The 57,671-nt window shown below is 67.2% G+C and carries 51 protein-coding genes (2 of these 51 cut by a window edge); 37 read left to right on the top strand and 14 right to left on the bottom strand.

Annotated features, from left to right (window positions below):
• The 10 genes from FFI87_RS26405 to FFI87_RS26355 form a co-directional block, all read left to right on the top strand.
• On the top strand, positions 1-415 hold the 3' portion of the coding sequence (locus FFI87_RS26405; protein ID WP_012365568.1) for a glycosyltransferase family 25 protein. Its footprint begins 404 nt before the window's first position; only the last 415 of its 819 coding nucleotides appear in the window; the start codon falls outside the window, past its left edge; the stop codon is at positions 413-415.
• A gap of 40 nt (positions 416-455) precedes the next feature.
• Entirely contained in the window at positions 456-1,718 is a 1,263-nt protein-coding gene (locus FFI87_RS26400) for a hypothetical protein (protein WP_315852897.1), read from the top strand.
• Positions 1,719-1,729: 11 nt separating this feature from the next.
• A complete protein-coding gene (locus tag FFI87_RS26395) occupies positions 1,730-2,836 on the top strand; it encodes a glycosyltransferase family 4 protein (protein WP_244096921.1) in 1,107 nt (368 codons plus the stop codon).
• Position 2,837: 1 nt separating this feature from the next.
• Entirely contained in the window at positions 2,838-3,644 is an 807-nt protein-coding gene (locus tag FFI87_RS26390) for a heparin lyase I family protein (RefSeq protein ID WP_012365571.1), read from the top strand.
• Between the two features lie 23 nt (positions 3,645-3,667).
• A complete protein-coding gene (locus FFI87_RS26385; protein WP_261378585.1) occupies positions 3,668-4,852 on the top strand; it encodes an aspartate-semialdehyde dehydrogenase in 1,185 nt (394 codons plus the stop codon).
• On the top strand, positions 4,849-5,616 hold the full coding sequence (locus FFI87_RS26380; protein WP_012365573.1) for a WecB/TagA/CpsF family glycosyltransferase: 768 nt from the start codon (positions 4,849-4,851) through the stop codon (positions 5,614-5,616). The genes FFI87_RS26385 and FFI87_RS26380 overlap by 4 nt, the downstream gene beginning before the upstream one ends.
• Before the next feature lie 79 nt (positions 5,617-5,695).
• Complete coding sequence (locus FFI87_RS26375; RefSeq protein WP_138850160.1) at positions 5,696-7,012, top strand: Nramp family divalent metal transporter; 1,317 nt, start codon at positions 5,696-5,698, stop codon at positions 7,010-7,012.
• Positions 7,013-7,093: 81 nt separating this feature from the next.
• Positions 7,094-7,681, top strand: coding sequence for a phosphatase PAP2 family protein (locus tag FFI87_RS26370; protein ID WP_041490005.1), 588 nt, complete (start codon positions 7,094-7,096; stop codon positions 7,679-7,681).
• Between the two features lie 438 nt (positions 7,682-8,119).
• A complete protein-coding gene (locus FFI87_RS26360) occupies positions 8,120-8,908 on the top strand; it encodes an SDR family oxidoreductase (RefSeq protein ID WP_138850162.1) in 789 nt (262 codons plus the stop codon).
• A gap of 35 nt (positions 8,909-8,943) precedes the next feature.
• A complete protein-coding gene (locus tag FFI87_RS26355) occupies positions 8,944-9,960 on the top strand; it encodes an NADP-dependent oxidoreductase (protein ID WP_138850163.1) in 1,017 nt (338 codons plus the stop codon).
• A gap of 262 nt (positions 9,961-10,222) precedes the next feature.
• Here the strand turns inward: FFI87_RS26355 and FFI87_RS26345 are convergent, their stop codons facing one another.
• From FFI87_RS26345 to FFI87_RS26325, 5 genes are all read right to left on the bottom strand, one after another.
• Positions 10,223-11,275: an AI-2E family transporter gene (locus tag FFI87_RS26345; protein WP_041490006.1), complete on the bottom strand. Its 1,053-nt coding sequence runs from the start codon at positions 11,273-11,275 to the stop codon at positions 10,223-10,225.
• 226 nt (positions 11,276-11,501) lie between these two features.
• Positions 11,502-12,086, bottom strand: a complete 585-nt coding sequence (locus FFI87_RS26340; protein ID WP_012365579.1) for a YSC84-related protein — start codon at positions 12,084-12,086, stop codon at positions 11,502-11,504.
• Between the two features lie 70 nt (positions 12,087-12,156).
• Positions 12,157-12,546: a YqjD family protein gene (locus tag FFI87_RS26335; protein WP_011660445.1), complete on the bottom strand. Its 390-nt coding sequence runs from the start codon at positions 12,544-12,546 to the stop codon at positions 12,157-12,159.
• A gap of 25 nt (positions 12,547-12,571) precedes the next feature.
• Positions 12,572-12,850: a hypothetical protein gene (locus FFI87_RS26330; protein WP_138850164.1), complete on the bottom strand. Its 279-nt coding sequence runs from the start codon at positions 12,848-12,850 to the stop codon at positions 12,572-12,574.
• 34 nt (positions 12,851-12,884) lie between these two features.
• Positions 12,885-14,684, bottom strand: a complete 1,800-nt coding sequence (locus FFI87_RS26325) for an ExeM/NucH family extracellular endonuclease (RefSeq protein WP_138850165.1) — start codon at positions 14,682-14,684, stop codon at positions 12,885-12,887.
• A 208-nt stretch (positions 14,685-14,892) separates the two neighbouring features.
• On the opposite strand from FFI87_RS26325, the gene FFI87_RS26320 reads away from it, so the two are divergent.
• The 10 genes from FFI87_RS26320 (at position 14,893) to FFI87_RS26275 (ending at position 27,063) form a co-directional block, all read left to right on the top strand.
• Entirely contained in the window at positions 14,893-15,246 is a 354-nt protein-coding gene (locus tag FFI87_RS26320; RefSeq protein ID WP_138850166.1) for a YciI family protein, read from the top strand.
• Between the two features lie 125 nt (positions 15,247-15,371).
• A complete protein-coding gene (locus FFI87_RS26315) occupies positions 15,372-15,794 on the top strand; it encodes a YciI family protein (protein WP_138850167.1) in 423 nt (140 codons plus the stop codon).
• 26 nt (positions 15,795-15,820) lie between these two features.
• Complete coding sequence (locus tag FFI87_RS26310) at positions 15,821-16,237, top strand: VOC family protein (protein ID WP_138850168.1); 417 nt, start codon at positions 15,821-15,823, stop codon at positions 16,235-16,237.
• Entirely contained in the window at positions 16,234-17,502 is a 1,269-nt protein-coding gene (locus FFI87_RS26305) for an RNA polymerase sigma factor (RefSeq protein ID WP_012365584.1), read from the top strand. The genes FFI87_RS26310 and FFI87_RS26305 overlap by 4 nt, the downstream gene beginning before the upstream one ends.
• Before the next feature lie 334 nt (positions 17,503-17,836).
• The gene (locus tag FFI87_RS26300) at positions 17,837-19,618 is read left to right on the top strand and encodes a ShlB/FhaC/HecB family hemolysin secretion/activation protein (RefSeq protein WP_138850169.1); all 1,782 of its coding nucleotides are present in this window, start codon (positions 17,837-17,839) and stop codon (positions 19,616-19,618) included.
• Between the two features lie 150 nt (positions 19,619-19,768).
• Positions 19,769-22,579: a filamentous hemagglutinin N-terminal domain-containing protein gene (locus FFI87_RS26295; RefSeq protein WP_144594394.1), complete on the top strand. Its 2,811-nt coding sequence runs from the start codon at positions 19,769-19,771 to the stop codon at positions 22,577-22,579.
• 333 nt (positions 22,580-22,912) lie between these two features.
• On the top strand, positions 22,913-23,335 hold the full coding sequence (locus FFI87_RS26290; RefSeq protein WP_138848521.1) for a rubrerythrin family protein: 423 nt from the start codon (positions 22,913-22,915) through the stop codon (positions 23,333-23,335).
• Positions 23,336-23,460: 125 nt separating this feature from the next.
• On the top strand, positions 23,461-24,798 hold the full coding sequence (locus tag FFI87_RS26285) for a heterodisulfide reductase-related iron-sulfur binding cluster (protein ID WP_138848522.1): 1,338 nt from the start codon (positions 23,461-23,463) through the stop codon (positions 24,796-24,798).
• A gap of 45 nt (positions 24,799-24,843) precedes the next feature.
• Entirely contained in the window at positions 24,844-25,425 is a 582-nt protein-coding gene (locus FFI87_RS26280; RefSeq protein ID WP_138848523.1) for a DUF3501 family protein, read from the top strand.
• Positions 25,426-26,118: 693 nt separating this feature from the next.
• Entirely contained in the window at positions 26,119-27,063 is a 945-nt protein-coding gene (locus FFI87_RS26275; protein WP_012365590.1) for a transposase, read from the top strand.
• Positions 27,064-27,186: 123 nt separating this feature from the next.
• On the opposite strand, the gene FFI87_RS26270 is transcribed toward FFI87_RS26275, so the two are convergent.
• Complete coding sequence (locus FFI87_RS26270) at positions 27,187-28,713, bottom strand: mannose-1-phosphate guanylyltransferase/mannose-6-phosphate isomerase (RefSeq protein WP_012365591.1); 1,527 nt, start codon at positions 28,711-28,713, stop codon at positions 27,187-27,189.
• Positions 28,714-29,152: 439 nt separating this feature from the next.
• On the opposite strand from FFI87_RS26270, the gene FFI87_RS26265 reads away from it, so the two are divergent.
• The 10 genes from FFI87_RS26265 to FFI87_RS26220 all read left to right on the top strand — a co-directional run bounded on the left by FFI87_RS26265 (position 29,153) and on the right by FFI87_RS26220 (position 42,027).
• Entirely contained in the window at positions 29,153-30,526 is a 1,374-nt protein-coding gene (locus FFI87_RS26265) for an undecaprenyl-phosphate glucose phosphotransferase (RefSeq protein WP_012365592.1), read from the top strand.
• Positions 30,527-30,592: 66 nt separating this feature from the next.
• Positions 30,593-32,005, top strand: coding sequence for a UDP-glucose dehydrogenase family protein (locus tag FFI87_RS26260; RefSeq protein WP_138848524.1), 1,413 nt, complete (start codon positions 30,593-30,595; stop codon positions 32,003-32,005).
• 38 nt (positions 32,006-32,043) lie between these two features.
• Positions 32,044-32,487: a low molecular weight protein-tyrosine-phosphatase gene (locus FFI87_RS26255; RefSeq protein ID WP_006752506.1), complete on the top strand. Its 444-nt coding sequence runs from the start codon at positions 32,044-32,046 to the stop codon at positions 32,485-32,487.
• The gene (locus tag FFI87_RS26250; RefSeq protein ID WP_012365594.1) at positions 32,481-33,659 is read left to right on the top strand and encodes a polysaccharide biosynthesis/export family protein; all 1,179 of its coding nucleotides are present in this window, start codon (positions 32,481-32,483) and stop codon (positions 33,657-33,659) included. Before FFI87_RS26255 ends, FFI87_RS26250 begins: the two co-directional genes overlap by 7 nt.
• A 50-nt stretch (positions 33,660-33,709) precedes the next feature.
• Positions 33,710-35,935 carry a polysaccharide biosynthesis tyrosine autokinase gene (locus FFI87_RS26245; RefSeq protein WP_012365595.1) on the top strand — a complete coding sequence of 742 codons (2,226 nt, stop codon included), beginning with the start codon at positions 33,710-33,712 and terminating at the stop codon, positions 35,933-35,935.
• Between the two features lie 61 nt (positions 35,936-35,996).
• Complete coding sequence (locus FFI87_RS26240; RefSeq protein WP_012365596.1) at positions 35,997-36,956, top strand: glycosyltransferase family 2 protein; 960 nt, start codon at positions 35,997-35,999, stop codon at positions 36,954-36,956.
• 110 nt (positions 36,957-37,066) lie between these two features.
• Positions 37,067-38,203: a glycosyltransferase family 4 protein gene (locus FFI87_RS26235; protein WP_138848525.1), complete on the top strand. Its 1,137-nt coding sequence runs from the start codon at positions 37,067-37,069 to the stop codon at positions 38,201-38,203.
• A gap of 10 nt (positions 38,204-38,213) precedes the next feature.
• A complete protein-coding gene (locus FFI87_RS26230) occupies positions 38,214-39,680 on the top strand; it encodes an O-antigen ligase family protein (RefSeq protein WP_012365598.1) in 1,467 nt (488 codons plus the stop codon).
• A complete protein-coding gene (locus FFI87_RS26225; RefSeq protein WP_138848526.1) occupies positions 39,677-40,861 on the top strand; it encodes a glycosyltransferase family 4 protein in 1,185 nt (394 codons plus the stop codon). Before FFI87_RS26230 ends, FFI87_RS26225 begins: the two co-directional genes overlap by 4 nt.
• Positions 40,861-42,027 (top strand): glycosyltransferase family 4 protein, encoded by a 1,167-nt coding sequence (locus FFI87_RS26220; protein ID WP_012365600.1) that lies wholly within the window; start codon positions 40,861-40,863, stop codon positions 42,025-42,027. The genes FFI87_RS26225 and FFI87_RS26220 overlap by 1 nt, the downstream gene beginning before the upstream one ends.
• A gap of 237 nt (positions 42,028-42,264) precedes the next feature.
• Here the strand turns inward: FFI87_RS26220 and FFI87_RS26215 are convergent, their stop codons facing one another.
• A complete protein-coding gene (locus FFI87_RS26215) occupies positions 42,265-43,500 on the bottom strand; it encodes an MFS transporter (RefSeq protein WP_012365601.1) in 1,236 nt (411 codons plus the stop codon).
• A 151-nt stretch (positions 43,501-43,651) separates the two neighbouring features.
• On the opposite strand from FFI87_RS26215, the gene FFI87_RS26210 reads away from it, so the two are divergent.
• On the top strand, positions 43,652-44,122 hold the full coding sequence (locus FFI87_RS26210; protein ID WP_138848527.1) for a winged helix-turn-helix transcriptional regulator: 471 nt from the start codon (positions 43,652-43,654) through the stop codon (positions 44,120-44,122).
• A gap of 452 nt (positions 44,123-44,574) precedes the next feature.
• Here the strand turns inward: FFI87_RS26210 and FFI87_RS26200 are convergent, their stop codons facing one another.
• Both FFI87_RS26200 and FFI87_RS26195 read right to left on the bottom strand, forming a co-directional pair.
• Positions 44,575-45,342, bottom strand: a complete 768-nt coding sequence (locus tag FFI87_RS26200; protein WP_138848528.1) for an AraC family transcriptional regulator — start codon at positions 45,340-45,342, stop codon at positions 44,575-44,577.
• A 25-nt stretch (positions 45,343-45,367) separates the two neighbouring features.
• Entirely contained in the window at positions 45,368-45,709 is a 342-nt protein-coding gene (locus FFI87_RS26195) for an FKBP-type peptidyl-prolyl cis-trans isomerase (RefSeq protein WP_006754049.1), read from the bottom strand.
• 582 nt (positions 45,710-46,291) lie between these two features.
• Between FFI87_RS26195 and FFI87_RS26190 the strand changes: the two genes are divergently transcribed.
• Positions 46,292-47,215 carry a metal-dependent hydrolase gene (locus FFI87_RS26190; protein WP_012365604.1) on the top strand — a complete coding sequence of 308 codons (924 nt, stop codon included), beginning with the start codon at positions 46,292-46,294 and terminating at the stop codon, positions 47,213-47,215.
• 436 nt (positions 47,216-47,651) lie between these two features.
• Positions 47,652-49,124, top strand: coding sequence for a sigma-54 dependent transcriptional regulator (locus tag FFI87_RS26185; RefSeq protein ID WP_012365605.1), 1,473 nt, complete (start codon positions 47,652-47,654; stop codon positions 49,122-49,124).
• 994 nt (positions 49,125-50,118) lie between these two features.
• On the opposite strand, the gene FFI87_RS26175 is transcribed toward FFI87_RS26185, so the two are convergent.
• Complete coding sequence (locus FFI87_RS26175; RefSeq protein ID WP_012365606.1) at positions 50,119-50,901, bottom strand: ABC transporter substrate-binding protein; 783 nt, start codon at positions 50,899-50,901, stop codon at positions 50,119-50,121.
• Between the two features lie 230 nt (positions 50,902-51,131).
• Between FFI87_RS26175 and FFI87_RS26170 the strand changes: the two genes are divergently transcribed.
• A complete protein-coding gene (locus FFI87_RS26170; RefSeq protein WP_006754054.1) occupies positions 51,132-51,551 on the top strand; it encodes an MbcA/ParS/Xre antitoxin family protein in 420 nt (139 codons plus the stop codon).
• Between the two features lie 2 nt (positions 51,552-51,553).
• On the top strand, positions 51,554-52,249 hold the full coding sequence (locus FFI87_RS26165; protein WP_138850172.1) for an RES family NAD+ phosphorylase: 696 nt from the start codon (positions 51,554-51,556) through the stop codon (positions 52,247-52,249).
• Between the two features lie 57 nt (positions 52,250-52,306).
• Here FFI87_RS26165 and FFI87_RS26160 read toward each other — a convergent pair whose 3' ends face one another.
• Positions 52,307-53,032 carry a metallophosphoesterase gene (locus FFI87_RS26160; protein WP_012365608.1) on the bottom strand — a complete coding sequence of 242 codons (726 nt, stop codon included), beginning with the start codon at positions 53,030-53,032 and terminating at the stop codon, positions 52,307-52,309.
• Between the two features lie 134 nt (positions 53,033-53,166).
• On the opposite strand from FFI87_RS26160, the gene FFI87_RS26155 reads away from it, so the two are divergent.
• Positions 53,167-53,820, top strand: a complete 654-nt coding sequence (locus FFI87_RS26155; protein WP_012365609.1) for a DUF1345 domain-containing protein — start codon at positions 53,167-53,169, stop codon at positions 53,818-53,820.
• Between the two features lie 16 nt (positions 53,821-53,836).
• On the opposite strand, the gene FFI87_RS26150 is transcribed toward FFI87_RS26155, so the two are convergent.
• Both FFI87_RS26150 and FFI87_RS26145 read right to left on the bottom strand, forming a co-directional pair.
• The gene (locus FFI87_RS26150) at positions 53,837-54,505 is read right to left on the bottom strand and encodes a glutathione S-transferase (protein ID WP_012365610.1); all 669 of its coding nucleotides are present in this window, start codon (positions 54,503-54,505) and stop codon (positions 53,837-53,839) included.
• 122 nt (positions 54,506-54,627) lie between these two features.
• Positions 54,628-55,338 carry a class I SAM-dependent methyltransferase gene (locus tag FFI87_RS26145; RefSeq protein WP_138848529.1) on the bottom strand — a complete coding sequence of 237 codons (711 nt, stop codon included), beginning with the start codon at positions 55,336-55,338 and terminating at the stop codon, positions 54,628-54,630.
• A gap of 301 nt (positions 55,339-55,639) precedes the next feature.
• Between FFI87_RS26145 and FFI87_RS26140 the strand changes: the two genes are divergently transcribed.
• On the top strand, positions 55,640-57,283 hold the full coding sequence (locus FFI87_RS26140; protein WP_138848530.1) for a DUF3459 domain-containing protein: 1,644 nt from the start codon (positions 55,640-55,642) through the stop codon (positions 57,281-57,283).
• A 59-nt stretch (positions 57,284-57,342) separates the two neighbouring features.
• Here the strand turns inward: FFI87_RS26140 and FFI87_RS26135 are convergent, their stop codons facing one another.
• Positions 57,343-57,671, bottom strand: the 3' portion of a protein-coding gene (locus FFI87_RS26135) for a thiamine phosphate synthase (protein ID WP_138848531.1). It continues 256 nt past the right edge of the window; only the last 329 of its 585 coding nucleotides appear in the window; its start codon lies beyond the right edge, outside the window — the gene reads right to left on this strand; its stop codon occupies positions 57,343-57,345.

Genomic DNA, 57,671 nt, shown 5'->3' with positions numbered 1-57,671 from the left:
CTATCTGTACGAGCCACTGAAGCGGGCCCGGCGGATCGGCGGACTTCAGATCGGCGTGCCGTTCAAGCAATGGACGAGCGGAGCGGTCGGTTACTGGATCAGTGTGCACGGCGCGCGCAAGGCGCTCGAACATGCGCGCGGTCCGGTCGGGGCGGTGCTCGACGACTGGCCGTGGCATCGGGATCACGGCGGGTTGCGTATCGCCGAGTTGCGTCCGTATGCCGTATGGGAGGCATTCGAGACGATGCCGAGCGCCATCGAAGCGGGACGCGCCGCGCTGTCGTCGCGGCGTCACGGTACGCTCGAACTGTTGTTCAAACCGCTGCGCGTCGTGCGTGCCGTGTTTCGCTGGCTGATCGTGGCGACGCTGGCCATCACTGCGTCGCGCGACAAACTCTTCGCTCGCCATGGATGACAGCCTTCGCTTCTCGTACGGCGCCCGTTCGCCGCGACGCGTGACCGATCCGGCCACGCGAATCGCCGCGACGCTGGTATGGGCCATCCTCGGGATCGGCCTCGTCCTGTCGCCGCTCGGCGATTTCCTGTCCGTCTACATGACGAATAGCGCGGCATCGCACGGGGACGATGCGCGCATCTCGTTGCTCGTCCGCGGTGTGATGATCACCGGCCTTCTGGCGGTCACGCTGTCGGGGTTGCGCGCGAGGATGTCGGGCGTTCGTGTGACGGTTGCGGCGATGCTGGCGGCCTGCGTGACGCTCGGCGCCTATGTGTTCGGCAGGCTGACCGATCGCGAGGTGATCGAGCAGAGCGTGTTCGTGCTGAAGGTGTTTTCGTTCTTCGTCTATCCGGCGGCCATGGCGCTCCTCAGCGACCGGCGCCTGGCACAGATCGAATCCGCGGTATTCGTCGTACTGCTGATCTACGGCGCATCGATCGTGACGGGCGCGGCGATGTCGATCGAAATGTTCCGCAGCTATCAGGCGGAGACGCACATTCGATCGGGATACAAGGGGATCGTCTATGCCCAGAACGAAGCCGCGGCATTGATCGTCGTTGCGCTCGGGTTCGGCTACCTGCATGCACTGACACGCGGCTGGAGCACGCGCAGCGTGGCGCTGACGGCATGCATGCTGGTCTCGGCGATGCTGTCCGGGACGAAAGGCGCGGTGATCGGTGCTTTGGGGATGACCTGCGCCTATTGTTATGCCCGGTTCGACGCCATCAAGGCAACCCGCTATGTCGGCACGACTATCGCGGTGCTGGTGTCGTCCGCGATCCTCGCGTATCTGTTCATTCCCGCGGTGAACGGCGCGGTGGAACTGAGCCTGCGCTATTTCTCGCATCAGGGCGGACGTATCGGCAGCGACAAGGTCCTCACGCTGCTGCTTTCCGGGCGCAACCTGAAATTCGCCAACGTCTGGGACGATCTGGAACAGAGCAATTTCGCCGCATTGCTGACGGGCGGATATCCGGTCGTGCGCTACATGGTCGAGATCGACATTCCCGATTTGATCCTGATGCTGGGATTGCCGCTTTTCAGCGTGTATTTCATCGCGCTCTCGCGTGCATTCGTGCGCCGTGGGCCACGAACCGCATCGCGGAGATTCGGCCGGCTGTTCTTTGCCGTGCTGATCGCCATGGCATCGACGGCCGGGCACGTGTTGGGGTCGGCCGTCATCAGTCCGTTTCTCGCGTTGGTCGCGGTCATGATCCGGCGCGACATGCAGCGGGCGGCCCGGGAGAGAGGGTGCATATGACAAGGATTTCGATGAGCGTGCAAGGGCCGGCCGGCACGCGCCGGATACGTGTGTTGCATGTCGGTCCCGGGTACGGCCAGCGAGGCGGAGTCGCGTCGGTTCTGGACGAACTGGTGGCGCAGCGCGATGCATTTGCGGATGCGTCGATTCAGCTGGCGTTCGTCGGAACGCACGGTTTTCGCAAAGTCCGCGACGCGGCGGGTTTCGCGTGGCTGGACGTCGCGCGATTTCTCCGTGTCGTCTGGAGTGTGGACGTGGTGCACTTTCACGTCTCCGAGCGAGGATCGTTCTACCGCAAGCTGCTCCTGTGCCGGATCGCGAAACTCTGTCGCCGGCGTGTCGTCTTCCATCTTCACTCGGGAAATTTCGATCGCTTTACGGATCGGGCGGGGCCGTTGACGCGTATGGCGGTGGCCTGGTTCGTGGGCAGCGCGGATGCCGCGATAGGCGTCTCGGAAGCGAGTGCACGTGTGCTGAACCGGTTCAGAAATGGTGCAGACGATGCCCGCGTCATCTCGAACACGGCAGTCGACGCGCAGAAAGCGCGCCCGTCGCCAGTGGCGGTTCCCGACCGCCCGTACATCGCGTTCGCCGGTCGGTTGTCCGAGCAGAAAGGGCTCGAGGCGTTGATCGAAGCGCTGGCGGCAGTGAATCTGACGAGCGGCCCGCTTGATCTCGTGATGGCGGGCGAAGGCGACACACGGCGGTGGAAGGCTTACGCCGAGCGCTTGGGCGTGGCCGATCGCGTTCGATTTGCCGGCTGGCTCGCCGGTTCGCACAAATCCCGCTTTTATCAAGAGGCAACGCTGTTCTGTCTGCCGAGCCGGTTCGAATCGTTCGGTATTGCCGCGCTGGAGGCGATGTTTTACGGGTTACCGGTCGTGGCGACTCGCGTGGGCGGCCTGGGCGAACTGGTCGATGACGGCGTCACCGGATATCTGGTCGAGCCGGACGATGCGGCGGCACTCGCGCGAGTCATTCGCGACATTGCCCGCGATCCGGCGCTTCGCGAACGAATGGGGCGCGCCGCCCGCGAGCGCGCACACCGTTTGTACACGACCGAGAGAGTCGTTGCTCGGTATGTGGATTGTTATCGACACATAGTCGGATGGAGCTGATATGAATGCAAAGCGAGATTTTCGACGTGCGCTGGTGGCGGTGTGCATCGGCATGGCGGCTGCGGCCGACGCGACGGCGGCTGCGTCCGATTTAACGAAATCGGTGCACGTCGAGTCCTACCGGCCGATCTACACGAACGACTGGCGAAGCGGAATCGGCGACCTCGAATTCCAGGAGGCCCGGCGCTCGGACATCACGTGGGTGGCGGATCCCGCGGATCCCGCACGTCGGTCGATTCGCGTGCAGATTCAAAAGAGCGAGAATTTCGCGTACCTGATCAATGGATTGCCGCGCGCGGAATTCACGTTGCCCCGCGAGATCGTCTTCTCTCCCGGGCACGATTATCTGATTTGGTGGCGCACCTATCTGCCGCGAGATTTTGCGTTCGATCGTCAGCAAATGGAGATCATCACGCAGATTCACCAGAGCGGCTTGACGGGGTCGCCGCCGTTCATGCTGACGCTGCTTGGCAATGAGTACACGTTCTCCGTCCGCGGCGGGACCAATACCGTCCATGGATATGGCGGGAGTCTTTGCTGCGCATCCGACGACCGCGGGAAATGGGTCGACTGGGTACTCCAGTACACGCCCGACGCAAGCGGCGAGCACGCGATCACGCACCTGTGGAAAAACGGCACGAGCGTGTTCGAGGGGAGCGGAAAGCCGAATGCATATCCCGGCGACGTGAACGCCTATCTGAAATTCGGCGTATATAAACCAGGCTGGCAGACAGACCCGTCGGATATCGACGCCATAACGCTGTACTTCGGCAAGGTCGCGGTGGGCGACAGGAAGGCCAGGCAATGAGCGCACGACCGGATCCCGCCCAGGTGTCGGATGGCGTGCTGGCGCATTGCCGCCGACACGCGCATGCCGGCCACGACCCGTTCGACGGTTTGAACAGCCGCTTGTTCAGATGGACGGGGTTGTCGAAACTGCCGTTTGCCAGCATTGCGTGGTTGCAAGTGCACAAGCGCAGCCCGCTCAATTTCAGGCAGATCCTCGGTGTTCCGCGCATGCGCAATCCGAAGGGCGTCGCCCTCATCGTGCTCGGCCTGCTCGAGCGCGAACAACGGACCGGCGACGGGGCGAATCTCGACGAAGCGTGCGCACTCGGCGACTGGCTGCTGGCGCACCGAGTGGACCGCAAGCGCTGGCGCCATAGCGCGTGGGGCTATCACTTCGACTGGGCGGCGAGGGCGTTCTTCGTGCCGGTCGGCACGCCGAACGCGATCAGCACCTGCTATGTGGCGCGTGCGTTGTACGCGCTCGGCATCGCCACCGGGGACGCGCGATTCACCGATGTGGCGATCGATGCAGGCCATTTTCTTGATTCGCTTTACCTGCCGCATCAAGGATCGGGTTATTTCGCCTACATCCCGGGTGAACCCGCCTTTGTTCACAACGCGAATCTGTGGAGCGCGGCGTTCGTTGCCGAAACGGGTGTGCGCGTCAGGGACACGTCGATGCGTGAACGCGCGATGTCGGCGGCGAGATTGACGGTCTCCATGCAGCGGGAGGACGGCGCGTGGGCGTACGGGCTGCGCGATCATCACGGGTTCGTCGATGGATTCCATACGGGATATAACCTCGAAGCACTGCAGCGGCTTCAACATACGTGCGGCACCCAGGTGTTCGCGAAATCGATCGACCTCGGGCTCGCCTATTATCGCGACACGTTTTTTCTCTCCGACGGCACCGTCAAGTACTACGACGACACGATTTGGCCGCTCGACATGCACTCTGTCGCACAGGCGCTGATCACGTTGCTGACCGTCTCGACGTCGGAAGCGGATTATGCGTTGGCCGTGCGCGTATTCGAGCGCGCGGTCGAAACGCTCTACATGCCGGCAAAGGGGCGCTTCGTCTACCAGCGCGGCGCACGCTTCACGAATCGGATCGACTATTTGCGGTGGACTCAAGCGTGGGCGTTCTACTCCATCGCGTTGCTCGCGAACCGAGCGCGTGCCGCCAATACCGCCGACGCGCGTCTACCTGAACGGGAAATCATATGAACCGCATCGAGTTGTTCGGTTGTCCGATGGATGTCGCGACGATGTCGGAGACCGTCGAACTGATCCGTAATCGCATTGCGCATCGGCAATTCACCCAGCATGTGGTGGTCAACGTCGCAAAGCTGGTCAATATGCAGGCCGACGAGGAACTGGCAAGGTCGGTGCGGGCGTGCGACATCATCAATATCGACGGCATGGGCGTGGTGTGGGGCGCGCGTACGCTCGGCTATCCGGTCGCCGAGCGCGTCGCCGGCATCGACCTGTTCGATCGGTTGTTGCGGATGGCGCAGCAGGAGGCGTTGCCGATCTTCATGCTCGGCGGTACCGATGCCGTTGTAACCGGGGCGGCATGCGCTGTCCAGAAGAAATATCCGCGCTTGAAGATCGCGGGGATGCATCACGGCTATTTCTGGGACGACGAGGAAGCCGTGATTTCCATGATTCGCGCGTCCGGTGCACGGCTGCTTTTCGTCGCGATCACGTCGCCTCGAAAGGAGAATTTCATCAATCGATGGAAGGCCGAAATGGGCGTCGATTTCGTGATGGGCGTGGGTGGCACGTTCGATGTCGTTGCCGGCAAAGTCCGGCGAGCGCCGGGCTGGATGCAGAAGGCCGGTCTCGAATGGTTGTTTCGTGTGCTTCAGGAGCCGCGACGCATGTGGAGGCGTTACTGGACGACGAACAGCCGATTCGCGTGGATGCTGCTGCGCGCCCGTATGACGGCCCGGCCGCGGCGCCTGCCGACGGGGCGCGCCGGGCATTGACGCGTCAGGCGGGGCATGCGCGCCTCCCACGAAGCCTTCATTTCCGTACAATCAGGGCATTATTGATCGCGTCAAGCCCATGCCCTTGCTCCCCACTACCGCCACCGCCCCCTTCTGCCCGTCGGAAGTAAAGGGCAGCATTACGATCGACGCCGGCGCGTCGCGCTGGATGAAGCTCAAGCGCTTCTTCGGCCCCGGCCTGCTGGTCGCGATCGGCTATATGGATCCCGGCAACTGGGCCACCGACATCCAGGCCGGCTCGCAATTCGGCTATTCGCTGCTGTGGGTCGTCGCGTTCTCGAGCCTTGCCGCGATCTTCCTGCAGATGCTCGCCGCGCGGCTCGGCCTCGTCGCGGGCAAGGATCTCGCGCAGGCCAGCTACGATCGTTACGGCCCCTTCGGCCGCGTCGTGCAGTGGGTGACGGCCGAGGTGTCGATCATCGCGTGCGACATCGCCGAAGTGCTCGGCTGCGCGCTTGCATTCAAGCTGCTGCTCGGCGTGCCGCTCGCGTGGGGGATCGTGCTGACCGCGCTCGACACGGTGATCGTGCTCGGGCTGCAGGGCAAGGGCGTCCGGCAGATCGAGGCGATCGTGCTCGGGCTGATCGCGACGATGGCGTTCTGCTTCGTCGCGCAGGTCGCGATCACGCCGCCCGACTGGCATGCGGTCGCGAAGGGGCTCGTGCCGGGCAACCCCGGCCACGACAGCAAGGACGCGATCGTGCTCGCGCTCGGCATCGTCGGCGCGACGATCATGCCGCACAACCTGTATCTGCATTCGTCGGTCGTACAGACGCGCCATGTCGTCGGCGGCGCGCGCGGCCTGATTCGCGACACGCTCGCGCTGGTGCGGATCGATACCTGCGTGTCGCTGTTCGTCGCGATGCTCGTCAATGCGGCGATCCTGATCGTCGCGGGCGCGGCGTTCCATGCGACCGGCCAGCACGACGTCACCGACATCGAACAGGCGTACCGGCTGATCACGCCGATCGCGGGCGGCGCGGCCGCGCTGCTGTTCGGCATCGCGCTGCTCGCGTCCGGCCAGAGCTCGACGCTGACCGGCACGATCGCCGGCCAGGTGATCATGGACGGCTTCCTGCACACGAAAATCCCGTGCTACCAGCGTCGGCTGATCACGCGCGGGCTCGCGCTGGTGCCCGCGCTGATCGGCGTGCTGTGGCTGGGCGAAGGGTCGGTCGGACAACTGCTCGTGTGGAGCCAGGTGCTGCTGAGCCTGCAACTGCCGTTTGCGATGTGGCCGCTGATCCAGTCGGTCAGTGATCGCAAAACGATGGGCGAGCATGTGATCGGCCGCAAGATGCAGTTCGCCGCATGGGCGCTGTTCGTCGTCATCACCGGCACCAACCTGCTGCTGATTTCGGGTGTCGCCGGCTGATACAGGCTGTCACAGGCTGAAACAGGCGCGGCACGCGCTTGCGGTAAACTGCCCCCTTTCGCTAGCGGTTCGATGTGTGTTATGTGGAGTGAAATCAGCAACCTCGGCGACGCCGCGCTGACCCTGCCGGTCGCGCTGACGTGCGCGGTCTGGCTCGCGCTGTCCAACTGGCGGCTCGCGGTGCGCTGGATCGTGCTGCTCGCGGCCGGCATGAGCCTGGTCGGGGCGACCAAGATTCTCTATGCGGGCTGCGGGGTCGAGATCCCGCAGTTCGATTTCCGCGTGATCAGCGGGCATACGATGCTGTCGACGTCCGTGTGGACCGTCGCGCTGTCGATGCTGTGGCAGGCGTTTCGTCCGGGCAAGGCGCCGGGCGTGGCGGCCGGTCTCGCCGTCGGCGCGGTGACGGCCGCCGCGCGCGTGTTCGACCATTCGCATACGATGCCCGAAGTCGTCGTCGGCTGGCTGCTCGGCGCGCTGGTCGCGCTCGTGTTCCTGCGCGCCTACGCCCACGCGCACAAGCGCTCGTCCTCCCCGCACATCGCGGCCGTCTGCCTGCTGCTCGTGTCCGGCATCGCGTACGGCAATCGCGCACCGTTCCAGCAGATGATCGACACGCATTCCCCGCAGGTCTGCGCGTTCATGCGCGCGTCCGGCGACGGGTTCTGACGGCGGTTGGTTTCGGGGCATCGATGCCCCGGTGCCGGATGCGGTCGTCGCTCCGGCGGGTGCCCGCGCGTTATTTCTTGTTTCATTCGCTCCCTGTCATCGGCAAACGCCCGCGTGGGGCCTTCCTCGCATCGGTATTCGCGGTAATCGGCCGCGCTGCGCCTGCGCCCGCGCGTTGCACCGGCTGCGGTCGCGGGTGCCAAGGCCATCAGCCGCATCTATGACCGGGCATTACGAATATTCATTTCATCGATCGGCGGCAATCGCGTACGCTGGCGTTCGTTTGATCGGGGCCTGCAACGGCGGCCTGCCCAATGGGGCCGGCGCGGTGCGACCGGCTCGCTATACTCGCGCAAACCGCGCGGCCGTCGGCCGGCGCACGGCAACCGTCGTCGCGGCACCGGTACGCCACGACGATTCACGATAGGAGCAGGTCCCATGACAGTCGTTTCCTCGCGCCTCGCAGGCAAGTGCGCGTACATCACGGGCGCCGCCGGCGGCCTCGGACGCGCGATCGCGCGCCGGATGGTCGAGCAGGGCGCGCGCGTGTTCCTGACCGACATCGCCGACGCGGCCGTGCTCGACACCTTCGCGCACGAACTCAATGCGGGGCACGCGGCGCCTGTCGCGTTCGCGGCCACGCAGGACGTGCGCGACGAGGGACACTGGCAGGCGCTGCTCGCGCAGGCGAACGAAGCGATGGGCGGCTTGTCGGTGCTCGTCAACAATGCGGGCGTCGGGTCGATCGGCACGCCTGCGCAGATCGAGATCGACGAGTGGCGGCGCGTGATGGCGATCAACGTCGAGAGCATCGTGCTCGGCTGCAAGCATGCGCTGCCGTACCTCGGCGCGAGCCGGCCGGCGTCGATCATCAACATCTCGTCGGTGGCCGCGTTCAAGGTCGAGCCGGAATTCACCGCGTACAACGCGTCGAAGGCCGCGGTCGCGTCGCTGACGAAGTCGGTCGCGATCGATTGCGCGCGCCGCGAGCTCGACGTGCGCTGCAACTCGATTCACCCGGCGTTCATTCGCACGGGGATCGTCGAGCCGCTGTTCCAGTCGCTCGGCGAACGCGACGCGACGCGCAAGCTCGCGCGCGGCATTCCGCTGCGCCGGCTCGGCGATCCGGACGACGTCGCGCATGCGGCCGTCTATCTGGCGTCGGACGAAAGCCGCTTCATGACGGCCGCCGAACTCGTGATCGACGGCGGCATGTGCGCGGTCTGACGCGCAATCGACAATATCAACCGGAGGAGAACATCGTGTCGACACCCGTGAACCGCCAGCTGCTGCTGAAAACGCGCCCGGAAGGGCGGGTCGGCCGCGAACACTTTTCGCTCGCCGAAACACCCGTGCCGGCGCTCGCCGACGGCGAAGTGCTCGTACGCGTGCTGTATCTGTCGATGGATCCGACCAACCGCGTATGGATGAGCGACGTGCCGCAATACCTGCCGCCCGTCGCGATCGGCGAGGTGATGCGCGCGCTCGGCATCGGGCGCGTGGTTGGGTCGCGCCACGCGGGTTTCGCGGAAGGCGACCTCGTGCAGGGGCTCGTCGGCTGGCAGGACTATGCGGTCGTCGCGGCCGACCAGGCCGCGCAGCTCGTGAAGCTGCCCGCGCAGTCTGGCCTGCCGCTGCCGACGCTGCTCGGCGCGTGCGGGATGAGCGGCCTGACCGCGTACTACGGGCTGACCGACATCGCGCCGGTGCAGCCCGGCGAGACGCTCGTCGTGTCGGCGGCGGCCGGCTCGGTCGGCTCGATCGCCGGCCAGATCGGCAAGATCCACGGCGCGCGGGTGGTCGGCATCGCGGGCGGCGCGGACAAGTGCCGCTACCTGACCGAGACGCTCGGCTTCGACGCGGCCGTCGACTACAAGGCCGACGATTTCCGTGAGCAGTTGAAGGCGGCGACGCCGGACGGCGTGCACGTGAACTTCGAGAACGTCGGCGGCGAAGTGATGCGCGCGGTGCTGTCGCGGATGGTGATCGGCGGGCGTGTCGCGCTGTGCGGCGTGATCTCGAACTACAACAGCGGCCGCGCGGCGGACGACGTCGGCGTGCTGATCTCGAAGCGCATCACGATGCGCGGCTTCCTGATCCTCGACTACCGCAAGAGCCGCGAAGCGGTGCAGACGCTCGCCGGCTGGCTGCGCGACGGCCGCCTCAAGGCCGAGGAAACCGTGGCCGACGGGCTCGAAAACGCCCCCGACGTGCTCAATCGCCTGTTCGACGGCGACCATCGCGGCAAGCTCGTGCTGCGCGTCGATCCCGACGCGTGAGCGGCAGCAGCGGCGCGCATTGAGTTCGAACCGCCGTGCATCGTTTTAGGACTCGTCCCATCGATCGTTTCGGTCGCTCGCCTTACAGTAATCGCCGGCAAACGGCGGCGTGACATGCGCGTCACGCCGCCGTTTTCATTGGCGCGGCGAGAAGGGAGGCGAAACATGCGAACGAAGGCAACGCACGGTGGCCGGGCCGGAAATGCAAACGGGCGCCGTGGCGCCCGTCGTGATCGGGATTCGTCATCCGTGACGCGCGGAGTCATTCCCCCTGTTCGGAGCGCGCGTAGATGTCCCAGCTTGCCATGAACAGCGCGGCGACGAGCGGTCCGATCACGAAGCCGTTGATCCCGAATAGCGCCATCCCGCCGAGCGTCGAGATCAGCACGACCCAGTCGGGCATCTTCGTGTCCTTGCCGACGAGGATCGGGCGCAGCAGGTTGTCGACGAGGCCGATCACGCCGACGCAGAACGCGACGAGGATCACGCATTTCCAGATCGCGCCGATCGCGAGGAAGTAGAGCGCGGCGGGTATCCACACGAGGCTCGCGCCGATCGCCGGCAGCAGCGACAGGAACGCCATCAGCGCGCCCCACAGCACGACGCCCTCGATGCCGAGGATCCAGAAGATCAGGCCGCCGAGCGCGCCCTGCACGAGCGCGACCGCGATATTGCCTTTCACGGTTGCGCGCACCACCGTCGTGAACTTCGCGAGCAGCAGGTTCTTGTGCTCTTCGTCGAGCGGTATCGAGCGGCGCACGCGGCGGCCGATCTCGCCGCCGTCGCGCAGCAGGAAGAACACCATGTACAGCATCACGCCGAAGCTGACGACGAACTGGAATGTGTTCTGGCCGATGCTGAGCGCCTGGGTGGCCGCGAACTGGCTGATCTGCGCGGCGCCGTCGGTCAGCTTCTTCTGGATGCCGGGGATGTTGGACAGCCCGTATTTCTGCAGCAGGTTCTGGATCGACGTCGGCAACGCGTGAATGATGTCGTGGAAGTACCGCGAATAATTCGGCTGCGCGTCCTTCAGTTCCTGGTACACGTACGCGATTTCCTGCACGAGCGTCGCCGTGACGAACACGAGCGGCAGGATCACGATCAGGATGATCAGCGACATCGACACGAGCGCGGCGAGATTGCGCCGCTTGCCGAAACGCGCGGCGAGCCAGCGCTGCACCGGCTGGAACAGGATCGCGAGAATGGTGCCCCAGAAGACGGCGCCGGAGAACGGCGCGAGTATCCAGCACAGTCCGACGGTGACCGCGAACAGCAGGAAATAGAAGAATTTTTGGTGATCGTGTCCGCTTTCCATGGATGGTTCGCGCATTGATGCCTGGTTTGATTGAATCTCGTTGCCTCGGGCGCGATCGGCTCGCGAACGTCACGGGTTCGCGGCGAAGCACGCTGCGGGCGGCCCGACCGGCAGTATGCCCGCAAAGGTGTCGCCATCATAGCCGCTGCGCGTGGCGCACGCGAAAACGCCGCGGGCGAAGCCGCGGCGTTGGCCGGGAGGGGCGCGGCGCCGCCGCGCCGGATCGTCAGATGTGGAGCCGGGTGATCTTGGTGCCGTTCACCGACAGGTCGCCCATCAGGCCGGCGTTGGTCAGCACCAGTACCTGGACCGGTGCGGTGGCCGTGTTGGAATCGACCGCGCCGTTCGCGCCGACCTTCACGACCGCGACGGACGCGTCGGCGCCGGCCGACCAGCCTTCGGACTTGCGGAACGAGTCGAGCGCATCCTGCGTCATGAACAGGAACACGATCGCCTTCGATTGCGCGCCGGCCTGCAGGCCGACCGACAGCGACGACGTGTTGTAGTAGCCGACGGTGTTGCCGCCGACGCGCAGTGCGCCGTTGCCGGACTGGCCGCCGACGATCAGACCGGCCTGCAGCACGTTCGGGAACACGAGCACGCCGCGCGATTTCGCGACGAGCTCACGCGAGCCCGGCACCGTCGAATAGAGGCGCGACAGCGTCGCGTTCACGCTCGCGTCGATCGACTGGCGTTTCGACGCGCTGGCTGCCGCGTTGTCGGGTTTGTCGGACGTCATGGTGCAACCGGCAAGGGCGAGACTGCCGACCATGACGGCGGTGGCGGCTTTCAGGGCGAGGGATTTCTGCATGGCGATTCTCCTTCGTTGTCGGGTTGAGGACGGACGGTCCGGGTGCGTGCAGCGGGGCGGCCGGCCCCGTTCAACGGCGGGAAGAAAGGAGCAGGCCGGCGACGAACGCGAGGCCCGCGACAACGCCCGCGGTCTGCCACGGGTTGTCGTGCACGGCTTGCGACACGCGTTCGGCGGATTCGCGCAGCCGGGCGGCCGCGGTGCCCGACGCGTAGTCGAGCGTGCTGCGCGCTTCGTCGAGCCGCGCCTGCACCCGCTTGCGCAACGCGGCGATATCGCCGTCGCCATCGTTCTTCAGCAGGTCTTCCAGTTCGTCGACCAGCCCGCGCAGATCGTCGGTCACATCCGCATGCAGGTCGTGGGCAGCCGAGCGCGTCGTGCGTCCGACACGCCGGCCGGTGCGACGGATTTCGGACAGGCCGCGATCCAGCTTGTGTTCGATCGAGTCGGTGAGCGCCATGGTGTTTATCCTCCTTCGATTTGATTTACAGGCCAATTTGAAGATAAGACGAATCCCAGCAACCTGTGTGATTCAAATCAGCCAATTGAGTTTCGAGACAAATTTTCAATTCGTCGGCAAGATCCCTTGGGAGCCCCGCGAGATGGGGCCGGACAGCGGTTGAAAAAATTTCGAGATCGAGCGAAGCGACATAAGGACAACCCTTGCCGGGCGTGAAAAGCCCGGTAAATATGGCGTCGCCCGGCCTGTCAGGTAAATAGTGCCATTGCATGCGTTCTGTTGATGCAATTGCACTACTCGCCATGCTTTCGTGGAGCAGGGATTGTGCCCGCCCTGCTTCAGGTGGCGCCTTCCTCCAGCGCAAGGTCGATGACGACGGGATCGTGATCCGACGAACGGTATGCATCGGGCGCGTAATAGGCGGCCTGTTGCGCCGGGGTTTTGTAATCGGGCACGGCTTGCAGTGCAATCGGTTCATCGGCGTTGATGTGCCAGGCATGCACGGCTTTCACGCGGGCGGCGAGCGGCGGCGTCGCGAGTGCGTGGTCGAGGTTGCCCGCTTCGCCGCGGAATACATACGTGTAGCCGGCATTGCCGGCGAAGCGGGCGACGAGGTTGGCGTAACCGCGAGATTCGAGCGCGCGCAGCGGATCTTCCTTCGCGTAGCTGTTCAGATCGCCGATCAGCAGCACGCCGTCGGCCGCGGCGCCGGTCGGCGACGTCGCAAGCCACGCGGCGACGCGTTCGGCCGCGCGTGTGCGCGTCGCGTTCCAGCAGCCCTGGCCGTCCGACTGGTCGAGATCCGGGCCGGCGGCGTGCGGGCAGTTCTTCGACTTCAGGTGATTGACCGCGACCGTGAACGCGCGGGTGCCGCCGACGCGACGGAACGTCTGAGCGAGCGGCGGGCGATTCCGGCCGTCGAGCGCAACGGTCGCGACGCGCCCGACGGGCTCGATCGTCCGGCTGTCATACAGCAGCGCGACCGCGATCGCATCGCGCCCGAGCCGTGCGGTGCCGGGATCGACCGCGCGCCAGCCGCCGCCGAGCCGGGCCGCGAGCCGCTGCACGGCGCTCGCCGGGCCGTGGCCGTTGTTCGCGATTTCCATCAGGCCGATCACGTCGGCGCGCAGCGCACGCAGCGCGGCCACGATCTTCGCCTCCTGCCGCGCGAAGGCGGCGGGCGTCTTCGCGCCGCGGCCGGACGGATCGCCGAAGCCGCCGCCCGCGCCGTCGCCGTTGAAGTAGTTGAATACGTTGAACGACGCGACCCGCACGTCGGCTTGCGGATGCCGTGCCGGTGCATCGGCACGCGGATTCGACGCGGCATCGAAGGTGGGTGGCGAGGACGATACGGGCTGCAATCGCCACGTGCCGAAGCGCCGCTCGAGCACGCCTTCGATGCCGCGCACCGTATAGCCCGCGCGCAGCGTGTTGGCGGCGCTGAGCGCAGGCGGCGGATAGCGGGCGGTTGCAGGGTTCACGCGGTTCGAACCGTCGTCGAGCACGACGCGGTTGCGTGCATTGGCCGCCGCGTGCGTAGCGGCTTCGGCCGGCGGCGCCACGTGAGTCGGCGTGTACAGGCGGCCACGGCTGAGCACGATGCTGCCGTAGCGGCCGAGTTCGTAAGTATCGCTGACCGTCAGCGTTTGCGGGAAACGCACCCGCATGCCTTCATGCGCGGCGAATACGGATTCGCTGTCGACCGGCAGCATCAGCGCGGCCGGCATGACGCTCTGCCCGCGCGCGCAGACGGCCACGCGGCCCGCCAACGTGAGTTGCGTCCGGCCGTATTTCTGTTCGATCCTGCCGATAATGTGCACGCGCTCGCCCGGCTGCACATGCGCATGCGGCGCATATACGAACAGGCCTTCCGGCACGCCCGGCCGGTGTCGCCGCTGCGCGTCCGCCTGCTGGACGAAGAATCCGCCGAAGCCATCGGGGCCGCCGAACGCCGCGGTGACGATTGCTTCGATCGACGTGGTGTGTCCGGCCAGGGGGGAGCCGCCCGCGGGATGCCTGATGTCGGCGATCGCGGTGGTGGCGCCGCCGCAGACCGCGCTGACCGGCAGCGCGGCGGTGGCGGGAACGGACAGCACGAGAAAAGCGGCAAGCGCGAGCGGTGACGGCAGGAGTGACATGGCGTGGCACACAGGAAGAAAATTCGAAGGTTCGGGACGCATCTTGACGGCAAAATCGCGTGCCGCGATCGAATTGGCCATCAGGCCAGTGCCGAATGGCCAACGATGACGGCAAGGCCGGCCGGGGCTGTTACGCTTCGCACCTGACGTGTCATTCCGGCCTGCGATCCGGGCGTTTCCGCGCACGGCCCCCAAACAGGAGATTTCCATGTCCTACATGCTGTTGATTGTCGAACCGACCGGCCAGCGCGCCGAACGCACGCTCGAAGACGGGCAGGCGCTTTACGCGCGAATGGTCGATTTCGCCGAGACGCTGAAAGCGCGCGGCGTGCTGCGCGGCGTCGAGTCGCTGGAGCGCTCGGAACGCGCGACGCGTGTCGAGGTGCGCGACGGCGAGACGCGCCTCGTCGACGGCCCGTTCGCCGAGGCGAAGGAAATGGTCGGCGGCTTCTTCATCGTCGACGTCGACACGCGTGACGAAGCGATCGAGATCGCGCGGCAGTGCCCGGCGGCACAATGGTGCACGGTCGAAGTGCGCGCGGTCGGCCCGTGCTTCCTGTGACGGCTGCGCCCTGGTGTTTACCCGAGCTCGTCGCGCGGCACGTCGATCCGGCAGCCTGTCACCCGTCGTCCGTATGAGGCGCCGATGAACGGACGCCGCTTTCCACCGACGACAAGGAGCGAACGATGCGATTCATGATCATGATCCGGGCGAACGCCGTCAGCGAATCCGACGCATTGCCGGACAACCGGCTGGTCGAGGCAATGACGGTCTATCACGAGGAACTGGCCAGGGCCGGCGTGCTGCTCGATGCGAACGGCCTGCGGCCGAGCGCGCGCGGCTGGCGCGTGCGATACACGGGCGGCAAGGGCACGGTGGTCGACGGCCCGTTCGCGGAGACGAAGGAACTGATCGCCGGCTATACACTGATCCAGGTGCGCTCGCGCGACGAGGCGCTCGAATGGACGCGCCGGTTCCCCGCGCCGTTCGGTGCGGAAATGGACTGCGAGATCGAGGTGCGTCCGCTGTTCGAACTCGACGACCTGACGCCCAGCGACGCGGTCGAGCGGTTCCGCGACCTCAACGTCGGACGCGGCCAGCCCGTCTGAACCCGTCGTCACCAGGAGCGATCTTCATGCACAGGATGGTGTTCATCAACCTGCCGGTGGCCGACCTGCCGCGCGCGACGGCGTTCTACGTCGCGCTCGGCTTCGAGGTCGTGCCGGCCTACACGACCGAGCAGGGCGCCTGCATCCGGATCAGCGACGCGATCTTCGTGATGCTGCTCGTGCGGCCGTTCTTCCAGACCTTCACCGGCAAGACCATCGTCGAACCGGCGACGCACGTGCAGGTACTCCCGTGCCTGTCGTGCGACAGCCGTGCCGAGGTCGACGCGGTCGTCGCGAAGGCGCGGGCGGCCGGCGGTGCGGTGCCGCGTGAGCCGCAGACGTATCCAGGCATGTACACCCACGACTTCGCCGACCCGGACGGCCACGAATGGGGGCTGGTCTACGCGGAGCAGGACGCGGCCAGCCAGGAGCCGGCGTCGTGACGCGCGAGGCGACCCATCGTGCGATCGAGGCCGTCTGGCGAATCGAGGCGCCGAAGATCATTGCCCGCGCCGCGCGCGTGGTGCGCGACGTCGGCGTGGCCGAGGAACTCGCGCAGGACACGCTCGTCGCGGCGCTCGAGCACTGGCCCGTCGACGGCGTGCCCGACAACCCGGCCGCATGGCTGATGACGGCCGTGAAGCGGCGCGCGCTCGACCGGGTCCGGCAGGAGTCGCTGCACGCGGCGAAGCGCGACCAGCTCGGCCATGAAATGGACGCGCTCGAAGCGCACGTCGTCCCCGACATCGCGGAGGCGCTGGCCGATGCGAGCGACGACGACATCGGCGACGATCTGCTGCGGCTGATCTTCACGTCGTGCCATCCGGTGCTGTCGACCGATGCGCGCGTCGCGCTGACGTTGCGGCTGCTCGGCGGGCTGACCACGGGTGAGATCGCGCGCGCATTCCTGTCGCCGGAACCGACGATCGCGCAGCGCATCGTGCGCGCGAAGCGCACGCTCGCGGCGGCGCGCGTCCCGTTCGAGGTGCCGGCCGCCGACGCGCGGCCGGCGCGGCTCGCGTCTGTGCTCGAAGTGATCTATCTCGTGTTCAACGAAGGGCATGCGGCAACGGCGGGCGACGACTGGATGCGTCCGGCGCTGTGCGACGAGGCGCTACGGCTCGGTCGCGTGCTGGCCGGGCTCGCGCCGGACGAGAGCGAAGTGCTCGGGCTCGTCGCGCTGATGGAACTGCAGGCGTCGCGCATGCATGCGCGCATCGATGCGCAGGGCCGGCCCGTGCTGCTGCTCGACCAGGATCGCAGCCGCTGGGATCAACTGCTGATCCGGCGCGGTCTCGCGGCGCTCGAACGGGCGACGAAGCTCGGCGGCGTGCGCGGGCCGTATGCGCTGCAGGCCGCGCTGGCTGCCTGCCACGCGCGTGCGCGGCACGCGTCGGAAACGGACTGGGCGCAGATCGTCGCGCTGTACGACGCGCTCGCCGAAGTCGCGCCGTCGCCGGTCGTCGAACTGAACCGCGCAGTGGCCGTCGGGATGGCGTTCGGGCCGGCCGCGGCACTCGAACTCGTCGATGCGCTGCGCGACGATCCCGCGCTCGCGCGTTATCACTGGCTGCCGAGCGTGCGCGGCGATCTGCTCGCGAAGCTCGGTCGCACCGACGAGGCGAAGCTCGAATTCCGCCGCGCCGCGGAGTTGACCCGCAACGAGCGCGAGCGCGAACTGCTGCTCAAGCGTGCGATGGATGCATGAGCGGAAGCTTGCGCCGTCACGCCTTACCGGTTGGCGAAATACATTCCGTCATTCGCGCAATTCATCGCATCGCCCGGTGCGTCCAGCCATTCGGTCAAGCTCGCGCGTTGTGGTGAGCTGGCGGCTTGCCGCGCCGCGCGAGATGGGCGGCACGCGACGAGCCGGTGCGCACGAGGCGAGTCGTCTTGACGGGATTGACCAATATTTTTATGAGATAAATGAAATGTCCTATTCGTCCCGTTAAAAAATAATGGGACAAGTACGAATTTAATTTCAAGACGTTGTTTTGAATTGAAATACGATAATTCGATTCCGCATAATCCGCGCTTGATTGATGTATCGCGAGATTGGCGAAATTCGAGTGTTAAGGATAATTAACAAAAGCGGGGGCGATCGAACTCGGATCGCCGATGTACGGCGCGTAGCCGCATTTCCCGGTCGTGCGCTGTGTGCCGCGAGTCTGCTGGCGTTCGCCGTTGGCGCGGCGGCGCAGACGCACGAGTCCGGCGCGCAGCCGCTGAGTGCGCAGCGCCACCAGGCGCAACAGCTCGACGAGCTCAGGCAGCAGATGCTCGACCGGCCGGACGTGCTGTCGGCGAAGCCGACGAACGAATCCGATACGCTGCGGTTCCCGGCAGAAACGCCGTGTTTCGATATTCACGCGATCGAGTGGCGAGGCACCGATGCCTTCCCGTGGCTGCGTGACGCAGTCCCGATCGACCGCGCGTGCATCGGTCGGAACGGGTTGAGTCTGCTGCGCGAATGGGTCGGACGGCGTCTCATCGCGCGCGGTTACATCACGTCGCTCGTCAGCATTCCGCCGCAGAACTTGTCGACCGGACGCCTGATCATCGAGGTGCTGCCGGGCCGCATTGGCGCGATCGACGATACGCGCGGTCGGATCGGGTGGACGCCCATCGTGTTTCCGCGCGGCGGGCATGTACTGCTGAACGTGCGCGATCTCGATCAGGCGCTCGAGAACGTGCGCCGCCTTCCCGGCCAGGCGGCCACCGCGTTCGATCTGGTTCCGGGCGCGTCGCTGGGCGACACCGACATCGTTATCCGGCATCCCGACGATGCGCGTCGCGTTCGTTTCGTCGCGACGGCCGACAACGGCGGGCTGGATGCGACCGGCCGCAACCAGCTTGGCGCGATCGTCTCGATCGATTCGCCGCTGCGGCTCTACGATCAACTGATCGTCACCTACAACACCGACGCCGCGCTGCGCAACAAGTCGCTCGGCTCGCAGGCAAAAAGCGCCGCATGGAACGTGCCGATCGGCTATGCGTCGTTTGCACTCGGCATCAGCGAGTGGTCGAGCCGGCAGACGCTGGTGGCCGACTTACCCGGTGTGGTCGTGCCGCCGCTCGGTCAGCGGACCCGTCGCTACGAAGCCGGCATCGGCTACGTGCCGTATCGCTCCGGTCACGGCAAGACCACGCTGCGCTTCAAGCTCGCCCGCCGCGAGGACCGCTCGTGGTTCGGGCCGATCCAGCTCGATGTGTTCCGTCATGACATCGTCAGCTACGAAGTGAGCGCGGCGCATCGCGAGAAGTTCGCGCGCGCAACCGTCGACGCCAGCGTTGGCATGCGCTCGAGCCTCGCCGGGCTGAGCGCCTTCCCGGGGCGCGTCAACGGACAGACCGCATGGGACGGCCGCTATCGCGTGTACACCGCGACACTTGGCGCCGACGCGCCGTTCCGGATCGGCGCGCGGCCATTCGGCTATCGCGGATTCCTCCAGTTCCAGTACGCGCCCGGCGCGCTGCCGTCGACCGAGTACCTGCAGATCGGCGGCCGCTACACGGTGCGCGGCTTCGACGGTAACCAGACGCTCGCCGGCGATAGCGGCTGGTTCTGGCGCAACGAGCTGGCCACGCCGTGGTTCGGCGCGCACGAGGCCTATGTTGCGCTCGACGCTGGCCTGGTCACGGGTGCGGGCTCGCGCGAAGGCGCGGGCCGGGAAGGGCGCACGCTGATCGGCGCCGCGCTCGGCGTGCGCGGCAGCTACCGGATGCTCGGCTACGACGTCGCGCTCGGCATGCCGCTTCGCAAGCCCGGGGCGCTGCGAACCGCGCAACCCACGTTCGATGTGTTGCTCACGAGCCGTTTCTGATCGCGACGGGCGCGCCCGCGTCCGCCGAACGTCAAGGGGGAATCACCATGTAAGTACGCACGCTCGTTCATCGGCCGATCGACGGACCGGCCCGATCCGGCGTGGCTCGCGCCACGTCCGTCCTTTCATCTTCAGGAAACCGAGAAGACCATGAAACATCAACAACACCATCGCCCGCGTGCGGCGACGCCAGTCGCGCGCACGACGCTCGCCGCAGCGCTGACGCTCGCGATGCCGATCCTCGCGGCGCAGCCCGCGTTTGCGCAACCGGGGCTCGTCGTCGATCCGAACGCGGCGAACCGTCCCGGTATCACGAACGGGCCGAACGGCACGCCGATCGTCGGCATTAACGCACCGGATGCCGCCGGCATTTCGGCCAACCGCTTCACCGAATACAACGTCGGGCCGGCAGGTCTCGTGCTGAACAACAGCGTGAACGGCACGAACACGCAACTCGCGGGCTATATCGACGGCAATGCGCGGCTCGGCGGGCGTTCGGCGCAGGTCATCCTGAACCAGGTGACGGGCGGCAACGCATCGGTGCTCGCAGGGGCGACCGAAGTCGCGGGTCAGCAGGCGCGCGTGATCGTCGCGAACCCGAACGGGATCGGCGTGAACGGCGCGAGCTTCATCAACGCGAGCCGCGTGTCGCTCGTCGCGGGCACGACGGAATTCGACGAGGACGGCCGTATCGCACGATTCCGGACCGAGAACGGCCGCATCACGATCGACGGCGCCGGGCTCGACGCGCGCAATCTGGACCAGCTCGATCTCGTGTCGCGCAGCCTGAAGGTGAACGCCGCGTTGCACGCGAAGAAACTGGTCGCGGTCGCGCATCAAGGCACGGCGGCCATCGAGAATCCTCAGGCGATGTCGTTCGATGCGTCGACGAGCGGGGAACTGCCGCGCGTCGCGATCGACGTGTCGCGACTCGGCAGCGTGCATGGAGAGGATTCGATCGTCATGCGCGGCACGTCGGCGGGCGTCGGCATCAATATCTCCGGCAAGGTCGAGGCGCTTACGGGCTCGGTGAAGTTGCTGTCGGATGGCAGGGTCCGGATCTCGAGCGGCGGATCGCTGCGCGTGGGGACGCTCTCGGCTCCGTCCGGTCTGCAGTACGGCGGGAACTGGACGGACGATGACGAGGCGGCGAAGCCGCCGGTCGAGCCGGAACCGCCGGTTGCCGAGACGAAGCCGCCAGTCGAGCCGGAACCGCCGGTAGCCGAGACGAAGCCGCCGGTCGAGCCGGAGCCGCCGGTAGCGGAGACGAAGCCGCCGGTCGAGCCGGAGCCGCCGGTAGCGGAGACGAAGCCGCCGGTCGAGCCGGAGCCGCCGGTAGCGGGGACGAAGCCGCCGGTCGAGCCGGAACCGCCGGTTGCCGAGACGAAGCCGCCGGTCGAGCCGGAACCGCCGGTAGCGGAGACGAAGCCGCCGGTCGAGCCGGAGCCGCCGGTAGCGGGGACGAAGCCGCCGGTCGAGCCGGAACCGCCGGTAGCGGAGACGAAGCCGCCGGTCAACCCGGAACCGCCGATCGCCGAAACGAACCCGAAACTCGTCGTCGATCCGAACGCGGCCAACCGTCCCGGTCTCGGCGCCGCGCCGAACGGCACGCCGATCGTCGACATCAATGCGGCGGACGCCTCCGGCATTTCCTCGAACCGCTTTCTCGACTACAACGTCGGCCCGAACGGTCTCGTGCTGAACAACAGCGTGAACCGCACGAACACGCAGCTGGCGGGCAGCATCGACGGCAATGCGCGGCTCGGCGGCCGTTCGGCGCAGGTCATCCTGAACCAGGTGACGGGCGGCAACGCATCGGTGCTGGCCGGGGCGACTGAAGTCGCGGGGCAGCAGGCGCGCGTGATCGTCGCGAACCCGAACGGGATCAGCGTGAATGGCGCGAGCTTCATCAACGCGAGCCGCGCGTCGCTCGTCGCGGGCACGACGGAATTCGACGAGGACGGCCGTATCGCACGATTCCGGACCGAGAACGGCCGCATCGCGATCGACGGCGCCGGGCTCGACGCGCGCAATATGGATCAGCTCGATCTCGTGTCGCGCGGCCTGAAGGTCGATGCAGCGGTGCGCGCTAAGAAGCTGGTCGCGATCGCGCATCAAGGCACGGCGGCAATCGAGCAATCGAACCGGCAGACGCTCTCCGGCTCGGCAAGCGGCAAGGCGCCGGCCGCGGCGATCGACGTGTCCGAATCGGGCAGCCTGCGGGCGGACGAGATCGCGCTGATCGGCGCGTCCGCGAAAACCGGCGTCCGGATCGCCGGCACGGTCGACGCCGATACCGTCGACGTGTCCGGTCGTCTCGACAACGACGGTTCCGTGCGCGGGCGCAGCGTCAGGATTGCCGGCGACGCGACCAATTCCGGCACGCTGCACGCGGAAAAGTTGCTCGCGATGGGGAACGTGACCAACGGCGGCACGATCGAGGCAGGTGACGTTCAGGTCATGGGCAATACGACCAACAACGGCACGCTGCGCGCGGAGAAGTTGCTCGCGATGGGGAACGTGACCAACGGCAGCACGATCGAGGCAGGTGACGTTCAGGTCATGGGCAATACGACCAACAACGGCGCGCTGCGTGCGAAGAAGTTGTTTTCCACGTCGGGCAACATGACCAACCGCGGCACGATCGAGGGCGGCGACGTCAAGGTCATGGGCAACACGACCAACGACGGCACGCTGCGCGCGGAGAAGTTGCTCTCCGCGATGGGCAACGTGACCAACCGCGGCACGATCGAGGCCGGCGCCGTCAAGGTCATGGGCAAAGTGACCAACGACGGCACGTTGCACGGCGACGATTCGGTGTCGGTGATGGGCCGCCTGTACAACGGGTTGTCGGGTGTCACGAGCAGCTACGGCAACGTGTTCGGCGCTGGGCGCGTGTCCGGTCCGGGGCGCATCGTCAGCTACATGGTGCGTCCGACGCCTGCTGGCGACGTTCGATAAACGTCCTTTGCCCGGCCGCATGCACCGGGCCGGGCGAGCGGGGCGTCGCGCAGTCGGCGACGCCTCGTGCAACACGCATCGCGCCGGGGCATGTGTCCAATGCCCCGGCGCGCTTATCGGCCGCCCGTCGGGCCGAGCCCACATTCGCACGACCGTTCGCTGTCTCCGGCGATCGCTATCGCAAGCATTGAAAAAGCCTATTGGGGCTTGCCTGCCCCAACGCCTAGATTAAACAACACGATGCCAGCGGCCGACGCCGCCCGCGCATCGTTCCCCACAATCGGTGATCCGGTCCGACGCATCACTGCGCCGGCGCAATGCACGGAGGCGCACATGGCTCAACTCAAGGGCAGCAGAACCGAAGAGAACCTGAAGGCCGCATTCGCGGGCGAATCGCAGGCGAACCGGCGCTATCTGTATTTCGCTTCGAAGGCCGACGTCGAGGGACAGAACGACATCGCCGCGCTGTTCCGCTCGACCGCCGAAGGCGAAACCGGCCATGCGCACGGCCACCTCGAATATCTCGAAGCAGTCGGCGATCCGGCGACGGGTTTGCCGTTCGGCTCGTCGCGGCTGAACCTCGAATCGGCGATCGCCGGCGAGACGCACGAATACACCGACATGTATCCGGGCATGGCGAAGGAGGCGCGCGAAGAAGGCTTCGACGAAATCGCGAACTGGTTCGAGACGCTCGCGAAGGCCGAACGCAGCCACGCGAACCGCTATACGAAGGCGCTGGACGCACTCGTCGACTGACGCGGCCCCTGCAAGGCCGCACGGCCCGGTCGGAGCATGTCGCCGGCCGGCGGCCGTGCGTCGATCGCTGCCCGCACCGCGCGGGCGGCGCGTCCGCGCGCATGCGCGCCACGCTGGAGCGCCCAATGCCCCACAAGGAAGGTAGCCTCGAAGCCCCGACCCGGCATCCGCTCGACTGGCAGTCCGAAGCGTTCTACGACCAGGCCGCGATCGATGCGGAAATGACGCGCGTGTTCGACATCTGCGCGGGGTGCCGGCGCTGCGTGTCGCTGTGCGGCGCATTCCCCACGTTGTTCGATCTCGTCGACGACACGCCGATGGGCGACATCGACGAAGTGCCGAAGGCGGCGTTCGGCAAGGTCGTCGACCAGTGCTACCTGTGCGATCTCTGCTACATGACGAAATGTCCGTACGTGCCGCCGCACGCATGGAACGTCGACTTCCCGCACCTGATGCTGCGGGGGAAGGCCGCGCGCTACCAGCGCGGCGAAGCGCCGCTGCGCGACAAGGTGCTGTCGAACACCGACGCGCTCGGCCATTTCGCCGGCATTCCGATCGTCACGCAGGCGGTGAACGCGGTGAACCGCACGCCGCCCGCGCGGCACGCGCTCGAAGCGGCGCTCGGCGTCGATCGCGACGCGTGGCTGCCGGAGTTCGCGCCGCGCAAGTTCCGGCGCACCGCGAAGCGCTCGGACGGCCCGCCGGTGCGCGACGGCGAGCGCACGCCCGGCAAGGTCGCGATCTATGCGACGTGCTACGTAAACTTCAACGAGCCGGGCATCGGCCACGACCTGCTCGCGATCCTCGCGCACAACGAGATCCCGTACGAGCTCGTCACGCGCGAAGCCTGCTGCGGCATGCCGTTGCTCGAGCAAGGCAATCTAGCGGGCGTCGCCGCGAAGAAGGCCGTGAACATGCCGGTGCTGGAGCGCTATGCGCGCGAAGGCTATGCGCTGATCGGCGCGATCCCGAGCTGCGTGCTGATGTACAAGAGCGAACTGCCGCTGATGTTCCCCGACGACGAAGCCGTGCGCGCGGTGGCCGACGCATTCTGGGATCCGTTCGAATACGTGATCGCGCGGCATCGCGACGGTTTGCTGAAGACCGATTTCAAGCAGGGCCTCGGCACCGTGTCGTATCACGTGCCGTGCCACGCGCGCGTGCAGAACATCGGCCGCAAGACGGCCGACACGCTGTCGCTCGTGCCCGATACGCGCGTGAACGTGGTCGAGCGCTGTTCGGGGCACGCGGGCACGTTCGGCGTGAAGAAGGGCTTCCATGCCGATGCGATGCGGATCGGCGCGCCTGTGTTCAAGGCAATGGCCGAGCCGAAGCCGGACTTCGTGTCGTCGGACTGCGCGCTCGCCGGCCATCACATCGTGCAGGGCATCGACGAGAAGGGGCTGCCGGCCGCGCCGCTCGCGCATCCGCTGACGCTGCTACGCCGCGCGTACGGCATCTGAGGCGCCCGCCCGGCGAACCCATCGACTCCCATCCAAGGACATCCCATGACGCTGACCCGCGACTCGCTGCTCACGCTCGAAGCGTACGCGAAGATCCGCAAGGCCGAACACGCGCGGCTCGTTGCGTACAAGCGCCGCCGTGCGGTGGCGCTCGGCAACCATCTGCGCTTGCTGTTCGAGGACGAGACCACGATCCGCTACCAGATCCAGGAGATGCTGCACATCGAGAAGATCTTCGACGAGGCGGGCATCGAAGGCGAGCTGGAAGCCTATCTGCCGCTCGTGCCCGACGGCACCAACCTGAAGGCGACGCTGCAGATCGAATACGAGCACGAGGCCGAACGGCGGGCGGCGCTCGCGCGGCTGATCGGCGTCGAGGATCGCGTGTACCTGCAGGTCGACGGACATCCCGCCGTGTATGCGATCGCCGACGAGGATCTCGATCGCGACAACGCGGAGAAGACGTCCGCCGTTCATTTCGTGCGCTTCGAATTGAGCGTGCCGATGCGCGCGGCGCTCAAGGACGGCGCGACGCTGTCGATCGGCTGCGACCACCCGGCCTATACGTTGCCGCCGCACCCAGTGGACGCGGACGTGGCCGCGTCGCTGGCCGGCGATCTGAGCTGATCTACGGTCGCTCGCGTCGTTTCGACTCTTCCATCCGCTCGATCGCGCGACCGACTGCGCTTCAGTCCGAGTATGTAACAAACCTGTCCGCGCTTGCATGCCGGGAAACAATGTGCGTTGCACGTCAGGTCGCTTTCATCACTCGCAGGTAAACAATAAAAAGATTGTGCACGGAGATAATTCGGTTCATCGGCATTTGAACGATTTACCGATCCGTGAATATCTTGTTACGAAATTTTCCCTGATTTACCGATTTTAGGCGGCACTTTCCGCGATTGTTACGGCGCAGGGTCGGAACAGCGTGGAAGCGCCGCCGGCCGCGCGTCGGCCGCACCCTGCAGAGCCCCGCCAGACGGGGCTTCCCAGCCTCACGCATAAAGATCGCGTAAAAAAATTCAAGCGTAAATGGTTTGCGCATCCATGGCAGGTTGTTTCAGTACGTAACATTAAGTCATTGTCATATTGAGAGAAACCCTGAGGATGGTATGCTTCGTGCACAAAAATTCCCACATTGGAGTGAGACCGTGATTTGTGCGCCATTGCCGGGAATGGCGGCACCGTGAACGTGCGGTGTCGCGCCGGCATGCACAACATTCGGATAACCATAATGTGCAACCGGGCCGCCCCGTCACGCGATGCGTGACGACGGCGCCGACAATCGCAGCCCGGCCTGGCTGCGTGGAGAGATCTACTATGTTCTTCGATGAGCTTAACGATGAAGAGTGGGTTCGTCTTTCAACGCTGATCGCCGATGAACCCATCCGGCTGAACCGTCGAGGCCGCCCACGTGCAGAACCGCGCGTTGTCGCCAACGCGGTCCTGTGGATCCTGACGACCGGTGAAGCATGGTCGAAATTGCCCGGGCGCTATCCGTCCGGGCCGACGTGCCGTCGCCGCTACGAAGAGTGGCTCGCGAACGGCACGCTGCTGCAGATGATCGACGTGCTGACCCAATTCAGCGGGCGCACGTTCGCGTATGTGCCGCCGCCGCCCGTGCCCGCGGCACCCGCGTGCCGTGCGGAGCCGGTGCCCGACAACGATCGTCTGCGCGGCGTGTTCTGGCAGAACCCCGAGTCGTGGCAATTGCCGGTCGCGCAGGCAAACGTTTGGGATGGCGAGGGCGCGACGGTGGCCGCGAGGTCCAGCACCGGCGCGGACCCATCATCGTCCGGCTCGTCGTTCGCGGTGCCCGGCGCGCAGCCTGCCGGGCTGCGCCGCGGGCGGGCGGGCGCGACGAGCTTCGCCGCGGCCGAGCCGCAAGTCGACGAGTATCGCGGCTATACGATCCATGGCAGCGCGCAGCCGGTGCAGAACCTGATGTACCGCGCGTGGGCCGAGATCATGCAGGACGACCGGCGCGTTGAGCGCTCGGGCCTGATCGGCCCGCGCTTTACCGACGCGGAAGCCGCGGAGCAGTACGCGCTCGACTGGGCGCGGCAATGGATCGATCGCCATGGTGCGAGCGACGAACCGGTGCGCGTGCCGCAAAGCGAAGTGCTGGCCGGCCTGTCCGCGCTGGCGCGTGCGGAGTCGGACATCAAGCGCTTCATCGCCGAGCGTCGCGCGGGCGTGCTGTCCGAGGGCCGCAACGATCCGGTGCAGTCGGAGCGCCGCGAGTATGCGTATCGGGTAGGTTGATCGTCATCCGAACGAGAACGCGCGGGCCGTCGTGTGTCACGGCGCCCGCGCGTTGTTTTTTGTCTCCTCCATCCGCGTGATGCGGGGCGCACCGTCGACACGGCACGCCCGGCATCCGCTGCGTCACTGGCGTCCGTAGGTATCGTCGTAGCGGACGATGTCGTCCTCGCCGAGATACGCGCCCGACTGCACTTCGATCAGCTCGAGCGGCATCTTGCCCGGGTTCTCTAGACGGTGCGACACGCCGAGCGGGATGTACGTCGATTCGTTCTCGGACAGCAGGAAGGTTTCCTCGCCGCGCGTGATGCGCGCGGTGCCGCGCACCACGATCCAGTGTTCGGCGCGGTGGTGGTGCATCTGCAGCGACAGTCGCGCGCCCGGCTTCACGACGATGCGTTTCACCTGGAAGCGCTCGCCCATGTCGACCGAGTCGTAATGGCCCCACGGACGGTGGACCTTGCGGTGATCGGTCGCTTCCGCGCCGCGTGCGGCCTTGATGCGCCCGACGATTTTCTTCACGTCCTGCACGCGGGACTTGTCGGCGACGAGCACGGCGTCGGGTGTTTCGACGACGACGAGATTCTGCGTGCCGACGCACGCGACGAGCCGGCTTTCCGAATGCGCGAAGGTCGACGTGGCGTCTTCGAACAGCACGTGGCCGCGGCCGACGTTCTCGGCATCGTCCTTCGGCAGGATCTGCCAGATCGCGTCCCACGAGCCGACGTCCGACCAGCCGGCGTCGAGCGGCACGACCACGCTTTCGCACAGCTGCGGCAGGTTCGCGAGAGGCTCCATCACCGCATAGTCGATCGAGTTCGACGGCGATGCGGCGAACGCGTCGCGATCGACGCGGAAGAAGTCGCCGTCTTCCTTGCCGTTCGCGACGGCCTGCTCGCAGGCGGCGTAGATCTCGGGTTCGAGCTGACGGATCGCGTTCAGCCACACCGATGCGCGCACGATGAAGATGCCGCTGTTCCACCAGTATTCGCCGGACGCGACGTACTGCTGCGCGAGTTCGAGATGCGGCTTCTCGACGAAGCGGTCGAGACGGCGCACGTCGAGGTCGCCGGTGCCGGCGTCGCCGAGCGGCGCGCCGACGCGGATGTAGCCGTAGCCCGTTTCGGCGCGGCCCGGCACGATGCCCATCGTCGCGATCTTGCCCTGGGCCGCGCAGTGCACGCCGGCCGCGACCGCCGCATGAAAGCGCGGCTGGTCGGCCACCGCGTGGTCGGCCGGCATCACGGTCATCACGGCATCGCCGCCGCCGGCGACGATGCGCAGCGCCGCGAGCGTCAGCGCGGGCGCGGTGTCGCGGCCGAGCGGCTCGAGCATGATCGATGCGCGCTTGCCGGTCAGGCGCAGTTGTTCGGCGGTCGTGAAGCGGTGATCCTCGCCGCACACGATCAGCACGTCGTCGTTCAGCGGATGACCGGTCGACAGGCCGTCGAGCCTCAGCGCGGTGGATTGCAGCAGCGAATGATCGCCGAGCAGGCCGATCAGCTGCTTCGGATAGTGTTCGCGCGACATCGGCCACAGACGCGTGCCCGAACCGCCGGCGAGAATCACCGGCTGCACCGCGACGCGCGTACCGGCGTCGGTTGCGGCGGAAGAAGATGGGCGCGTATCGGCTACCACGGCCGGAGCATTCATGATGACACTCTCCTCGATTGAAGTCAGTGCCTGTTTGTAGCATGAAGTAAATCGACAATAAAACCGCGCGCCTTGCACGATATTCGTCGCGCACGTTCGTCGCGCACGTATCCGGGAAAATTTTCCGCGATGACATCCGACGCAAAGAAAAAATAAAAAATAATTCCCCGAATCGGGCGCGCATGCCTTGCCGCAAAGGCTTGGCGAGAACCGCAAAGTTTTCAAAAAATGCCCCGATTCGGGCTCGATTCGGGAAAACGTGCCGATTTAATTCAAGAATATCGCGGCAAGAATTTCCGATTATTTTTCGAAATACTTGTGCGCTTGAGGATGAATTTTCTTACCGCTTCAATAGCGTCATGCAACGTTTGAATCGAATGTGCGGCACGGGCTGCACGAGGAGCTGTTCGGCAAACGCCTGTTCAAAGAGGAAGCGAACATGTTGAGCGTGCTGGCGAGAGTCATCGATATCGCGATGGTCGTGGTGGGGGCGTTGATCGCCGCCGCGCTGCACGGCGGCAGCATCTGGCTCAACGATCTGCAACGCACGACGGTGTTGTTCGACTGCCTGCTGGTCGTCGTGTTCTTTCCGGCGATCGGCATCTATCAGTCGTGGCGCGGCAAGCGTCTCGTCGGGCTGGTGGGGCGTGTCGCGTTCGCGTGGCTCGTGGTCGAGCTCGCGGGCATCCTGATGAGCTTCAGCTTTCACCAGTCGGGCGATCTGTCGCGGCTGTGGCTCGGCTACTGGGCGCTCGTGACGATGGCGCTGCTGGCCGGTTCGAAGGCCTGCGTGCACGTCGTGCTGCGACAACTGCGGCGCGGCGGCTACAACCTGAAGGCGGTCGCGATCGTCGGCGGTACGCCGGCCGCGCGGCGGCTGATCGCGCAGATGCGGGCGCGGCCGGAAGCGGGCTTCAACCCGGTGTGCGTATACGACGAAAGCGAAGTGCCGGGCGAAGTCGCGCTCGACGACGTGCGCATCGAGCGGCAGTTCGAATCGCTGGTGTGGCTGGTGCGCAGCCGCGCGATCAGCGAGCTGTGGCTCACGCTGCCGATCACGGAGGAGCGGCGGATTCACCAGATCGTGACGGTGTTCCGCCACGACTTCGTGAATATCCGCTTCATTCCGGACGTGCGCACGCTGTCGTTCTTCAACCAGGAAGTGGTCGAGGTGCTCGGCGTGCCGGCGATCAACCTCGCGGCGTCGCCGATCACCGACGTGCGGATCCTGCCGAAGTTCGTGTTCGACCGGCTGTTCGCGCTGGCGGCGCTCACGGCGCTGGCGCCGCTGATGCTGCTGATCGCGTGCCTGATCAAGCTGACGTCGCGCGGGCCGGTGTTCTTCCGCCAGAAACGCAAGGGCATCGACGGGCACGAGTTCGAGATCTACAAGTTTCGCTCGATGAAGGTGCATCAGGAAGTCGCGGGGCAGGTCACACAGGCGACCAAGAACGATACGCGCGTGACGCCGGTCGGCCGCTTCCTGCGCCGCACGAGCCTCGATGAGCTGCCGCAGTTCATCAACGTGCTGAAGGGCGAGATGTCGGTGGTCGGCCCGCGGCCCCATGCGCTCGCGCACGACGACATCTACAAGGATCTGGTGAAGGGCTACATGTTCCGCTACCGGATCAAGCCGGGCATCACCGGCTGGGCGCAGATCAACGGCTTTCGCGGCGAGACCGATCAGATCGAGAAGATGATGGGGCGAGTAAAGCTCGATCTGTACTACATGCAGAACTGGTCGTTCTGGCTCGACATCAAGATCGTCGTGCTGACGCTCTGGAAAGGCTTCACCGGCAGCAACGCTTATTGACGCACGCCCGCTCAGGCGTTCCGGTTTTACGAATTTCGAATCATTGGTCACGAGGTCCGACACATCATGAATCTGACTATCATCGGCAGCGGTTACGTAGGACTTGTCACCGGCGCCTGTCTCGCCGACATCGGGCACGACGTGTTCTGTCTCGACGTCGATCAGGCAAAGATCGACATCCTGAACAACGGCGGCGTGCCGATCCACGAGCCGGGCCTCAAGGAAGTCATCGCGCGCAACCGCGCGGCAGGCCGCCTGCGCTTCTCGACCGACATCGAGGCCGCGGTCGCGCACGGCGACGTGCAGTTCATCGCGGTCGGCACGCCGCCCGACGAGGACGGCTCGGCCGACCTGCAGTACGTGCTCGCGGCGGCGCGCAACATCGGCCGCTACATGAAGGGCTTCAAGGTGATCGTCGACAAGTCGACGGTGCCGGTCGGCACGGCCGAGCGCGTGCGCGCGGCGGTTGCCGAGGAGCTCGCGAAGCGCGGCGACGACCAGATGTTCTCGGTCGTGTCGAATCCGGAATTCCTGAAGGAAGGCGCGGCGGTCGACGATTTCACGCGGCCGGACCGCATCGTGATCGGCTGCGACGACGACGTGCCGGGCGAGCGCGCGCGCGAACTGATGAAGAAGCTCTACGCGCCGTTCAACCGCAACCACGAACGCACGCTGTACATGGACGTGCGCTCGGCCGAATTCACGAAATACGCGGCGAACGCGATGCTCGCGACCCGCATCTCGTTCATGAACGAGCTCGCGAACCTGGCCGACCGCTTCGGCGCGGACATCGAGGCCGTGCGCCGCGGGATCGGTTCCGATCCGCGCATCGGCTACCACTTCCTGTATGCGGGCTGCGGCTACGGCGGCTCGTGCTTCCCGAAGGACGTCGAGGCGCTGATCCGCACGGCCGACGAGCATGGGCAGTCGCTGCAGATCCTGAAGGCCGTGTCGTCGGTCAACGCGACGCAAAAGCGCGTGCTCGCCGACAAGATCGTCGCGCGCTTCGGCGAGGACCTGACCGGCCGCACGTTCGCGATCTGGGGCCTGGCATTCAAGCCGAACACCGACGACATGCGCGAGGCGCCGAGCCGTGAACTGATCGCCGAGCTGCTGTCGCGCGGCGCGCGCATCGCCGCATACGATCCGGTCGCGCAGCAGGAAGCGCGCCGCGTGCTCGCGCTCGATCTCGCCGATCACCCGAGCTGGCTCGAACGCCTGAGCTTCGTCGACGACGAGGCGCAGGCCGCGCGCGATGCCGACGCGCTCGTGATCGTCACCGAATGGAAGGCGTTCAAGAGCCCCGATTTCATCGCGCTCGGCCGGCAGTGGAAGTCGCCGGTGATCTTCGACGGCCGCAATCTGTACGAGCCGGAAGCGATGAGCGAGCAGGGTATCGAATACCACCCGATCGGCCGCCCGGGCTCGCGTCAGGCCGTCGCGGCCCGCGTGGCGGGCGCCGCGCGCGCGAACGCGTAACCCGCGTCACCGTTCCCCGTTACCCGATTCGAGACGCCATGTTCCGCAACATCCTGATCGTCTGTCACGCGAACGTCTGCCGCAGCCCGGCAGCCGAAATGCTGTTCAAGTCGCACACCGCGTCGCGCGGCGGCCCGCGCGTGACGTTCCATTCCGCGGGGGTGCGCGCGAACGACGGCGACGGCATCGATCCGGTGATGCGGCAACTGCTCGCCGAGCGCGGCGTCGATGCGACGACGCACCGGTCGCGTCGGCTGTCGCGCCGGCTCGTGCGCGACGCCGACCTGATTCTCGTCAGCGAGCGTGGACAGATCGCGGCCGTCGAATCGGTCGATCCGTTCGCGCGCGGCAAGGTTCACCTGCTTGGCAAGTGGGAGGACGCCGAGATCGCGGATCCGCATGGCGGCCCCGAGGCCGACTATCGCGAGAGCTACTCATTGATCGAACGTCTGGTTCAAGGATGGCTGCAAAAACTATGCTGAAACGTCCCATGCGCCCGCTGGCGCTCGCCGTCGCGATGACGACATTCCTGTCGGCCTGCGCGACCGCGCCCGGCAACTATCTCGATTCGTCGAACCTGAAGGACGAAGGCCGCCAGGGCCAGGCCGAAACCTATCCGGTTCATTACATCGACGCGAAGCTGGTGATGGATCAGCTGCAGAAGCAGCAGGTCGAGCACCCGCTGCCGCCGGGCCGTTACACCGATCCGTCGCAATACGTCTACCGCGTCGGCCCGCAGGACATCCTCGGCGTCACGGTGTGGGATCACCCCGAGCTGACGACGCCGCAGGGCCAGTCGTTCTCGAGCGGCGGCAACACGACGCAGTCGGTCGCGGGCGCGCTCCAGCAGCCGTATACGACCGCGCTGCCGGGGCAGGCCGATCCGTACGGCCAGACCGTGTCCGCCGACGGCTCGATCTTCTTCCCGTTCGTCGGCCGCATTCACGTGGCGGGCAAGACGGTCGCGCAGATCCGCGAGCAGATGGCCTCCACCCTCGCGCGCTACGTGAAGAATCCGCAGCTCGACGTGCGCGTGCTGTCGTTCCGCAGCCAGAAGATACAGGTGACGGGCGAGGTGAAGCAGCCGGGCCCGCTCGCGGTGAGCGACGTGCCGCTGACGCTGGTCGACGCGATCTCGCGCTCGGGTGGCTCGACCAACGAGGCCGACCTGCAGCGCGTGCGCCTGACGCGCGACGGCAAGCTCTACACGCTCGACGCGAACGGCGTGCTCGATCGCGGCGAAGTGAAGCAGAACGTGATGCTCCAGCCGGGCGACATCGTCAACGTGCCGGACCGTAGCGACAGCCGCGTGTTCATCATGGGCGAGGTCAAGACGCCGGTCACGGTGCCGATGCTCAAGGGCAGGCTGACCATCGCCGACGCGCTCACCGCCGGCGGCGGCATCCTCGACACCGATGCGAACCCGCGCAAGATCTACGTGATGCGCGGGATGCGTGACAACCCGACGAAGCCGGAAGTGTATCGCCTCGACATGACGCAGCCGGATGCGCTGATGCTGTCGAGCCGCTTCCCGCTCCAGCCGCTCGATGTCGTCTACGTCAGCACGGCCGGCTCGGTGCAGTTCAACCGTGTGCTGCAGCAGGTGTTGCCGACGATCCAGACGATCTTCTACATGCGGCAGATCACGCGCTGATAGCCCGCCGGGGCGGCACCTGCCCCCCGGCACCACTCAAGCGGGAACGAATGGTGAACACGCAAGCAAAACACACCTACGCGGGTCCGGCCGCGAAAACCGAGGAAGAGGACGTCGTCCTCGGCCAGTTGCTCCAGGTGATCATGGACGACATCTGGCTGCTGCTCGGCATCGCGGTGACCGTCATCGCGCTCGCCGGCCTGTACTGCTTCGTCGCGAAGCCGGTCTATCAGGCCGACGTGCACGTGCGGGTCGAGGGCAACGACAATACGTCGCAGGCGCTCACGCAGACGCAGACGGGTGCATCGATCAACAGCGGTCCGCAGCAGGCGCCGACCGATGCGGAAATCGAGATCATCAAGAGCCGCGGCGTCGTCGCGCCGGTCGTCGAGGAGTTCAAGCTGAACTTCTCGGTCGTGCCGAAGACGATGCCGCTGATCGGCAGCCTGGCCGCGCGCATCGCGACGCCGGGCGAGCCGTCGCGCGCGTGGTTCGGCCTGCGGTCGTACGCGTGGGGCGGCGAAGTCGCCGATATCGACTCGATCAACGTCGTGCCCGAGCTCGAAGGCAAGAAGATGACGCTGACGGCCGGCCCGAACGGCACCTACACGGTCGTCGACCAGAACGGCCGCCGCCTGCTGTCGGGCCGCGTCGGCGAATCGGAGCAGGGCGGCGGCGTCACGCTGCTCGTGCAGAAGCTCGTCGCGCGTCCGGGCACGCAGTTCACGGTGGTCCGCTACAACGATCTCGACGCGATCACCGGCTTCCAGTCGGGCATCCAGGTGAGCGAGCAGGGCAAGCAGACGGGCGTCGTGCAGATCTCGCTCGAAGGCAAGAATCCGGACCAGACGGCCGCGATCGCGAATGCGCTCGCGCGGTCGTACCTGAACCAGCACGTGATCGCGAAGCAGGCCGAAGCGACCAAGATGCTCGACTTCCTGAAGGGCGAGGAACCGCGCCTGAAGGCCGACCTCGAGCGTGCGGAAGCCGCGCTGACGCAGTATCAGCGCACGTCCGGCTCGATCAACGCGAGCGACGAGGCGAAGGTCTACCTGCAGGGCAGCGTGCAGTACGAGCAGCAGATCGCCGCGCAGCGCCTGCAGCTCGCGTCGCTCGCGCAGCGCTTCACCGACTCGCACCCGATGGTGATCGCCGCGAAGCAGCAGCTCGCGGAGCTGCAGGGCGAGAAGGACAAGTTCAGCAACCGGTTCCGCAGCCTGCCGGCGACCGAAGTGAAGGCCGTCCAGCTCCAGCGCGACGCGAAGGTCGCCGAGGACATCTACGTGCTGCTGCTGAACCGCGTGCAGGAACTGTCGGTGCAGAAGGCCGGCACGGGCGGCAACATCCACCTCATCGACTCGGCGTTGCGCCCGGGCGACCCGATCAAGCCGAAGAAGGTGCTGATCCTGTCGGCCGCGGTGTTCCTGGGGCTGATCCTCGGCACCGGCGTCGTGTTCCTGCGCCGCAACCTGTTCCAGGGCATCGAGGATCCGGACCGTGTCGAGCGCACGTTCAACCTGCCGCTGTACGGGCTGGTGCCGCAAAGCGCCGAGCAGGTGAAGCTCGACGCGATGGCCGAGAAGGGCGGCGGCCGTGCGCGGCCGATCCTCGCGAGCCTGCGCCCGAAGGACCTGAGCGTCGAAAGCATGCGCAGCCTGCGCACCGCGATGCAGTTCGCGATGATGGACGCGAAGAACCGCGTGATCGTGCTGACCGGCCCGACGCCGGGGATCGGCAAGAGCTTCCTGACGGTCAATCTCGCGGTGCTGCTCGCGCATTCGGGCAAGCGCGTGCTGCTGATCGACGCCGACATGCGCCGCGGGATGCTCGACCGCTACTTCGGCCTCACGGCGCAGCCGGGCCTGTCCGAGCTGCTGAGCGACCAGTCGGCGCTTGAGGACGCGATCCGCGAGACGCCGGTGCAGGGCCTGTCGTTCATCTCGGCCGGCACGCGCCCGCCGAACCCGTCGGAGCTGCTGATGTCGACGCGTCTGCCGCAATACCTCGAAGGGCTCGGCAAGCGCTACGACATCGTGTTGATCGACTCGCCGCCGGTGCTGGCGGTGACCGACGCGACCATCATCGGCCGCATGGCCGGCGCGACCTTCCTGGTGCTGCGCTCGGGCATGCATACCGAAGGCGAGATCGCCGACGCGATCAAGCGCCTGCGCACCGCGGGCGTCGATCTGGAAGGCGGGATCTTCAACGGCGTGCCGCCGAAGGCGCGCGGCTACGGCCGCGGCTATGCGGCCGTCCACGAATACCTGAGCGCCTGACCGCATTGCACGAAACCGGGCCGGCGCGTATCGCGCCGCCCGGCCGACTGGAGAACCCTCGATGAAAATTTCCGTGCTCGTTCCGACCTTTCGGCGTCCCGCCGACCTCGCGCGCTGCCTGCTGGCGCTGCAGCGCCAGCAGCGGCTGCCCGACGAGGTGATCGTCGTCGCGCGCCCGGAGGACGATGCCACGCACGAGCGCCTCGCCGATCCGTCGGTCGGCGGCGCGTTGCCGCTGCGGATCGTGCCGGTCGACGTGCCGGGGCAGGTCGCCGCGTTGAACAAGGGGCTCGACTCGGCGAACGGCGACATCGTTGCGATCACCGACGACGATGCGGCGCCGCGCGCCGACTGGCTCGCGCGCATCGAAGCCGTGTTCCTGGCCGATCCGCGCGTCGGTGCGGTCGGCGGCCGCGACTGGGTGCACGAGAAGGGCCGCGTGCTCGACGAGTCGCGCGAGCTCGTCGGCCAGCTCACGCTCGCCGGCAAGATCATCGGCAATCATCACCTGGGCGTCGGCGGCGCGCGCGAAGTCGACATGCTGAAAGGCGCGAACATGAGCTACCGCCGCGCCGCGATCGAGCGGCTGCGCTTCGACACGCGGCTGCGCGGCGCCGGTGCGCAGGTGCACAACGACATGGCATTCAGCATGCACGTGCAGCGCGAAGGCTGGAAGCTCGTCTACGACCCGGCGATCGCGGTCGATCATTTCCCGGCCGAGCGTTTCGACGACGACCGGCGCGATGCCGCGTCGCTGAATGCAATCAGCAACGGCGCGTACAACCTGCACCTGATCCTGCGCGAGCATCTGCCGCCGCTGCGGCGCGAGCTCGCGTGGTGGTGGTGGACGCTGATCGGCACGCGCGTCTATCCGGGCTTCGCGCACGTGCTGCTGTCGCTGCATACCGCGCAGCGCGAGCGCGTGCGCGAGCACTGGCGCGCGGTGCGCCGCGGCGCACGCGATGCGCGCCGCGCCAACCTTGCCCCCCATCGCGCGGCGATGCCGCCGGTGACGTCTTGAACGGGCCGCGCACGACGCATGGCCACCCTCGGAGGGCTTGATATGGTACGACCCGCTCATTTCCCTGAAGCCTGCCTGTCGGGGCATCCCACGGCACGGCGGAGGCTGACATGACTGCAACGAAGGTTCACGTCCACCTGTTCTACGGCGCCGATCCGCGTACCTACCGCAAAGGCGAGGACATCGGCTGCCTGTACGGCTATCACCACGCCGAATCCGACGAATTCCGCTTGACCTATTCGCAGGACCGGCGCGAGAACCGCGTCGCGAGCCTCGCGCGCCGTGCGCTGAAGGCGGCGCTCGGCTTCGACGTCGTGCACGCGTGGCGCAATCGCGCCGCGCTGCTGGACACCGACGTGATCTGGACGCACACCGAGCAGGAGCACCTCGCCGCGGCGCTGATCCTGAAGCTCGCCGGCGCGCGGGGCAAGCGCCCGCTGCTGCTCGCGCAGAGCGTGTGGCTGTTCGACAAGTGGAACACGTTCGGCGGCGCGCGCCGCTGGCTGTATCGCAAGCTGCTCGCGCGTGCCGACGCGCTGACGACACTCGCCCGCGACAACGCCGAGCTGTGCCGCCGCTATCTCGGGCGCGACGCGGAGTTCGTGTACTACGGGCTGAACACGCAGGATTTCCCGCCGGTCGAGCCGCGGCAGTGGCAGCCGAACCGGCCGCTGCGGATCGCCGCGATCGGCAACGACCGCGACCGCGACTGGCGCACGTTCCTCGCCGCGTTCGGCGGCGACGAGCGCTACGACGTGCGGCTCGCGACGCGCCGTCGCGTACCGCGCGAGTGGCATGCGCCGAACGTGAAGATCGGCTCGGCATCGGGCCTCGCGAAGCAGCACGAGCTGTACGCATGGGCCGACGTGATCGTCGTGCCGCTGCGGCCGAATTTCCACGCGTCGGGCATCACCGTGATGCTCGAGGCGGCGGCGGTCGGCAAGCCGATGATCGTGTCCGACGTCGGCGGGCTCAGCGACTACTTCCCGCACGACACGGCTGCCTACGTGCCGGCGTTCGATGCGCAGGCGATGCGCCAGGCCGCCGACCGCTTCGTGGCCGATCCGCTCGCCGCGCTCGACTGCGCGCGCGCCGCGGCCGCATGCCTGCGCGAGCGCGACCTGACCACGCAGGCGTTCGCCGAACAGCACGTGCGGATCACGCGCGACATGCTGCGCCGGCGTCGCACGCCGGCGGCCGCCGGTCTCGCGATGCCGCTCGCGGATTCGCGTCCGTCGTCGCGGTGAGAGCGGATCGATGAGCACGATTGCCGCCGAACGCGAATCGTCGCGCAACCGCAGCTGGCTGCCCGAGCGCAAGCACTGGGTCGGGCAGGCCGGGCTGTGGACCTTTACCGCCGCGCTGATCGCCATTCACCAGGGCAAGGTGCTGACGCTCGCGTTTCCGGTGCTGGCCATCGCGGTCGGCATCTGGCTGTATTTCAAGAGCCCCGCGCGCTACGTCGGCTTCATGTGGTGGGTGTGGTTCCTGAGCCCCGAGGTGCGGCGTCTGGCCGACTGGTCGAAGGGCGCGTTCACGCCGACCAGCCTGATCCAGGTCGCGCCGCTCGCGGTGACGATGATCGCCGCGTTCGGACTGATCAGGCATTACCGCGTGCTCGCGCAGCGGCGCGGGATTCCCGTGCTGCTGATGCTGTTCGGGCTCGCGTACGCGTATCTGGTCGGCATCGTGTCGAGCGGCGTGATGGCCGCGACCTACGACCTCGCGAACTGGGTGTATCCGGTGTTGATCGGCTTTCACATCATGGTGAACTCGCGCGACTATCCCGAGTACCGCGACGTGTTGCTGTCCACGTTTATGTGGGGCGCGGCCGTGATGGGCGTGTACGGGGTCGTGCAGTACTTCGTGATGCCGCAGTGGGACGTGCTGTGGATGATCGGGTCGAACATGGGTTCGCAGGGCGAGCCGGTGCCGTACGGCGTCCGCGTATTCAGCACGATGAACTCGTCGGGGCCGTTCGCGTTCGCGATCATGGGCGCGCTGGTGTTCGTGTTCGCGGCGCCGCAGAAGGTCCGCTGGTTCGCGGGCGCGGCCGGCTTCGTGTCGTTCGCGCTGTGTCTCGTGCGTTCGACCTGGGGCGGCTGGGTGATCGCGCTCGCGATCCAGCTCCTGCAGTCGAGCAACCGCGTGCGGATGCGGATCCTGATCAGCGGCGTCGTGCTGGTCGGGCTGTGCGTGCCGCTCCTGACTGTCGGGCCGGTGGCCGACCGGCTCGGCGCGCGTCTGCAGTCGATCACGAACCTGAAGGACGACCGCAGCTACGACGACCGCAACAAGTTCTACGCGACCTTCGCGCAGACGGCGTTCACCGACGTCGCCGGCGAAGGGATGGGCGCGACCGGCGCGTCGACCAAGCTGTCGAGCGACAGCGGCGAGCTCGGCAAGTACGGCAGCTTCGACAGCGGCGTGATGAACGTGCCGTTCGTGCTCGGCTGGCCCGGCACGCTGCTGTACCTGGCGGGCGTCGTGATGCTGCTCGGCCGCACGCTGCGCGCGGCGTTCAAGCTGCGCAAGGACAAGTTCGTCGGCGCGTGCCTGAGCCTGTGCCTGTCGGTGTTCGCGATGCTCGTGTTCACGAACTCGCTGATCGGCACGGGCGGCCTGCTGCTGTTCACGGCCATTTTTTCAATACTATCCGCGGCGCACTGGCAGAAGGCGCAGCGCCTGCTGGCCGCCGCGCAATCACGGGGAGGCGACCATTGAGAATCGCGATCGTCACGCACGTCGTGCGACATAACGACGGCCAGGGCCGCGTCAATTACGAAATCGCGCGCGCGGCGCTGGCGGAAAACTACGAGGTCACGCTGGTCGCGTCGCATGTCGCGCCCGAGCTGCTGGCCGACCCGCGCGTGCGCTGGGTGCCGGTGAAGGTCGGTCGCTTCTGGCCGTCGAATCTCGTCAAGCAGCAGGTGTTCGCGCTGAAGAGCGCGTGGTGGCTGCGCGCGCATCGCGCCGAGTACGACGTGCTGCACGTGAACGGCTTCATCTCGTGGATCCGCGCCGACGTGAATACCGCGCACTTCGTGCACGGCGGCTGGTTCAAGAGCCCGTACTACCCGTTCGGGTTGACGAAGGGCATGTGGTCGGCCTACCAGTACGTCTATACGCGCGTGAACACCGCGCTGGAGCGCTGGGCGTACCGGCGTTCGCGCGCGATCACGGCCGTGTCGCAGAAGGTGGCCGACGAGATCGCCGGGCTTGGCATCGACAGCCGCAAGATCAGCGTGATCTACAACGGCGTCGACGGCAGCGCATTCGCGGGCGCGCAGCCCGATCGCGCGGCGTTCAAGCTGCCGCACGACGCGTTCCTGCTGCTGTTCGTCGGCGACCTGCGCACGCCGCGCAAGAACCTCGGCACCGTGCTGAAGGCGCTGACGAAGCTGCCGCCGAACGTCCATCTCGCGGTGGCCGGCTATCTGCCCGGCAGCCCGTATCCGGACGAGGCGCGCGCGCTCGGCATCGATTCGCGCGTGCATTTCCTCGGCCTCGTGAAGAACATGCCCACGCTGATGAGTTCTGTCGACGCGTACGTGTTTCCGTCGCGCTACGAGGCGATGAGCCTGTCGCTGCTGGAGGCGATGGCGGCCGGGCTGCCGGTCGTCACCGCGCGAACGGCGGGCGGCGCGGAAATCATCACGCGCGAATGCGGGATCGTGCTCGAGGATCCGGACGATCCGGCGGCGCTCGCGCAGGCGATCGGTTCGCTCGCGGCGTCGCGCGACACCTGCCGCGCGATGGGCGACGCGGCCCGCGAATTGATGACCCGTTTCGGCTGGACCCATATGGGCGCCCAGTACGTCGCGCTCTACCGGCGCATCGGCCAACCCACGCAGCCGTCCGCCTTCGAGCGGGTCGAGCATGCGGTGACGCAGGAGCAATCGTGATGTCCCAATCTTCCCGGCCGATCAAATCGTTGCAGATCGGCATGCACTGGTTCCCCGAACGTGCGGGCGGCCTCGACCGGATGTACTACTCGCTCGTCGGCGCGCTGCCCGGTGCGGGCGTCGAGGTGCGCGGGCTCGTCGCCGGCTCGCCGAAGGTCGCCGACGACACGGGCGGTGCGATCCAGGGCTTCGGGCCCGCGTCGCAGCCGCTCGCGCGCCGGATGCTCGCCGCGCGCCGCGCGTTGCGCGACGAGATTCGCAGCGAGCGGCCCGACGTGATTTCGTCGCACTTCGCGCTGTACACGTTTCCGGGCCTCGACGTGACGCGCGGGATTCCGCAGGTGTCGCACTTCCAGGGGCCTTGGGCCGACGAAAGCCAGGTCGAGGGCGCCGCGTCGCTCGGGCAGCGCGCGAAGCGCTATCTCGAACAGGCGGTCTATACGCGCTCGTCGCGGCTGATCGTGCTGTCGCAGGCATTCGGCCAGATCCTGACGAACCGCTACGGGATCGAACCGTCGCGCGTGCGCGTGATTCCCGGCTGTGTCGATACCGCGCAGTTCGACACGCCGCTCACGCCCAGCGAGGCGCGGCACAAGCTGCAACTGCCGCAGGACCGGCCGATCGTGCTGGCCGTGCGCCGGCTCGTTCGGCGCATGGGGCTGGAGGATCTGATCGACGCGATCGGCGTCGTCAAGCAACGGCACCCGGACGTGCTGCTGCTGATCGCCGGCAAGGGCAAGATCGGCGAGGAATTGCAGCAGCGCATCGATGCGGCGGGGCTGCAGGACAACGTGAAGCTGCTCGGCTTCGTGCCCGACAACCATCTCGCGGCGCTGTACCGCGCGGCAACGGTCAGCGTCGTGCCGACGGTCGCGCTCGAGGGCTTCGGGCTGATCACCGTCGAATCGCTCGCGTCCGGCACGCCGGTGCTGGTCACGCCGGTCGGCGGGTTGCCCGAGGCGGTCGCCGGGCTGTCCGACGATCTCGTGCTGCCGTCGACCGGCGCGGATGCGATCGCGGAAGGGCTCGGCGCGGCGCTGTCGGGCGCGATCAAGCTGCCGGACGAAGCCGCGTGCAAGCGCTATGCACGCGAACACTTCGACAACGCGGTGATCGCGCGGCGCGTTGCCGGTGTGTACGAGGAGGCGATTCGGGCGGCGGGGTAAGTGAGCGCGGTGCGTCGCCGGTGGATTTGGAGCGGTGCACGCGCAAGCGGCCGGTTTGCGAGCCGGTCGCGCACGCTTGACACTCGCGTCGGACACCCAAGCCGCACACCCAAGCCGCACACCCAAGCCGCACACCCAAGCCGGCTCGCCCAATTCGGCTCGCCCAATTCGGGCGAGCCGGCTTTTTGTCGTTCGCTGGCGCACTCGCCATGACCCGCACGCCGTTTTCGACAGTCGTCACGCCCGCCTGCGCGCCACGGCCCAAACGGCGAACGCGACGACGCTGACCGCCGCGCCGAGCCCGCAAACGCCGATCCAGCCGGCGTGCGCATACATCATCGTCGATGCAATCGCGCCGAGGCCGCTGCCGATCGAATAGAACAGCATGTAGCAGCCGACGAGGCGGGCATGCGCGTCGGGCCGCGCGCCGAGGATCATGCTCTGGTTCACCACGTGGACGGCCTGCCCGCCGACATCGAGCAGCACGATGCCGACGACCAGCAGCGCAATCGACGTGCCGGCGAACGCGAGCGGTAGCCACGAGAACGCAAGAAGCGCCAGCCCGGCACCGGTGGCCGCTTCGCCGAGCCCGCGATCCGCGAGCCGGCCCGCGCGCGCGGCGGCGGCCGCCCCCAGCGCGCCGACGAGCCCGAACGCGCCGATCTGCGTATGCGACATCGCATGCGGTGGCGCGCTCAACGGCAGGACGAGCGCGCTCCAGAAGATGCTGAACGCCGCGAACATCAGCAGCGCGATCGCCCCGCGCACGCGCAGCACGCGCTCGGTGCGCAGCAGCGTGACCATCGACCCGAGCAGCGCCGCGTAGCCGATGCGTTCGCGCGGCGCATCGGCATCGGGCAACAGCTGCGCCAGTGCGACGAGCATCGCGATCGCGAGCGCGCCCGACACCAGATAAACCGCGCGCCAGCCGGCGATATCCGTGACGACACCCGCGAGCGAGCGCGCGGCCAGCAGGCCGATCACGACGCCGCCCTGTGCCGCACCCACCACGCGGCCGCGCTCGCCGGCACCCGCGAGCGCGGCCGAGCAGGCGATCAGCCCTTGCGTCATCGCGGTGCCGAGCAGCCCGACCGCGACCATGCCTGCGAGCAACGCGGTGCGCGTCGACGATGCGGCCACGCCGATGCACGCCGCCGTCAGCAGCAGGAGCTGAACGGTGATCAGGCGCTTGCGGTTCAACAGGTCGCCGAGCGGCACGACGAACAGCAGCGCGAGCGCGCAGCCGAGCTGCGTCGCGGTGATCACGCCGCCGACCGCCGCCTGCGATACGCCGAAGTCGCGGGCAATCGAGTCGAGCAGCGGTTGCGCGTAGTACACGTTCGCGACGCTCGCGGCGCAGCAGACGGCCAGCAGCGCGACGCGCGCCGTGGACACGCGTGTGTCATCGGCCGGGCGAGCGGCACGCGATGCCGCGTTCGACGCGACGGTTGCTGAACGACAAGACGATTCCATCGGTTGCCTCACGCAAGTAGTTGCAATTTGAAACTAGTGTGAGTGTAGGAAAAGTAGTTTTAAAATGCAACTTCATGAGGTGGCGGGCGACGGACCCGCGCACGAATGGCCGGCGGCCGGGAAGGCAGCCGGCGCGACAGCGGAGAGCAATATGGCCAGGCAGAGAAGTCTTGCGGATTCGCCGTGCCCGGTGGCGCGGGCGACCGATATCGTCGGCGATCGCTGGGCGTTGCTGATCGTGCGCGACGCGTTCGACGGCGTGCGCCGGTTCGGCGATTTCCGCGCGAGCCTCGGCGTCGCGAGCAACATCCTGTCCGACCGGCTCAGGATGCTGGTGGAGGCCGGCGTGTTCGAAGTCGTGCCCGCGTCGGACGGCAGCGCGTATCAGGAATACGCGTTGACGAAGAAGGGCGAGGGGCTGTTTCCGGTGATCGTGATGCTGCGGCAGTGGGGCGAGGCGAACCTGTTCGCGCGCGGCGAGCCGCATTCGGTGCTGGTCGAGCGCAGGACGGGCCGCGCGATCCGCAAGCTCGCGCTGCGGCACGACGACGGCCGGCCGCTGAAGGCGGCGGAGACGGTCGTGCGAAAGGTGGGCGACGACGAGGGCGCGACGCGGGGGTGAAGGCCGGCCGTACCGTTCAATCGACGGACGCCGCTGCCTGACGCGCAGCCAATGCACGCGATGCGCACCCGGCCCGATCAGCGTCGCGAGCAACCCCGCTGCGACGAGTAACGCCGACCGACGCGAGCAGCAGCCGCAGCGGCCTCAATGCATCGATGAAATGCAGCGATCCGCAGCCGAACGCGGCGGCAGTTCGTGCGGCCGCGGCCATCGGCATCGTCGGCGGGCCGCGCACAGCGCGGGAACGCTTCGCGCTCGAATACCGCGTGATAGTCGGCCCAGCGCGCGATCCCGGAGAAGTACGCGTCGTGCGGCCGAGGTTTCAGGAAGGCATGATGCGTCGATACGGTCGCCGGCTGCGATCCAATGCGATCGATTTACGCGTGAAAAATGGCGGCTTGCCGCACCAGGCGACCGCGTTACGGCAGGCACGGATCGTCCGGCGAAATCGCTCAGTGACGTTCGCCGCGCCAGCGCCCCGGCGCGACGCCGAAGCGCTTCGTGAACGCGTGCGTGAAGGTGCTCTGGTCGGCGAAGCCGACCATGCCGGCGATGTCGACGAGCGGATGGCGGCCGTCGGCGAGCAGCACGACGGCGGCGTCGAGCCGCAGCCGCTGCAGGTAACGATGCGGGGTTTCGCCGAACGCGTCGACGAACAATTGATGAAACCGGCGCATGCCGTAGCCGCAGTGCGCGGCGAGATCGGCGATGCGCAGCGGCTCCGCGAGCCGGGCGCGCAGCCAGCGGTCGATGCGCGCGAAATCGAGGCCTGCCGCGGGCGCGGCGAGGCCGGTGTCGCCAAGGAGCGCGTCGCACAGACGCGCGGCGGCCTGCCACTGGAAGCGATGCGCGTGCCGCGCGTTGCCGGCCGGCCCGTCGAGTTGCGCGGCGGCCGCCGCGACTTGCGCGACGAGCGACGTCAGCGCCGGGTCGATCGACACCGCACGCGCGCTGTCGAACAGCCGCTGCGGCACCGCGAGCGACGCGGCGGGCAGGTCGAGCACGAGCTGGCGATTGTCGCCGAGGCCCGCGTACTCATGGCGCGCGCCGGCCGGAATCAGCCAGGCCGCGTGCCGGTCGATGCGCTGGCCGACGCCGTCCACCGCCATGACCATCTCGCCGTCGACGCCGAGCACGACCTGGTGAAAGTCGTGCACGTCGGACGCTTCGCACGTGTCGTAACGGCGCAGCGCGATGGCGGGTGACGGGATGCGTTCCATCGGAGGGAGTCGGCCGGCGTCTTCGTCAGACGTCGAGCAGCTCGACTTCGAACACGAGCGTCGCGTTCGGCGGGATCACGCCGCCTGCGCCGCGCGGGCCGTACGCGAGTTGCGGCGGGATCGTCAGGCGACGCACGCCGCCGACCTTCATGCCCTGCACGCCTTCGTCCCAGCCCTTGATGACCATGCCGCCGCCGAGCACGAACGCGAACGGGTCGTTGCGGTCCTTGCTCGAGTCGAATTTCTGACCGTCGGTCAGCCAGCCCGTGTAGTGGACGCTGACGGTCTGGCCGGCTTGCGCTTCCGCGCCCGTGCCTTCGGTCAACTCTTCGATTTTGAGGCCCGATGCGGTCGTGGTGACAGACATGACTTCTCCTGAAAGGGGTTGGGTAAAACCGCTATTGTAGGCGAGCGCGCAGCGGGCCGCCCCTGCGTGGCGAAGGCCAATCCGCGTGTCGATCGCGGGTCGCTGGCGAGGCGGCCACGCATCTGGCGGGAAACGCGAATGGAACGCGCGTTTGAATTTTTCGCGAACCGGATCGACGCGGTCGTACCGCGCGAACGGCGCGCGCGTATGAATCGTTGCGACGCGGCAAGCCGGCGTCGCGTTGAACACCACCGACCCTTCGCGCGAGACGCCCGTCGCACGGCGCTTTCAAGGCGATTACGGTTCGCGCGTCGAGCGCCCGCCTGTCGGTCCCCACGCCGCCGTGCGCGTTCGAATCGCGGCCCGCGCGACCACCGTTCGAGCGTCGTTTTTCCCGCGCCGCCGAGCGCGCCCTGTTTGGAAGCACGCGTCTATCGCGCGGCTTGCGCGCGCCGCCGCCCCGGGCCTATCTTTACAGTTGTCGATGTCAAGATTTCGGCGTTGCGCGATGCGCCGCCCGGGCCCGCGCCGGCAAGGCCGCAGCGGCTGCCGGGCCGCCCGAAAACCAGGAGAACCACGAACATGAAGTCAGCCGCTTCCGCCACCGCAGCCGAGGTGATGCCGGTGCGCCGCGACCTGCGCTTCGACCTGCCGGTCGAACGCGCGAAGGACTGGCACGGGCTCGGCCCGCACGTGACGCACTTCTTCAATGCGCTGTCGCTGCTGTTTCCGGCCGGCGAACGTTTTTTCATGGATTCGGTGCGCAACTATCGCGACCGGATCGACGATCCCGTGCTGAAGCGCCAGGTGCTCGGTTTCATTGGCCAGGAGGCGATGCATACGCGCGAGCACGTCGAATACAACGAGCTGATGCAGGCGAACCGGCTGCCCGCGCGCAAGCTCGACAAGCGCGTGTGGACGGTGCTCGGCTTCGCGAAGCGCGTGCTGCCGCATTCGGTTCAGCTCGCGCATACGGTCGCGGCGGAGCACTACACGGCGATGCTCGCGGACTGGATCCTGCGCGACCCGACGCGTCTCGCCGGCTCGGCCGAAGGCTACCGGCAGATGTGGGTATGGCATGCGCTGGAGGAAACCGAGCACAAGGCGGTGTCCTACGACGTGTGGAACGCCGTGATGAAGCCGGGCCTGCGCCGCTACCTGATCCGCGTCGGCGTGTACCTGCTGACGACGCTGACGTTCTGGCCGACCGTGTTTCTGATCCACGTGACGCTGTTGTCGCGCGATCGCGATATCAGGCATCGCGTGCGCGGCATGCTGCGGATGATCGCGTTCCTGTACGGGCCGCGCCGCGGGCTGTTTCCTCGCATCGCGGGGGAGTGGCTGAGCTTTTTGCGGCCCGGCTTCCATCCGTGGGATCACGACAACCGCCATCACCTCTCCCGCGTCGACGGCCTCGTTGCCGCGTACGGCGAACACGATGACGCGGCGGCCGGCCGCGGTCGCTCCCACGCCCACGCGCCCGCACCGGTCGCATCGGGACGCTGACGCGGCCGCCGCGCGATGCGGCGCGTGTTGCGTGCGTGCATCAACCCCGTTTAATTGACGATTGACCGGCATCAAGCGGAAACGATTGCGCACGCGGTTGCCGGGACGGCCGACCAGCCACGCCGGCGCATGCGGCCGATTCGCTTCCGCCTGCCCGGCATCGCATGCCGACCCGGTGCGCCAGCACCGGCGCGGTTCCCCGCGTTCGTGATCTCTGCGGCTTTCTTCCGGGTTCACCCCGCCACCGGGAAAACACCCATCTAGCCGCGCGTCCGCGGCATCGATATACCGTTCATGAAAGGATTCGTTCGGCGCACGATTATCGCCCGGGGGGATTTTATTCGTACGGAAATACGGCCAATATGTCGGTTCGATCGAGGTCCTTCGTACGCGCGGCGAGCCGGCGCACGATACCAACGCCAAGCGGGGAATAACGATGGTTGCAAGGTCACCCGACGCAAACGTGACGGCGGCGCCCGAGATGCCGCTCGTATCCGTTACCGCCCCCGAGGCCGGACGCAAGCTGTTCGTGATCATGCGTTCGCCGGACGAGCCGTTGCTGGCGCAACTGCGCGGGCTCGGCTGGGATATCTCGATCGCCAAGACAGCCGGCGCCGCGCAGAACATGACGTCCGGCGTAAACGTCGCCGCCGGGCTCATCGATTTCTCCGGATTCACGTCGCGCGACTATCCCGCGCTGAAGGCGTGCCTGAGCCAGGCGGCGATCGGCTGGATTTCCGTCGCGCAGGCCGGTGTCACGATCAGCCCCGCCGTGCGCGAAATGATCCGCAGCTACTGTTTCGATTACGTGACGCTGCCGTTGCCGCACGAATGGATTTCGCACGTGCTCGGCCATGCACGCGGGATGGCCGCGCTCGATCGCGTCGACGGCGCGGCCTACGCGGCGTCGATCGGCGAGCACGGGATGATCGGCAACTGCGAAGCGATGCAACAGTTGTTCAGCACGATTCGCAAGGTCGCGAAAACCGACGCGAGCGTGTTCATCTCCGGCGAGTCGGGCACCGGCAAGGAGCTGACGGCGCTCGCGATCCACGAGCGCTCGGGGCGCGGCAAGGGCCCGTTCGTCGCGATCAACTGCGGCGCGATTCCGCATCACCTGCTGCAGTCGGAACTGTTCGGCTACGAGCGCGGCGCATTCACCGGGGCCAACCAGCGGCGCGCGGGCCGGATCGAATCCGCGAACGGGGGCACGCTGTTTCTCGACGAAATCGGCGACATGCCGGTCGAAAGCCAGGCGAGCCTGCTGCGCTTCCTGCAGGAAGGGAAGATCGAGCGGCTCGGCGGGCAGGAATCGATTTCGGTCGATGTGCGGATCATCTCGGCGACGCACGTGGATCTCGACGGTGCGGTCGAAGCCGCACGCTTTCGCGCGGACCTCTATCACCGGCTCTGCGTGCTGCGCATTCACGAGCCGCCGCTGCGCGCGCGCGGCAAGGACATCGACATCCTCGCGCATTACGTGCTGCAGAAATACAAGGCCGACAGCGGCCGCAAGATCAGCGGCTTCACGTCGGCCGCGCTCGACGCGATGCGCCGCTACGAGTGGCCCGGCAACGTGCGCGAGCTGATCAACCGGGTGCGCCGCGCGATCGTGATGGCGGAGAGCCGGCTGCTGACGCCGAACGATCTCGGGCTCGAGACGCCGGGCGAAACGGAGCCGGTCACGCTCGAACAGGCGCGTTCGCTCGCCGAGCGCACCGCGATCGAGAACGCGCTGCTGCGCAACGATCACCGGATCAACAAGGCCGCCGCCGAACTCGGCATCTCGCGCGTCACGCTGTACCGGATGATGATCGAGCACGGGCTCAACGACCACGACAACAACGGCGACAACGGCGGGAAGGACGGTTCACCGCCCGGCGACGCCGATCATCAGCGCGTCGGCTGAACGGCGGCAGGGCAGCGTTCGCGGCTGTCCCGTGTGCACGGCCGGCGGCATGTAAAGGGCGTGAAACGTTTCCTGTCGGCAGCCGCGCGAATAACCCGGCAAACGCGGCCGGCGGCGTGCCGCCCGCGCCGGCAAAACTTTCCGGATCGTCCGCGCGCCTTGTCCGGCAAGGCATTGCCGCAGCGCACCCGCGGCCGCTCGCGCGCGGCATGTTTCAGTTTCGTAACTTCCCGCGTGTCCCGCCCGGTCCGGCCGCGAGCTTGTCCGACGAAAGCCTTGTGCGGCCGGCTTCATCCGAAGCTGGCCCGCTCCTTGCGCTGATCGAGGTGCGAGAGTCGACGACGTGGCGTCCGGCCGGTTCGGCAGCGAATTCAGGAGCCGACAAGGACGCAGCCCACGGGGATGACCGGCGGGACGGGCAGCAAGCACTGCCCGGGTCCGACCGGCAGGGCCGTCGTCGTCGGATCGTCGGGGCACCGGCGAAGTCCGGTTGCCGGCACAAGCAACGGCACGAATACGGGGTAGAAAAATGATGAACGATCGCCAAACGACGCGGCCGGCCAGCCGCGAACGCAATGATTCGACCCATCGCCGGGCGTCCGCGCATCTTGCCGCCGGCCGGCATGCGTCGACAGGCCATCTCTGCGCGCCCGGTGCGAGGCGGATCCGGCTGATACCCGGTCATCCGCGCCGGGCCGGTACTTTTTCGCTGGCCAACCGGATCCGCCAGGGTATGTGCACCCGCGCGCCGGTTCGGCTGCGCCCGCTCTTTGCGTATTGACTTGACGTCGCACGCGGGCCATCGCCCGCGGAAGTCAGCGGTTTGCAATCCGGATGAAACGCGGGATCAGGCGGTGCGGTATCAGGCGGTACGACACGGTCGATGAAACCGGCGCGACGGCAAACGTCAGGGAGGCGTTGCCGTCCGGCGCTTGGGGGAGGGGCGGTCCGGCCGCGCGCGGCGGGCATCACACCCGTCGCGCGCGACGCCGCTTCAGCCGCCGTAGATATCGAAGTCGAAGTACTTCGACGCGAGCCGCTTGTAGGTGCCGTCCTTGACCATGTCGAGGATCGCGCGGTCGATCTTCGCCTTCAGGTCGGTGTCTTCCTTGCGCAGCCCGATGCCGGCGCCGATGCCGAGCACCTTCTCGTCGATGAGTTCGGGCCCGACGAACTGGTAGCCCGCGCCGCGCGGCGACTTCAGGAACCCGATCGCGGCCTGCACCTCGTCCTGCAGCGCGGCGTCGAGGCGGCCCGACGTGAGGTCGGCATACACGCCGTCCTGGTTCTGGTACGACACGACGTTCGCGCCTTGCTTCGCCCAGTACGCCTTCGCATACGCTTCCTGCGTCGTGCCCTGCTCGACGCCGATCGACTTGCCCTTCAGCGATTCGGCCGTCGGCAGCAGCGATGAACCCTTCTTCACGACGAGCCGCGTCGGCTGGTTGTAGATCTTCGTCGTGAAGCCGATCTGCTCCGCGCGCTGCGGCGTGATCGACATCGACGACAGTACCGCGTCGAACTTCTTCGCCTTCAGCGCCGGGATCATGCCGTCGAAATCGTTCTCGAGCCACACGCACTTCGCCTTCAGCCGCGCGCAGATTTCGTTGCCGAGATCGATGTCGAAGCCGACGAGCTTGCCGTCGGGCGCCTTCGATTCGAACGGCGCGTAGCTGGCGTCGGTGCCGAAGCGCAGCGTGGTCCAGTCCTTCGCGACGGCGGGGCCCGCCGATACCGCGAGCAGGGCGATCGAAACGGCGGCAATCAGTCTCTTCATGATGGTTCCTTGGCGTGGTCTATCCGGTTCTCGGCGACTCGGTTGCTGTAGATACGCACCGCGTGGCGATGCGCAGTCCGCACGGCCATTAACGCAGAAAATAAAATATTCGTCCAGAATGGACAAAAAATATCTCTTGTCGAAGGAAATGCCGATGTCGGGGGACGACCCTTGCAAAAATACCGAAATGGACTAATCTTGTTAGTGAATTCATTTCGAGACTAACGCTCATGACACAGCCCGCCTTCGATCCGTATTCCGCCCCGCGGCAGGCTTCGGTCGCGCAGATGTCGGCGGCCGGCCTGCGTGCGTTCTTCAACATCGCGCGCGACTGGGAGCTGACGATCGACGAACAGATCGTGCTGCTCGGGTCGCCCGGCCGTTCGACGTTCTTCAAGTGGAAGGCAGCGCCGGAATCGGCGCGCCTGCCGCGCGATACGCTCGAGCGGCTATCGTTGCTGCTCGGCATCTACAAGGCGCTGCAGATCCTGCTGCCGCAGCCGGCTGCCGCCGATACCTGGGTCAAGCGGCCCAACGACGCAGCGCCGTTCGGCGGCAAGCGCGCGCTCGACCGGATGCTCGCCGGCAACGTCGGCGATCTGGTCGCCGTCCGGCAATATCTCGACGCGATGCGAGGTGGCTGGGCGTGACGATGCCGATCGAAGCGCAACCCTGGCCCACGACCGTCGTCGACTGGGCGCCTGCCTATCGCGTGATTCCCACCCGTTTCCCCGCCATCAACCTGTTCGATCGCGTCGCGTCCGCGGAGGATTTCGATGCGCTCTATGCGCTCGAATCGCTGACCAACGACCGCATCCGCAACGAAGTCGGCACGCTCGAGCTCGTGCCGCCGGCCGAGCGTCGCTACGGCCAGGGCTGGGGGCCGATCATGGCCGCGTTCACGCACCTGAATCCGCAGGGCAGCCGCTTCTCCGACGGCAGCTACGGCGTGTTCTACTGCGGGCGGTCGCGCGATACGGCGATCGCCGAAACGCGCTATCACAGCGGGCTGTTCATGTCCGCGACGAAGGAGCCGCCGATGCGCCAGCAGATGCGGCTCTACACGGTGTACGCGCACGGCGAGGTCGCCGACGTGCGCACGTGGCTGCAGCGCAGCCCGGCGCTGCTCGATCCGCTCGACTACGGCGCGGGGCAGGCACTCGGCCGCGCGGTGCGCCATGCGGGTGGCGCGGGAATCGTCTATCCGTCGGTGCGCGACGCAGGCGGCGAATGTCTCGCGGCGTTTCGCACGACGCTGCTGCGCGACTGTCATCACGCGGCGTATCTCGAATACAACTGGAACGGTTCCGCGATCGATGCGGTGTTCGAGTTGAATCAGGTGGGCTAGCGGGGGAAGCTCCCGCGGGCAAACGCGTGCGCGTGGGCCCGCCAAGCCGTTGCCGGCCTACGGCAGCGGCAGCTCGCCCGCGTGACGGGCGCGCGCGTCGGCCTGGGTGAGCGACCACATGTCACCCGTGCGCGGTTCGACGATCGTCAGGCGTCCGGACGGCGCGAAAGCGCCGGTATCGATGAACCATTGCGCGCCGATGCGCTGCGGCGCGCGCACGGGCGTATGACCGGTGCAGGTCAGCGACAGGCCGGCCTGCAGGGCCGGGTCGGCGAGCCCCTGGACCAGGTCGCGCCCCCACATCAGCCGCTCGCGCACGTCGTGCGAATAGCTGCCGGTGTCGAGTTCCGCGTCCGGACCGAAGAATTCCGCATGCAGCACGTTGAAGCGCGCGGCGCCGTCGCCGACCACGCGCACGAGCGGCAGCGCGTCGACGCGCGCCGCATGCGCATGCAGTCGCTCCGGCGGGAGATCGGCGCCCCAGTCGCCGCCGATCCCGCGCCATGCATCGGGCGGCAGCTTGCCGCGCGACACGAGGCTCAGCACTTCTTCGTGATTGCCGCGCACCACATGGCACCACGGGCGGTCGAGCAGCGTGAGCGTGGTTTCGGACGCGGGGCCGCGATCGACGAGATCGCCGACCGAGAACAGCCGGTCGCAAGCCGGATCGAAGCCGATGTCGTGAAGCAGCGCGCGCAGCACATCCACGCAGCCATGCAGATCGCCGACGACGAAGTCGCGGCCGGCCGCGTTCGCGGGATGGTGGCAGAGGGCGGGTGTCATCCCGATATCTTAGGCGCTCGCGGCCATCGCAACGACATGCTGGAATGGCGATAATCGGGGCGCTACCCGCCGGCGACGCGCAGCGGCCGTTCGCGCGCCGGTGGGACCTTTCCATCCGCTTTCGGAATCACACGATGACGCTTTATCCGCAGGTATTACGCAACCGGCCGCGCATGGTCGCCGCCTTCGTCGCGGGCGTGGCGTGCGCGGTGCTGCTGCCGCTCCAGTTGCGGCCGACCGCGCGTGCGCTGATTGGCTGGGACTGCACGGTCTGGCTGTATCTCGTGCTGATGTGGGTGCGCATGGTCACCGCGCATCATCACAAGGTGCGCGAAGTCGCGATCCGCGAGGACGAGAACGCGACGACCGTGCTGACCGTCATCTGCCTCGCGACGGTCGCGAGCGTCGCCGCGATCGCGATCGAGCTCGCGACCGCAAAGAGCGTCGGCTTTCGCGCGGGGCTCGGTCATTACGCGATCACGGCCGCGACGCTGTTCGGCGCGTGGTTCCTGATCCCGACGATCTTCACGCTGCACTACGCGCGGCTCTACTACGGCTCGCCAACCGGCGATCGCTCGCTGCGCTTTCCCGACCGCAATCCCGAGCCCGACTACTGGGATTTCCTGTATTTCTCGTTCACGATCGCGGTCGCGTCGCAGACGGCCGACGTGTCGCTCGCGAACCGCTCCGCGCGCCGCGCGGTGCTCGCGCAGTCGATCCTGTCGTTCTACTTCAACATGGCTGTGCTCGGGCTGTCGATCAACGTCGCGGCGGGGTTGCTGAGCTGACGCGGGTTATCGCGGGTTATTTGAGGAGTTCGTACGGACCGCCGCGCTCGAGCGCGCGGCGGTATGCAGGCCGCGCGTGGATCGTGTCGAGAAAGCGTGCGATCGCCGGATATCTGCCGCCGTCGCCGCGCGCCATCGCAGCCTCGAGCGGGAAGCTCATCTGGATGTCGGCCGCGCTGAAGCTGTCGCCGACGAACCAGCCGGTGCGCTTCAGCGCGCCGTCGATATGATCGAGATGCAGCGCGATCTGCGGATCGACGAAGCCCGCTTGCAGCGTCGCGGCGATCTTGCGCGCGATCGGCCGCGCGAAGAACGGCATCGGCGCATGCGCGATCCGCAACGCGACGAGCTTCAGCAGCAGCGGCGGCATCGCCGACCCTTCCGCGTAGTGCAGCCAGTACGTGTAGTCGTGCCGCTCGGGCGTGCCGCCGGGCGGCGCGAGGCGGCCGTTGCCGTGGCGTTCGACCAGGTACTCGATGATCGCGCCCGATTCGGCGATCGTGCGGCCGTCGTCGGTGACGACGGGCGACTTGCCGAGCGGATGGATCGCGCGCAGCGCGGGCGGCGCGAGCATCGTCTTCGGATCCCGCGCGTAGCGCACGATCTCGTACGGCACATCCAGTTCTTCGAGCAGCCAGAGCACGCGCTGCGAACGCGAGTTGTTCAGGTGATGGACGGTCAGCATGTCGAGGCCGGAAGGGGGGCGGGAACGACATCATACCGAGCGCGGGTGGCGCCCGGCACGCCGGGCTGCCGCGCGACGGTCCAGTGCGTTGAGCGGCGCTCGTCACCCGTCGTTGCGTCTCGTCACGCGGCGCGCCGCAGCGCGATCCACGCGCCCCAGAACAGGCTCGCGAAAAAGCGCAGCGGCGCATCGAAACCCGCATCGTCCAGCAGTTCGAACACGGCCTCCTCGGAAGCCGGCGGATCGGCGCCCTGCAGGATTTTCGCCAGCTGCGCACGCACCGCGTCGGGCGTCGCGCCCTTCATGCGCCAGCGCTGCTGCCACGCATCGAGCAGCCGAGGGTGGTCCGCGTAGCGGCGATGGTTGCCCGCGATCACGAGCGGCGCGCCGGGCTTCAGGCGATGCGCGATCGCGTCCAGCAGCGCGGCTTTCGCCGTGTCGCCGGGCACGTGATGCAGCACGCCGATCAGCGTCGCGCCGTCGAACGCCGGCGTGTCGGGCAGCGCATCGATGCCGGCCTCGATGAAGTGCGTGCGGGCGGCGAAACCCGCTGCTTCGACGTTGGCGCGCGCGAGCGCGAGCATCGGCGCGGACGGATCGACGGCCGTGAACCGCCAGCCCGGTTCGAGCGCGGCGGGCACGCAGATTTCCTGCCCGGTGCCGCCTGCACCCACGACGAGTATCCGCGCATCGGCCGCGCCGATCGACGACGCAAGCATGCACGCGGCGAGTTCGTGGCATGCGTCGTAGCCGGCGAGTGCGATGCGGGACTGTTCGGCGTATTCGTGCGCGCGTGCCGGATCGAACTTCGCGGCGCTGGCGGGGAGTGACATGGTGGATGCCTCGGGTTCGGGCGCGGACGGGGTGTCCACGCGCATTGCACCGAGCGTAAGCGGCGGTCGGCGGCGCAACAAGGCGAGCGGCCATTCCGGTATGCGGACTACCCGACTCGGCGCGCGTCGCGCGCAAACGTTGTCGGGGTCGATTCGCATTTAAAAATGTGAGGAATCGATACGTTTCAGAACTGAAACGGGCGCATACTTTTCTTCCCCCCTGCCTGGCCGTCGCATGCCGGGCCCGCTGCGCCGCGCCGTTCGCGCGGCCATGCTGCTCGGCACGCATGAGGAGCGCATGATGTCAGATTGTTTGCACGATCCGTATGCGCAGCACTACATTCACTGCCTGCCGTTCGGCGCGCAGCCCTGCGGCGCGCTCGGCAAGTCGCCGCGCACGCATTTCCGCGTGTGGGCGCCGGCCAGCATGCACGTTCAGCTCGAACTCGATAGCGGTAATGGCACGACGCTCGTTCCGATGACGGCCGCCGGTCGGAACTGGTTCGAAGCGTTCGTCGAATGCGGTGCGGGCGCGCGTTACCGTTATCGGCTCGACGATGTCGTGTCGATTCCCGATCCCGCGTCGCGTTCGCAGCCCGACGGGCTCAACGGCCCGAGCGAGGTCATCGATCCGCGCGCGTTCACGTGGCGCAACACGTTCTGGCGCGGACGTCCGTGGGAAGACATCGCGCTGTATGCGATTCGTCCGCACGCGGTGGGCGGCTTCGACGGCGTGCGCCGCCGGCTGCCGCAGCTCGCGCGTCTCGGCGTGACCGCGCTGGAGTTGCTCGCGTCGCCGCACGACAGCCTGCCGTTCGCGCCGCTCGCGGCCGAGGGCGGCCCCGATGCACTGAAGGCGCTGATCGACGACGCGCACGGCTACGGTCTCGCGGTGCTGCTGGAGCTCGATTACGCGCGCTTCGGCAGCGGCACCGACGCGCTGCGCCACTACGCGGTGCCGTTCTTCCATACGCGCGACGATCCGCTGCAGGCGCCGCCGCTCGCGCTCGATCATCCGGAAGTCTGCGACTTCTTCTGCGACAACGCGATGTACTGGATCGACGAATACCGTTGCGACGGGCTGCGGCTGCGCGAGGCCGACCGGATCGGCACGTCGTGGCTGCGCGAGATCGCCGACCGCGTGCGCGCGGCCGTGCCGGCCGACCGGCTGATCCACCTCGTGCTCGGCAGCGAGCGTCATCCGGTGCATCTGGCCGATACCCATTTCGATGCCCAGTGGAACGGTTGCGGCGAACGCGCGCTGCATCGGTTGACGGACCGCGGCACGACCGCTCACGAAGGGATTTCGGCACACCAGTCGATTCATACGCTGGCCCGTGCATTGACCGCGGCCGGCGCGGCGTTCCAGCCGGCCGCCTCCGGCGACGGCCCCTGCGCCGAAGGGCTGGCGTTGACCTCGCTGGTGCTGTCCGACGGCGTATGGCGCGAGAGCGAGCATGGCGAGCTCGAGACGCCGGGGCTCGCCGCGCTCGCGCTGTCGCTGCTGACGCCGCAGATCCCGCTGATCTTCGACGAAACCGCGCGCGATGCCGATCGAGCGCATTTCGTGCAGTCGGCGCTCGCCGTGCGCGCGAAGCTGATCGCGCCGCGGCTGGCCGATTGCCGGCCGCGGGACGCGCACACGTTGAAGGCGGGTGGTGATGGCGATGCCGATGCGCTGGTGGCGTCGTGGCAGCTCGCCGACGACGAGACGCTGACCATCGCACTGAACCTGTCGCCCGACGCGCTGCCGTTCGATGCGCCGAGAGGGCAGATCGTGTTCGAGACGCCGGCGCGTGCCCGCGACCGGATCGACGAGGGCGATTTGCCGCCGTATTCGCTCGTCGCGTGGCTGACGGGGGACGTCAACCACTACGCGCTCACGCACGACGTGCGCCGGCTCGACGACAGCACATGGCGCGGCATGCGCGCCGATCTGAACTGAACGCTTAAGCCGCGTAACGCGCGGAAGGCCGGGCGCTGGCGCGCCCGGCCGCACTCCACTCACCAGAAGCTTCGAATGCCCGCGACGCCATACGCGCCGTGGCGGCGCGCGTCGTCGAGATGCGCGCGCGTCATGCCGCCGAGCGCGTAGACCGGCATCACGGCCTGCTCGGCCAATGCCGCGAAGCGCGTCCAGCCGAGCGTCGGCGCGCCGGGATGGCTGAGCGTCGGCAACACGGGCGACAGCGTGACGAAATCCACGCCTGCGCGCGCGGCCAGCACGAGATCGTCGGTCGCATGGCAGGCGGCCGACACGCGACGCGCGGCCGGCAACGGCCGCTGCGCGACGGCGCGCAGCGCGGCGCTGTCGAGGTGCCAGCCCGCGCCGT

This window comes from Burkholderia sp. KBS0801 (assembly GCF_005937855.2).
In the GTDB taxonomy this organism is placed as follows: Bacteria; Pseudomonadota; Gammaproteobacteria; order Burkholderiales; family Burkholderiaceae; genus Burkholderia; species Burkholderia ambifaria.
The sequence above is the reverse complement of the archived record's forward strand: the minus strand, read 5'-3'. Positions and strand labels throughout refer to the sequence as shown.

Excerpts from the sequence above, each read along its gene's own strand:
- FFI87_RS26345 (WP_041490006.1), bottom strand. The coding sequence starts at position 11,275 with ATGGAAAGCGGACACGATCACCAAAAATTCTTCTATTTCCTGCTGTTC.
- FFI87_RS26310 (WP_138850168.1), top strand. The coding sequence starts at position 15,821 with ATGCACAGGATGGTGTTCATCAACCTGCCGGTGGCCGACCTGCCGCGC.
- FFI87_RS26255 (WP_006752506.1), top strand. The coding sequence starts at position 32,044 with ATGTTCCGCAACATCCTGATCGTCTGTCACGCGAACGTCTGCCGCAGC.
- FFI87_RS26155 (WP_012365609.1), top strand. The coding sequence starts at position 53,167 with ATGACGCTTTATCCGCAGGTATTACGCAACCGGCCGCGCATGGTCGCC.
- FFI87_RS26340 (WP_012365579.1), bottom strand. The coding sequence starts at position 12,086 with ATGCAGAAATCCCTCGCCCTGAAAGCCGCCACCGCCGTCATGGTCGGC.
- FFI87_RS26215 (WP_012365601.1), bottom strand. The coding sequence starts at position 43,500 with ATGGAATCGTCTTGTCGTTCAGCAACCGTCGCGTCGAACGCGGCATCG.
- FFI87_RS26290 (WP_138848521.1), top strand. The coding sequence starts at position 22,913 with ATGGCTCAACTCAAGGGCAGCAGAACCGAAGAGAACCTGAAGGCCGCA.
- FFI87_RS26165 (WP_138850172.1), top strand. The coding sequence starts at position 51,554 with ATGCCGATCGAAGCGCAACCCTGGCCCACGACCGTCGTCGACTGGGCG.
- FFI87_RS26285 (WP_138848522.1), top strand. The coding sequence starts at position 23,461 with ATGCCCCACAAGGAAGGTAGCCTCGAAGCCCCGACCCGGCATCCGCTC.
- FFI87_RS26315 (WP_138850167.1), top strand. The coding sequence starts at position 15,372 with ATGCGATTCATGATCATGATCCGGGCGAACGCCGTCAGCGAATCCGAC.
- FFI87_RS26330 (WP_138850164.1), bottom strand. The coding sequence starts at position 12,850 with ATGGCGAGTAGTGCAATTGCATCAACAGAACGCATGCAATGGCACTAT.
- FFI87_RS26230 (WP_012365598.1), top strand. The coding sequence starts at position 38,214 with ATGAGCACGATTGCCGCCGAACGCGAATCGTCGCGCAACCGCAGCTGG.
- FFI87_RS26185 (WP_012365605.1), top strand. The coding sequence starts at position 47,652 with ATGGTTGCAAGGTCACCCGACGCAAACGTGACGGCGGCGCCCGAGATG.
- FFI87_RS26260 (WP_138848524.1), top strand. The coding sequence starts at position 30,593 with ATGAATCTGACTATCATCGGCAGCGGTTACGTAGGACTTGTCACCGGC.
- FFI87_RS26275 (WP_012365590.1), top strand. The coding sequence starts at position 26,119 with ATGTTCTTCGATGAGCTTAACGATGAAGAGTGGGTTCGTCTTTCAACG.
- FFI87_RS26380 (WP_012365573.1), top strand. The coding sequence starts at position 4,849 with ATGAACCGCATCGAGTTGTTCGGTTGTCCGATGGATGTCGCGACGATG.
- FFI87_RS26295 (WP_144594394.1), top strand. The coding sequence starts at position 19,769 with ATGAAACATCAACAACACCATCGCCCGCGTGCGGCGACGCCAGTCGCG.
- FFI87_RS26220 (WP_012365600.1), top strand. The coding sequence starts at position 40,861 with ATGTCCCAATCTTCCCGGCCGATCAAATCGTTGCAGATCGGCATGCAC.
- FFI87_RS26210 (WP_138848527.1), top strand. The coding sequence starts at position 43,652 with ATGGCCAGGCAGAGAAGTCTTGCGGATTCGCCGTGCCCGGTGGCGCGG.
- FFI87_RS26175 (WP_012365606.1), bottom strand. The coding sequence starts at position 50,901 with ATGAAGAGACTGATTGCCGCCGTTTCGATCGCCCTGCTCGCGGTATCG.
- FFI87_RS26145 (WP_138848529.1), bottom strand. The coding sequence starts at position 55,338 with ATGTCACTCCCCGCCAGCGCCGCGAAGTTCGATCCGGCACGCGCGCAC.
- FFI87_RS26140 (WP_138848530.1), top strand. The coding sequence starts at position 55,640 with ATGTCAGATTGTTTGCACGATCCGTATGCGCAGCACTACATTCACTGC.
- FFI87_RS26245 (WP_012365595.1), top strand. The coding sequence starts at position 33,710 with ATGGTGAACACGCAAGCAAAACACACCTACGCGGGTCCGGCCGCGAAA.
- FFI87_RS26195 (WP_006754049.1), bottom strand. The coding sequence starts at position 45,709 with ATGTCTGTCACCACGACCGCATCGGGCCTCAAAATCGAAGAGTTGACC.
- FFI87_RS26170 (WP_006754054.1), top strand. The coding sequence starts at position 51,132 with ATGACACAGCCCGCCTTCGATCCGTATTCCGCCCCGCGGCAGGCTTCG.
- FFI87_RS26395 (WP_244096921.1), top strand. The coding sequence starts at position 1,730 with ATGAGCGTGCAAGGGCCGGCCGGCACGCGCCGGATACGTGTGTTGCAT.
- FFI87_RS26360 (WP_138850162.1), top strand. The coding sequence starts at position 8,120 with ATGACAGTCGTTTCCTCGCGCCTCGCAGGCAAGTGCGCGTACATCACG.
- FFI87_RS26200 (WP_138848528.1), bottom strand. The coding sequence starts at position 45,342 with ATGGAACGCATCCCGTCACCCGCCATCGCGCTGCGCCGTTACGACACG.
- FFI87_RS26390 (WP_012365571.1), top strand. The coding sequence starts at position 2,838 with ATGAATGCAAAGCGAGATTTTCGACGTGCGCTGGTGGCGGTGTGCATC.
- FFI87_RS26150 (WP_012365610.1), bottom strand. The coding sequence starts at position 54,505 with ATGCTGACCGTCCATCACCTGAACAACTCGCGTTCGCAGCGCGTGCTC.
- FFI87_RS26320 (WP_138850166.1), top strand. The coding sequence starts at position 14,893 with ATGTCCTACATGCTGTTGATTGTCGAACCGACCGGCCAGCGCGCCGAA.
- FFI87_RS26240 (WP_012365596.1), top strand. The coding sequence starts at position 35,997 with ATGAAAATTTCCGTGCTCGTTCCGACCTTTCGGCGTCCCGCCGACCTC.
- FFI87_RS26325 (WP_138850165.1), bottom strand. The coding sequence starts at position 14,684 with ATGTCACTCCTGCCGTCACCGCTCGCGCTTGCCGCTTTTCTCGTGCTG.
- FFI87_RS26250 (WP_012365594.1), top strand. The coding sequence starts at position 32,481 with ATGCTGAAACGTCCCATGCGCCCGCTGGCGCTCGCCGTCGCGATGACG.
- FFI87_RS26375 (WP_138850160.1), top strand. The coding sequence starts at position 5,696 with ATGCCCTTGCTCCCCACTACCGCCACCGCCCCCTTCTGCCCGTCGGAA.
- FFI87_RS26280 (WP_138848523.1), top strand. The coding sequence starts at position 24,844 with ATGACGCTGACCCGCGACTCGCTGCTCACGCTCGAAGCGTACGCGAAG.
- FFI87_RS26265 (WP_012365592.1), top strand. The coding sequence starts at position 29,153 with ATGTTGAGCGTGCTGGCGAGAGTCATCGATATCGCGATGGTCGTGGTG.
- FFI87_RS26335 (WP_011660445.1), bottom strand. The coding sequence starts at position 12,546 with ATGGCGCTCACCGACTCGATCGAACACAAGCTGGATCGCGGCCTGTCC.
- FFI87_RS26190 (WP_012365604.1), top strand. The coding sequence starts at position 46,292 with ATGAAGTCAGCCGCTTCCGCCACCGCAGCCGAGGTGATGCCGGTGCGC.
- FFI87_RS26235 (WP_138848525.1), top strand. The coding sequence starts at position 37,067 with ATGACTGCAACGAAGGTTCACGTCCACCTGTTCTACGGCGCCGATCCG.
- FFI87_RS26270 (WP_012365591.1), bottom strand. The coding sequence starts at position 28,713 with ATGAATGCTCCGGCCGTGGTAGCCGATACGCGCCCATCTTCTTCCGCC.
- FFI87_RS26370 (WP_041490005.1), top strand. The coding sequence starts at position 7,094 with ATGTGGAGTGAAATCAGCAACCTCGGCGACGCCGCGCTGACCCTGCCG.
- FFI87_RS26160 (WP_012365608.1), bottom strand. The coding sequence starts at position 53,032 with ATGACACCCGCCCTCTGCCACCATCCCGCGAACGCGGCCGGCCGCGAC.
- FFI87_RS26300 (WP_138850169.1), top strand. The coding sequence starts at position 17,837 with ATGTATCGCGAGATTGGCGAAATTCGAGTGTTAAGGATAATTAACAAA.